This is a genomic window from Paenisporosarcina sp. (genome assembly GCF_057785155.1).
Window position 1 is genome coordinate 115,344 of sequence record NZ_JBYNRN010000039.1, and the last position, 57,671, is coordinate 173,014.

Below are 57,671 nucleotides of genomic sequence, written 5' to 3' on the forward strand. Positions count from 1 at the left end.
TCCATCACTATTCGGGAAGCTGGAAAAGAACGTACAGATTTAGCAGCATTAAAAGAGCATGGGGCTTTTGCTTTTACAGATGACGGTGTCGGAGTTCAACAAGCTGGCATGATGTATGAAGCGATGCAAGATGCTGCAAAAATCAACATGCCAATCGTTGCCCATTGTGAAGACAACACATTAATCTATGCAGGAGTTATGCATGAAGGAAAGAAAAATAAGGAACTTGGCTTAAAAGGAATCCCTTCCATTGCTGAATCCGTTCATATTGCTCGCGATATATTATTAGCTGAAGCAGCAGGTGCGCATTACCATGTATGCCACGTGAGCACGAAAGAATCGGTTCGCGTAATACGAGATGCAAAAAAAGCTGGGGTTAAAGTTACCGCTGAAGTAAGTCCGCACCATTTACTACTATGTGAAGATGATATCCCTTCAAATGATGCGCAGTGGAAAATGAATCCACCACTTCGAGCAAAAGAGGATCTTCAAGCTTTAATAGAAGGATTAGAGGATGGCACATTAGACTTTATAGCAACAGATCATGCACCTCACACGTTTGAAGAAAAGGCAAATGGCATGGAGCAAGCACCATTTGGAATTGTGGGTCTTGAAACAGCATTTCCATTGCTGTACACACATTTCGTGAAATCTGGGAAGTGGTCACTTGCTCAACTAATCGCTTGGTTAACTGAAAAACCTGCAGATGTATTTGGATTACCATATGGTCGTTTGCATATGGGTGAGTCAGCAGATTTAGTTTTCATTGATTTGAATAAAGAACAAAAAATAGAGACAGAAAAGTTTCTTTCAAAAGGAACAAATACACCATTCAAGGAGTGGTCATGCATCGGCTGGCCAGTAATGACCATGTTTGAAGGCAATATAGTTTGGGAGGAGAAGTGATGATGAAAAGAAGTCTCATTTTAGAAACAGGCGACGTATTTACAGGAATAGCATTCGGTAGTGAAAAAGAGAGTGCCGGGGAAGTTGTTTTTACAACCGGAATGACAGGCTACCAAGAAACGTTATCTGACCCATCTTATTGTGGACAAATCGTTACGATGACTTACCCACTTATCGGCAACTATGGTATTAATCGAGATGACTTCGAATCAATTGAACCAGCAATTAAAGGCATGGTTGTTCGAGAATTAGCTGATATGCCTTCAAACTTTAGAAGTGATGCATCATTAAATGAACTATTCCTATTAAAAGAGATTCCCGGAATTCAAGGTGTAGATACACGGAAACTAACTCGAATCATTCGTGAATACGGTTCAGTAAAAGGGTACTTTACTGCAGCTGGTGTTGAAGTAAATGTGGAGGAAATAGTGGCGAAGTTAAAACAAACCACTTTCCCAACAGACCAAGTAAAACAAGTTTCAACAAAACGCCCATATCCAAGTCCAGGACGAGGAAAACGTGTGGTTTTAGTGGACTTTGGAATGAAACACGGTATTTTACGCGAATTAAATAAACGGAATTGTGACGTGGTAGTGGTTCCTTATAATACGACTGCTGAAGAAATTATGGCGATTTATCCTGACGGGATTATGTTATCTAACGGACCTGGAGATCCAAAAGATGTGCCTGAAGCAATCACTATGCTAAAAGAAATTATAGGGAAGATTCCTGTGTTCGGTATTTGCTTAGGACATCAATTATTTGCACTTGCTAGCGGTGGCGACACCTTTAAGTTGAAATTCGGACATCGAGGAGCAAATCATCCTGTTAAAGATTTAAAAACAGGGCGTACAGAATTAACTTCGCAAAACCATGGCTATACAGTGGACCCAGAATCATTAGTCAAAACGAGATTAGAAGTAACACATGTCGCTTTAAATGACGGAACCGTTGAAGGGTTAAAACATCTGGATTTGCCAGCCTTTACCGTACAATATCACCCGGAAGCTTCACCAGGTCCGGAAGATTCAAATCATTTATTTGATCAATTCATTGAACTCATGAATACGCACGTGAAAGGGGAAAAAAATCATGCCTAAACGTCACGATATTAAATCCATTCTTGTTATCGGTTCAGGTCCAATTGTTATTGGTCAAGCTGCTGAGTTTGACTATGCAGGAACACAAGCCTGTCTTGCGCTAAAAGAAGAAGGATACCGCGTTATTTTAATTAACTCTAATCCTGCCACAATTATGACCGACACTGAAATTGCAGACAAAGTGTATATTGAACCAATCACTTTAGATTTTGTTAGTCGAATTTTACGAAAAGAACGACCTGATGCCTTGCTACCTACGTTAGGTGGACAAACAGGATTAAACATGGCGATTGAACTTGATGAGTCCGGAATTTTAAAAGAATTAAATATTGAAATATTAGGAACAAAACTCGAAGCAATTCATAAAGCTGAAGACCGAGATCTATTTAGAACGTTAATGAACGAATTAAATGAACCTGTACCTGAAAGTGACATCATCCATAATCTTGAAGAAGCTCATGCTTTCGTCAGTCGAATCGGATACCCAGTTATCGTTCGTCCAGCATTCACACTTGGCGGAACAGGTGGAGGTATTTGTCATAATGATGAAGAGCTAGTGGAAACTGTGACAAGTGGTTTAAAATATAGCCCGGTTACACAATGTTTATTAGAAAAATCCATCGCTGGTTTTAAAGAAATAGAATACGAAGTGATGCGTGATTCTAAAGATAACGCGATTGTAGTTTGTAACATGGAAAATGTGGATGCAGTCGGGATTCATACAGGGGATTCAATTGTTGTGGCACCAAGTCAAACCTTATCTGACCGTGAATACCAAATGCTTCGAAATGTTTCACTTAAGATTATTCGCGCATTGAAAATTGAAGGTGGATGTAATGTCCAACTTGCCCTCGATCCGCATAGCTTTAATTACTACATCATTGAAGTAAATCCACGTGTTAGTCGTTCGTCAGCTTTGGCTTCAAAAGCAACGGGTTATCCGATTGCGAAATTAGCAGCTAAAATTGCAGTGGGTCTTACATTAGATGAAATGATGAATCCTGTAACAGGTAAAACGTACGCATGCTTTGAACCTGCTCTTGATTATGTGGTAACGAAAATTCCGCGCTGGCCATTTGATAAATTCGAATCAGCAAAACGTAATTTAGGAACACAAATGAAGGCAACAGGCGAAGTAATGGCGATTGGCCGTACGTTTGAAGAATCTATATTAAAAGCGGTACGATCTCTTGAAACAGATCAATTTCATTTGGAATTAAAAAACGCTGATTCAATGACTGATGAATGGATTGAAAAGCGTATTCGACGAGCTGGAGATGAGCGTCTATTCTTTATAGGAGAGGCATTAAGACGTGGCGTTACGATTGAGACCATTCACGAATGGAGTCAAATCGATTTATTCTTCCTGCATAAATTACAAAAAATTGTTCATTTCGAAAAAGTGGTTGCTGAACATCCGTTTGACTATGAGGTTGCTCGACAAGCGAAACGAATGGGCTTTGCGGATAAAACGATTGCAAAGTATTGGAATACGAAAGAATTAGACGTGTATAACTGGAGAAAAGAGCAAAATTTAATCCCTGTTTATAAGATGGTGGATACATGTGCAGCAGAATTCGAATCAGAAACGCCTTACTTTTACGGAACTTATGAAGATGAAAATGAGTCGATTCGAACAGAAAAAGAAAGTGTCATCGTTTTAGGTTCAGGTCCGATCCGAATTGGACAAGGTGTTGAGTTCGATTACGCTACTGTGCATTCTGTCTGGGCAATTAAAGAAGCCGGGTATGAAGCGATTATCATCAACAGCAATCCAGAAACAGTTTCAACAGACTTCTCAATTTCTGACAAGTTGTACTTTGAACCACTGACCATTGAAGATGTTATGCACATTGTGGATTTAGAGAAACCAAAAGGGGTTGTTGTACAATTCGGTGGGCAAACAGCCATTAATTTAGCGGATAAATTAGAAGCACGTGGAGTGAAAATTTTAGGAACAACTCTAGAAGATTTGGATCGAGCTGAAAATCGAAACAAATTTGAAAAAGCGCTTCATGAAATCGGGATCCCTCAACCAATGGGTAAAACGGCAACTTCTGCAGAAGAAGCAGTTGCTATTGGAAATGAAATTGGATACCCAGTACTCGTTCGTCCTTCCTATGTATTAGGCGGTCGTGCTATGCAAATTGTTTACAATCAAGAAGAACTAGCTCATTACATGGAAAATGCGGTTCAAGCGAGTCCGGAACATCCCGTATTAATTGACCGTTATTTAACAGGAATTGAAATTGAAGTTGATGCAATTTCTGATGGTGAGAATGTTTGCATACCAGGAATTATGGAACATATTGAACGAGCGGGAGTTCACTCTGGCGACTCGATTGCAGTCTATCCACCACAAAATCTATCAGTGGAACATATCAACACATTGGTTGATTACACCACACGTTTAGCTAGAGGATTGAACATCATTGGATTAATGAACATTCAATATGTTATTTCAAAAGGTGAAGTGTATGTGATTGAGGTAAACCCTAGATCTAGTCGCACAGTTCCATTCTTAAGCAAAATTACAAATATCCCTATGGCGAAAATTGCGACGAAAGCGATTTTAGGACATTCCCTCCTAGAACAAGGAATTCAAAATGGACTCGCACCATCACCGGCTGGCGTATTTGTTAAAGTGCCCGTTTTCAGCTTCGCAAAGTTGAGAAGAGTGGATATTACATTAGGACCTGAAATGAAGTCAACTGGAGAAGTAATGGGGAAAGATATTACTCTAGAAAAAGCGCTATATAAAGGCTTAGTGGCATCCGGTTTAGAAATAAAAGATCATGGCTCAGTTCTTATGACAATCGCGGATAAGGATAAGGAAGAGGCAACTGCTTTAGCAAAACGCTTTACAGCAATCGGCTATCATATTTTAGCTACTGAAGGTACGGCGCGTGAGCTAAAAGAATTAGGGATTCCTGTAACGACTGTAAATAAAATTGGTAGTGAAGGACCAACACTTCTTGACTACATTCAAAAAGGCGAAGCTCAGTTCGTTATTAATACCTTAACGAAAGGGAAACAGCCTGAGCGTGATGGTTTCCGTATTCGTCGGGAATCAGTCGAAAATGGCATTGCTTGTTTCACTTCTCTCGATACGGCAGAAGCCATGTTACGCGTAATTGAATCAATGACCTTCCAAGCAGAAGAGATGCCGAAGCAAGGAGTGCTTTCATGATCAGACAAGAGCGAATGCGCGTTGTTAAACATAAAGAAATTGCTCACAACATATTTGAATTAACACTGATCGGTCAGTTAGTTCATGACATGAAAAATCCAGGACAGTTTGTCCACATTCGCGTGTCTGATAGTTACGAGCCATTGCTTCGCCGTCCAATCAGCATTGCATCCATTGATCGTGAGACACTTGAATTCACCATGATTTATCGCGCTGAGGGAAGAGGGACGACTATTCTGTCACAAACAAAACCGGGTCAAGAAGTAGATGTGCTTGGCCCTCTTGGTAACGGATTTCCTCTCGATCAAGCGAGTGAAGGAGAACATGTTTTATTAATAGGTGGAGGAATCGGTGTTCCTCCCTTATACGAATTATCAAAAAGACTAGTGGATGTGGGTGTTAAACCCATTCATATCCTTGGTTTCCAATCAGCTGATGTGGTTTTTTATGAAAATGAATTTAGAGAATTAGGTGAAACACATATCGTAACCGTTGACGGAAGTTTAGGGCACCAAGGTTTCGTCACGAACGTATTGGATTCCATTGCAGAAGAAGTTTCTACTTACTATGCTTGTGGACCAACGGCTATGCTAGGAGCTTTGCAAAATGCCTTGCCTAATACAAAAGGATTCTTATCCTACGAAGAAAGAATGGGATGCGGTTTAGGTGCTTGCTTTGCTTGTGTATGTAAAACGACAAAAGCTATTGAAGTAGACTATGTAAAAGTTTGTTCTGACGGTCCCGTATTTCCAGCAGGGGTGGTGCAATTATGAATCGATTAGCTGTTGAATTACCAGGACTGTCACTAAAAAATCCGATTATGCCAGCCTCTGGTTGCTTTGGTTTTGGTAAAGAATATGCGAAATTATATGACCTTTCTAAGCTTGGCGCTATCATGATTAAAGCAACAACGCTAGAAACTCGCTTAGGAAACCCGACTCCTCGAGTTGCCGAAACAGCGGCAGGCATGTTAAACGCAATCGGACTTCAAAATCCAGGCTTAGAAAAAGTAATAGCTGAAGAACTTAAATGGCTCGAGCAATATGATGTGCCCATTATCGCGAATGTTGCGGGTACTTTGACAGAAGATTATGTTGAAGTTGCGAAACACATTTCAAAATCAAAAAATGTAAAAGCACTCGAGTTAAATATTTCTTGTCCGAATGTAAAATGTGGTGGAATTACCTTTGGAACGGATGCTGCAATTGCTGCTGAACTAACAGCGGCAGTAAAAGCTGTTTCTGAGGTGCCAGTCTACGTGAAACTATCTCCTAACGTAACGGATATAGGCGAAATTGCTCGAGCAGTAGAAGCAGCTGGAGCTGACGGTATAACAATGATCAATACGCTTATTGGCATGCGCTTAGACACAAGAACTGGCAAACCAGTCATTGCAAATGGCACTGGCGGATTATCTGGACCTGCAGTAAAACCAGTAGCACTTCGAATGGTATATGAAGTTGCAAAACAAGTGTCTATTCCGATTATCGGAATGGGAGGCATTACCACAGTGGATGATGTGATCGATTTTATGTCAGCAGGCGCAAGTGCTGTAGCAGTAGGTACAGCAAATTTCGTGGATCCATTCGTTTGTCCAAACATAATCGATCAATTACCAGAGAAACTAGATTGGTTAGGATATCAAAATGTAACTGAACTTACAGGGAGGAGTCATCGATGAATCAAACTCCTATTATTGCATTAGACTTTTCAACCAAAGATAAAGTCCAACAATTTTTATCGAACTTTAACGAAAAACTTTTTGTGAAAGTTGGTATGGAGCTTTATTTACAAGTAGGTCCATCCATCGTTACAGAACTAAAAGAGCAAGGACATGATGTTTTTTTAGACTTAAAACTACATGACATTCCGAACACAGTGAAATCGGCAATGCGCGGATTAGCACAACTTGGTGCGGATCTAGTCAATATCCATGCAGCAGGTGGTTTGAAAATGATGGAATCTGCAGTTGAAGGATTAGAAGCAGGCACCCCAGCTGGTTTGAGACGTCCACAAATTATAGGGGTAACTCAATTAACCTCAACGTCTGAACAACAAGTAAGAAATGAACAAAAAATAAACCTTTCACTAAAAGAATCGGTTCTGAACTATTCGGAATTAGCGAAACAAGCTCGATTAGATGGGGTAGTTTGCTCGGTGCTAGAAGCGTCATCTATTAAACAAGTATGCGGCGAAGATTTTCTTTGCGTAACTCCAGGTATTCGATTAGAAGGCGGAGATACGCACGATCAAACGCGAATTGCAACGCCAGATGGAGCTAGAAATGCAGGCTCATCATTAATAGTAGTTGGACGTGCCATTACACAATCGGCTAATCCAGTTGAAACTTACGAGATCGTCAAACGATTATGGGAGGTTAAATAATGAAAAGTCAACAACATGAAATCGCACATGCCCTGTTATCAATCGGAGCGGTAGAGTTACGACCAAACGATCCATTTACATGGGCTTCAGGAATAAAATCACCTATTTATTGTGATAATCGGTTAACCATGTCGAGTCCAGTTGTGAGAAAACAAATCGCAGCGGCATTGGCAAGAAGTATAGAAGGTGCTTTCCCGGAAACTGAAGTAGTGGCTGGGACAGCGACAGCGGGTATTCCACATGCGGCTTGGGTGAGTGATGTGCTTAACTTGCCAATGGTCTATGTACGGTCAAAAGCCAAAGAACATGGTCGAGGGAATCAAATTGAAGGTAAATTATCTAAGGGTCAAAAAGTCGTGGTTATTGAAGATTTAATATCTACGGGCGGAAGTAGTATTGAAGCGGTGAAGGCATTAAGAGAACAAGGGTGCGAGGTTTTAGGCGTCGTGTGTATTTTTACATATCATTTAAAACGTGCAGACGACATGTTTGAAGAGCAAGGCATTCCGTATGTCAGTCTTACAAATTTTGATGCATTAATCGAAGTTGCGACTCTTGAAAAGAAAATTAGTGATCAAGACAAACCTCAACTTAATGAATGGCACGAAAAACTAAAGTCAGCACAGCTATAGAAAAGGATGGAGAGATTAGACTAGTATCTGATCTCTCTATCTTTTTTAATTATTTCTTATAAGTAGAATGTGCTGATTTTCATTACGGAGGACGCTTTCCGGATGGCGCGACTTCAGCCGCTTCCTTCGCGATGCTCAGTCCAGGGTCTTCAGTTCGCGCTGATCCTCTCGGAGTCGCCTCCTCCATTTCAATCAGCAAAAGAATTAAAGAAATCATTACTTTTCCATACTGGAAAGAACTATATGACTATATTGTAGGATTTTAATATTTCTATTACATAGTATCGATGAGCACTAACCTTAAAATTTGTATCAAAATCTTAAATTTCATTCTTATAAAGAAATACGAACTTGTGATTTCTTTTCTTCGAGGTTCTAGTTAGTGGAGCGGAAGGTGGCGACTCCGGCGGGAATAGCGGGTCCAGGTGAGACCCCGCAATGAGCTTTGCGAATGAGGAGGCTCACGGACCGCCCGCGGAAAGCGTCCACCTGAAGCGAAACAGTAAATATATTTAGAAAATAACGATTACATACTTTACTAAATCATTCATTAGAATTTTCCAATTGAAAAAGCATGATGAAGTGATGTTTCACTTCATCATGCTCTTTAAGTTTAGTTATATAAATTCACAAGCTCATTTACATAGCACACAGAAAATCATTGCTTATAAAACATAAATTACTAACGTAACTTCCTCACCATATCTTCACTTGGTGTTACAAATACGGTTTTTTGTTCAAAATATATGACGAAGCCTGGCTTAGAGCCGTTTGGTTTTTTCACATGACGAATCTCGGTATAGTCAACAGGGACTGACGAAGACTCACGCGCTTTACTGTAATAAGCAGCTAAATTAGCCGCTTCCAATATAGATGCTTCATCAGGTTCAACGTCGTGAATAACGACATGAGAACCTGGAATGTCTTTTGTATGGAACCAAAGATGTGATTTGTTTGATAACTTAAAAGTGACATAATCATTTTGCTTATTATTTTTCCCAACAGATATGGGTAAACCTGTACTTGAAACAAAGGTTTCAGGTGTTGGTTTGACGATTTTCTTTTTCTTTTTCAAAATGCGGGCTTTCATCCAACCTTGTTCGGCCAGTTCTTCCCGTATTTCCTCAATATCATTTGGAGATGCTTGCAAGACTTGTTGTTGGAGCATTTCTAAGTAATTAATATCTTCTTTCGTCTTGTCCATCTGTTGTTGCGTTTTAATCAGGGCAGTTTTTGCTTTATTGTATCTTGTGTAGAAGGCTTGTGCATTTTCTACAGGGGTCTTTCTAGGATTCAATGGTATCGTTACGGTCGCTCCATCTTCATCATAATAATTTACGATTTGTGCTTCTGTTTGACCTTTTTCTAATTGATACAAATGTGCCATTAGGAGCTCCCCATATAATTGGAAAGTTTCTAGTTTCTCAGCTTGTGCTTTTTCTTTTGATAATTTCTTCATCTTTAATTTTAATTTATCGATTTCATTCTGCAACCAACGTTCTAAGTCTCCTGCTTGTTGCTTCACTCGATCTCGATCTGCTCGAGCGAAATAAACCTTATCCAGAAGTTCTCCAAGAGTGTTGAAATGTGAACCTTCTCCTTCTAAATGTTGCAGTTGAATGCTAGAGAAGAATGTTTTATTGCCATTTTCAAAATAAGAATTCACTTGGTTTTTTTGAATGAATTCATTAAGAAACGTCATAAATACTGTGAATGGTTTTTCATTCTCATTTGCTATTCGATAAGCTAATTCGTTTGCATGTAGTGGCGAAAATCCAGCAATTTGTTGAAGAATACTTTTAGCTATGTCTTCTTCATTTAAAATAGTAAGTAATTCATCTTCTGTTAGATTAAATGGATCCTTTTTATCTTGAGCCGGTGGCACGATATGAGGTTGACCAGGTAAAATCGTTCGATAACTATTCACGGATGGCGACAAGTGTTTCAAGCTATCTAGGATAAGTGTTCGAGAGGGATCCACGAGAATGACATTACTATGTCTACCCATAATTTCGACATGTAGTTCACGGACCATGTCATCCCCAATTTCATTTTTACCTTCAATGCGGAGGATGATTACTCTGTCCATTCCAAGTTGTGTAACGGAAGAAACGAAACCACCTTCTAAATGCTTGCGAAGTAACATGCAAAACATAGGAGGTTCAGATGGATTCTCTATCGATTCATTTGTAAGTTGAATTCTTGAATAAGAAGGGTGAATAGAAATGAGCAAGCGGTGATTCTTTCCACCGGAGCGTATATGGAATACAATTTCTTGTGAATTGGGCTGATGAATTTTAGAAATTCGACCCGAAACAAGTTGTTGTAGTTCGTTTGTCATTGATTTTGTGAATAAACCATCAAAAGCCATAAGATACCTCTTTCAAAACGTTTTGCTCTATCTTATCATTTTCTAGAGGAAATGTGATATAATTGCCTAAGTGTGTGTAACAGAAAGAATCAAGTCTTTCAGGAGGAACCACCTTGTCAATTGCCAAATTCATGAATATCGGGAATGGAAGTGTCGTTGCCGTAAATCGAATCATTTCCATTTTAAGTCCTGAATCTGCGCCAGTTAAAAGGCTCGTTCAAGATGCAAGAGATAAAGGCTTTCTGATTGATGCAACTTATGGAAAAAAAACACGTACAATCTTTGTCATGGATAGTGAACATGTCGTTTTGTCTGCTGTAAATAATGAAACGATCACTGCTAGAATGATGGAGTATACCGACTAGATAAAAAGAGGGATTGAATGCGAAAAGAACGTGGATTATTAATCGTCCTTTCAGGACCATCTGGTGTTGGGAAGGGAACTGTGCGAAAAGAATTGTTTTCGCAGCCTGATACCAATTATGAATATTCAATTTCGATGACGACTCGGAAACCTCGTGAAGGTGAAATCGATGGTGTCGATTATTTTTTCAAATCTCATGAAGAGTTCGAACAATTAATCGGTGAAGGCCGATTACTTGAGTATGCTTCTTACGTGGGGAATTATTATGGAACACCACTTGATTATGTGAACGCTACATTAGACGCTGGTCGAGATGTCTTTTTAGAAATTGAAGTACAAGGAGCATCCCAGGTACGAGCTAAAGTTCCTGATGGGTTGTTTATTTTCCTTGCACCTCCGAGCTTTTCTGCGCTCGAACAACGTCTTGTTGGACGAGGGACTGAAACAGATGATGTAATTGCTTCACGCATAAGTGCTGCAAGACAAGAATTAGAAATGATGAATTTATACGATTATGTTGTTGAGAATGATGAAGTTCAATTCGCATGTGATCGTGTAAATGCAATTGTTACGGCAGAACATTGCCGAAGAGAACGCGTTGAAAAAAGATATTTATCTATGTTGGAAGGGGAATCTTAATGTTATATCCATCAGTTGATTCATTAAAAAGCAAAATTGATTCAAAATATCAATTAGTAAGCTTAGCTTCAAAACGTGCTCGTCAAATGCAAGAAGAGGGCGGATTACGCTTAGACTCTTATCAGTCAGAAAAGTATGTTGGTAAAGCGCTTGAAGAAGTTGCGGCCGGTGCACTAGTTAAAGAAGTTCAAGATGAAGGAACAATTTACGAAGACGAAATTTAAATCCATTATTACACAATGAAAACTCCCTTAGACATGATAGATGCTTTGGGAGTTTGTTGTTTCAGAAAGGAAGAGTAGCATGCTTTCTAACAAAAAAATCTTACTCTGTGTCTCCGGGGGAATTGCTGTTTATAAAGCAGTAGCTCTGGTCAGCAAACTCTCACAAGCAGGAGCAGAAGTAAAAGTAATCATGACAGATTCTGCGACCAAATTTGTTCAACCACTTAGTTTTCAAGTGATGTCAAAAAATGATGTATTTACAGATACTTTTGATGAAAAAAATTCAAATGTTATCGCCCATATCGATTTAGCCGATTGGGCTGATTTAGTCATTGTTGCCCCTGCAACAGCAAATGTAATTGGTAAATTAGCAAATGGAATCGGAGACGATATGGTGACCACAACACTTCTTGCCACTACTGCAAAAGTGTGGATTGCTCCTGCCATGAATGTACATATGTATGACCATCCCGCTGTTAAACGCAATATTGCAACGTTAGCATCGGATGGATATGAATTTATTGAACCATCGGAAGGGTTTTTGGCATGCGGATATGTTGGGAAAGGCCGACTAGAAGAACCTGAAAAAATTGTTCAATTAGTTGAGCAATATTTTCAGCCAAAGGACTTACCGCTCGAAGGAAAGAAAGTCGTCATCTCTGCAGGTCCAACAAGAGAACGTATTGATCCTGTACGATTTTTAACGAATTTTTCTTCTGGGAAAATGGGGTATGCCCTTGCAGAAGCAGCCGCAAAATTAGGTGCAGAAACGATCCTAGTATCCGGTCCAGTATCTTTAGAGAAACCACGAGGTGTTACGGTAATAGAAGTAGAAAGTGCTGAACAAATGCTACAAGCTGTCCTCAGTCATTTTGAAGATGCGGATATTGTGATTAAAACAGCTGCAGTTGCCGACTACCGTCCTAAAGTTTTACATAAGCAGAAAATGAAAAAACAAGCTGGAGATGCTTCATTAGAATTAGAAAGAACGACTGATATTTTATGGACTTTAGGTCAACATAAGACTCGTCAGTTGCTTATCGGATTTGCTGCAGAAACGAACGATTTAGAAGTTTATGCAAAAGACAAGCTGTCAAGAAAAAATGCGGACTATATTGTCGCGAACGATGTGACACAATCGGACAGTGGATTTGGAACAGATACGAATACTGTTTTATTAATTGGGAAAAACGAGTTTCAAAAACCTTATGCCAACATGCCGAAGAAAGAATTAGCTACAAAATTATTGCTAACCATTTTAGAGAATGAAACGGGAATGAATCATGTTCGCTGAAGTCATCGTGGATGTTTCTGCCTATCCGATTGATCGTCCGTTTGATTACGCAGTTCCGCAAGATTTACAGCCACTAATTGAAAGTGGAAGTCGAGTGAAAGTTCCTTTTGGAAATCGGTCTGTTTTAGGTTTCGTAATGAATGTCAAATTAGATACGGATGTCCCTGAGGATAAACAAAAAGAAATCCATGAATTATTAGATATTGAGCCAGTTTTTTCTGAAGAAATGATTGCTCTTTCGAAATGGATGAAGCGGGAAACTTTGTGTTATGAAATTGATGCATTGCAAGTCATGTTACCTGCTGCTTTAAGAGCCAAATATGAAAAAATCATTCGATATGTTAATCCTTCAATCCCATTGCCAAATGAATTAAATGAACTTTTTCAAGGAAATGAACAAGTTGAAATACCATCTAACACATCCAAAGCTACGCTTGCACTTATTAAAAAATTCATAAAAAATAATGCGCTTGTTTTAGAAACAAAGGTTAAGCAAAACACCACCATTAAAAAGGTTAGAATGGTTCATATTTCGGATGATTTAAGCTTTCTAAATAAAACCTTGGACGAGCTTTCACCCCAAGCAAAAAAACAAAAAGAACTAGTACAGTGGATGACGCAATGTCCTGGAAAGGACTTTCAAGCATCTCAGTTAATAAAAGAAGCGAAAACCACAAATGCCGTTTTGCAAAGTGTTATAGAACGCGGAGTCGCATCTCTAACAACTGAGGAAATTTATCGAGATCCTTACGCAGCTCGCACGATGGAGCACTCAACTAAACTTAATTTAACAACAGAACAGCAATTCGCTTTAAATGAAGTAGTTGCAGCATATGAACAGGGACTTTCTAAAACATTTCTTCTGCATGGAATAACCGGTAGTGGCAAAACAGAAGTGTATTTACAAGCGATTGATCGTGCATTACAAGATGACAAAGAAGCGATTGTTTTAGTACCTGAGATTTCATTGACACCTCAAATGACGAACCGGTTTAAAGAGCGATTTGGTGCACTTGTTGCGGTTTTACACAGTGGATTGTCAGCTGGTGAAAAGTATGATGAGTGGCGAAAAATTAAACGTGGCGAAGTGAAAGTCGTCGTTGGAGCAAGATCTGCTATATTTGCACCCTTTACGAAACTTGGTTTAATTATTTTAGATGAAGAGCATGAAGGTACCTATAAACAAGATGATTCTCCTCGATACCATGCTCGCGACGTTGCGATATGGAGAGGTCAATACCATGGTTGTCCAATTATATTAGGAAGTGCAACTCCTTCATTGGAATCATACGCTCGCGCTAAGAAAGGGAATTACTCTTTATTAACACTTGCAAATCGACCAAAAGAGCAACCCTTACCTGAAGTGGCGATTATTGATATGCGAGAACAATTAAAGAACGGAAATCGATCCATGTTCTCTTTAGAATTAGCAGAGGCGATACGAGTTCGACTGGCTAAAAAAGAGCAGATGGTGCTGTTTTTAAACCGCAGAGGTCATTCGTCATTTGTACTTTGTCGTGATTGCGGAACAGTAATTGAGTGTAGCAATTGCGATATTTCCATGACCTATCACCGGTATCAAGAAATTATAAAATGCCACTATTGTGGTGATGAAAAGCATGTTCCGTCGACATGTCCAGAATGTGAAAGCGAACATATTCGATTCTTTGGAACTGGTACACAAAAAGTTGAAGAAGAAATCGCTAAACTTTTTCCGGAAGCCCGAGTGTTGCGAATGGATGTGGATACGACCAGAAAAAAAGGGTCTCATGAATCCATTCTCCAACAATTTGGAGAAGGCAAAGCTGATATTTTACTCGGCACTCAAATGATTGCCAAAGGTTTGGATTTCCCAAACATTACTTTGGTTGGCGTACTTTCAGCCGATACAACTTTGCATTTAGCAGATTTTCGAGCTGCTGAAAAAACGTTCCAGCTGCTGACCCAAGTTAGTGGTCGTGCTGGCCGACATGATAAAAAGGGTGAAGTTGTCGTGCAGACATATACGCCTGAACATTATGCAATTCTCTTTGCACAAAATCACGATTATGTTTCTTTTTACAATCAAGAAATGCGACTGAGAAAACAATTTGCCTATCCACCATTTACTTATGTCGCGATGATTCAAGTGACACATGAAGATGTCTTAATGACAGCTGAATATGCTCACAAAGCGGCTAATTGGTTAAAGGAGCATCTATCGAATGAAGCTGAAATTATAGGTCCATCAGCAGCAACGATTAGCCGTGTGCAAAATAGATATCGCTATCAATGTTTGGTAAAATACAAAAAAGAACCGAACTTGCCAGAAATCATGCAACAACTAATTAAAATTTACCGAACGGAATGGATTAAAAAAGGAATCACATTATATGTTGACTTAAATCCATCTTCTATTATGTAAGTGACATGAAAAGAGGTTACCGAATTGACTATTCGAGAAATAGTAAAAAGTCCGAATGATATCCTAACGAAAAAGACAAAGAAAATTGTGAAGTTCGATCGGAATCTTGCGAATTTATTAGATGATATGTATGAAACAATGCTTGAAAATGATGGAATTGGAATTGCCGCTCCACAAGTTGGAGAATCGGTACGAGTTGCCATCGTCGATTTAGGTGAAGGTGAGGAGCCGATTGAATTAGTGAATCCAGAAGTATTACAAACAGAAGGTTCAGTAATTGAAATTGAAGGATGTTTAAGTTTTCCTGAACTGTTTGGAGAAGTAGAACGTCCTTTTTATGTGAGAGTGAAAGCACAAGAACGAAATGGTGATTGGTATGAACTAGAAGCAGAAGATTATGAAGCAAGAGCAATCCTACATGAAATCGACCATTTAGATGGGATTTTATTCGACTCGAAAATTTTACGTGTAGTTGACCCGTCTGAATTAGAAGAAGAGGTGGACGAATGACTTCACTAGTCTTTATGGGAACTCCTGCTTTTTCTGTTCCCATTTTAAGAATGCTTTTTGAAGAAGGCTACAATATTCTCGCGGTTGTAACACAACCTGATCGACCTGTTGGGCGAAAAAAAGTATTAACTCCAACACCTGTGAAAGAAGAAGCCCTTCGACTGGGATTGCGAGTGATTCAACCTGAAAAGTTAAAAGGGTCAAAGGAATTAGAAGAAATAATCGCTCTAGAAGCTGACATAATTGTTACAGCAGCTTTTGGTCAACTTCTTCCAGTTGAACTTTTAGAATCTCCACTACATGGGTGCTTAAATGTACATGCTTCTCTATTGCCTGCTTATCGTGGAGGTGCACCTATCCATCAAGCGGTAATCGATGGGCAAACAAAAACAGGTGTCACCATCATGTATATGGCTCAGAAATTAGATGCTGGTGATATCATAACTCAAAAATCTATTCCAATTGAGCACGAAGATACTACCGGTATTCTTTTTGACAAATTGAGTATTGTTGGAAGAGATTTACTTAAAGAATCTTTGCCATTAATTTTAGCTAATAAGCATGAGCGAATCGTTCAAGACGAGAGCCAAGTAACATTCGCTCGGAATATATCTCGTGAGCAAGAACGGATTGATTGGTCTAAGTCTGCTACCGAAATATACAATCAAGTGCGCGGTTTACATCCTTGGCCTGTAGCGTACACAACTTTACTTGATCAAAACGTTAAAATCTGGTGGGGTCAAAAAGGGAATGAAACTTCGACACAACCAGTAGGTTCTGTCGTGGAGGTAACAACAGATCGAATTGTTGTTCAAACAGGTTTTGATGAAACATTTGAAATTATTGAATTACAACCTTCCGGTAAGAAAAGAATGTCAGCAGAAGAATTTTTACGAGGAACAGGTTCGAAATTACAGATTGGGGATCAGTTTCTATGAGCAGTAAATCATATCGCATGTGGAACGGGAATGTCCGAGACGCAGCATTATCAATTTTGATGGCTATCGAAAAAAGCCAAGCATACAGTAATTTGTTACTTCATCAAACAATTGAAAAATATAAAATTGAACAAAAAGACAGTGGGCTTTTAACCGAAATCACATATGGTACTTTGCAACATAAAATGACGCTCGATTATTATCTTGAGCCCTTCGTCAAAGGAAAGCTAGACGACTGGGTAAGACAATTATTGAGATTGTCCTTATATCAAATTCATTATTTAGATCGCATTCCAAATCATGCGGTTGTTCATGAAGCTGTTGAAATTGCAAAAAAGAGAAGTCATAAAGGAACTGCTGGATTAGTTAACGGTATTTTACGTTCAATTTTACGTCAAGGCGTGAGATCTACAGATGAAATTCAAGATCCGATTGAACGACTATCGATTGAATCCAGTCATCCTATTTGGTTAATCAAGCGTTGGGTAGAACAATTTGGATTTGAGCAAGCGCAAACTATGGCTTTTGAAAACAATACGCCTCCCGTTCAAACGATTCGAGTCAATTTAGCAAAAACAACCGTTCAAGAAGTAATGGACATGCTCGAAGATGAGGGGATCATTGCGCACCGTAGCGATATTTTAGACGAATGCTTGCACATTGAAAAAGGGCAAGTAGCAAAAACGAGAGTCTATCAATATGGTTTCATTTCCATTCAAGACGAAAGCTCTATGATTCCTATACATGCTTTACGCGTAGAACCAGGACAAAGAGTATTAGATATGTGTGCTGCGCCAGGTGGAAAGTCCATGCATATCGCTGAAAAGCTAAATGGTGAGGGATCTCTTGTTTCAGTCGATTTACATCCGCATAAAGTTAATTTAGTAGCTGAACAAGCAACACGTCTAGGCGTGAAGAATATTGAGACACGAACAATGGATAGTCGCAAACTAACTGATGAATATGAAGAACAATCATTTGATCGGATCTTAGTTGATGCCCCATGTAGTGGATTAGGTGTTATTCGCAGAAAACCAGATATAAAATATACAAAAAAAGAAGAAGACTTCAAGTCGTTGCAAGCCATTCAACTTCGACTATTAGATGAAGCTTCTAAACTCATAAAACCGGACGGAATTATCGTTTATAGTACTTGTACAATTGATGAAGTTGAAAACATCGGAACAGTTCAAGCATTTTTGGAAGAACATAAAGATTTTATATTAGATGAGCTGACTGAAATGCCAAAACAAATTCATCATTTAGTTTCTGGTGGAATGGTACACATCTTCCCTCAAGACTTCAATAGTGATGGATTCTTCGTCGCAGCTTTTAAAAAGGTGAGTAAATAAGAATATTGGTTAAATCTTCTACCTATCTTAAGAGAGAATGCATTTTAATGGTCGATAAGTGGGGGAGCTTCTACAGAAACGGAGTGACATTTGATGGAATTCACAGCGTTAAGTGATATTGGTCAAAAGCGGTCAGTTAATGAGGATCGAGCAGCTGTTTTCATAAGACCAGACGCTATTCGCCTTGGTGTAATAGCAGATGGCATGGGCGGGCATAATGCAGGTGACATTGCGAGTGAAATGGCGATAATCATGTTGGAAGAAAAATTCATGAACGCGGATGAGTCTCAATTTCATTCAATTCCAGCTGTTCAAGAATGGTTAATTCAATGTGTGAAAGAGATTAACAGAGAAGTCTATAAGCATTCTCTGACTCATGAAGATTGTCAAGGAATGGGAACAACACTCCTAGCTGCATTTTTAAGTAATCAAGTAAATGTTCTTTGTCACATCGGTGATAGTCGAGCTTATTCTTTTTTTGAAGGCCAGCTAACTCAATTAACAAAAGATCATTCTTATGTAAATGTTTTAGTGGAAAATGGGGAAATTACTGAAGAAGAAGCTGAAAATCATCCGAAGAAGAATTTAATTATTAAATCATTAGGTACTGAAAAAGATATTGAACCCGACCTTATTTTATTATCCCATCGTCCTTTAACCACATTATTGCTTTGTTCGGATGGTTTAAGCAATAAAGTCAGTAAATCAAATATGGCGTCTATATTAGACTTAGCAGCATCCGTTGAAGAAAAAGGAAAAAAACTTATACAATTAGCAAATGAAAATGGCGGAGAAGACAATATCTCGCTTGTTTTAATAAATAGCATGAATGAGGAGGTGTAGACATGCTGATTGGAAAAAGAATTAGTGGTCGCTATAAAATCATTGAAATGATTGGCGGAGGCGGCATGTCAAACGTCTACCTTGCTCATGATATGATTTTAGACAGAGATGTGGCTATAAAAGTTTTACGTTACGATTTTTCAAATGAAGAAGACTTACATCGTCGTTTTCAAAGAGAAGCTCTTTCTGCAACGAGTCTAACTCATCCAAACATCGTCAACATTTTTGATGTGGGAGAAGATGGTGATATCCATTATCTAGTAATGGAGTATGTAGAAGGGATGACCCTGAAGCAATATATCGTAGATTCTGCACCTTTGCCTCCGGTAGAGGCAGTTGAAATTATGAAACAACTTACTTCAGCTATAGCTAATGCACATCACAATCAAATTATACATCGAGATATTAAGCCTCAAAATATTTTGATGGATGATCAATTGCATGTGAAAATTACCGATTTTGGTATTGCAATGGCACTAAGCGCTACATCATTTACACAAACGAATTCGGTTCTAGGAACGGTTCATTATTTGTCACCTGAACAAGCAAGAGGTGGGACCGCTACTAAAAAATCTGATATATATGCATTAGGTATTGTATTGTTTGAATTATTAACTGGGAAATTGCCGTTTTCTGGTGAATCTGCTGTTTCTATTGCATTAAAACATTTACAAACAGAAACTCCGTCTGTTAGAGATCTTAGACCGGAGATACCACAGAGTTTAGAAAATGTCGTGATGAAAGCAACAGCGAAAGATCCAATGCACCGTTATCGTTCAGTTGAAGAAATGCAACGCGATTTAGAAACTGTGTTAATACCAGAGCGTAGTGATGAACAGGCATTCTTTATTCCGTTCGATGATGACGCAACAAAGGCAATGCCAGTTATTAAAAACACGCAGTATTCTAATATTGAGCAAACCAAAATAAATGCTCAACCAGTGAAAGAAGAACCAGTTCTCCCTATAACTAAAAAAACGAAGAAGAATAAGTGGCCGTGGATCATAGGCATAATCGGCTTTTTATTAATGCTTGGGTTATTACTCGTATTGGTATTCCCTAGTTTGTTTGGACCTGCAAGAATTGAAATACCAGATGTTTCGAATATGCCTACAGATGAAGCCATTAAAGAATTAAGTGAAGCTGGCTTTATTGCGGGTGAAGAAGTTGAAGAAACGTCAGAAGAAATTCCTGAAGGAAGTGTTATCCGAACGACTCCACAAGCTGGGAAAATTCGAGATGAAGGTTCCACAGTCGATTTATTTATTTCAAGAGGCAAAGAATTAACCGTATTCACAGATTATACAGGTCGAAATATCGATCAAGTGATGGATTTACTGTCAGCTCAAAACTATAAATCAGTAGAAACAACTGAAGAGTTTTCAGATGAACCTAAAGGAACGATCCTTTCGCAAACTCCGGAAGATGGCGCTGAGCTTCTCCCAGAAGAAACGGATGTTGTATTTACGGTTAGTAAAGGAAAAGACTTACGTACTGTCATTGATTTGATGGATTACAATGAGAAGACGTTAAATGATTACGCCAAATCTTCTGGCTTTAATATTCAAATTCTTCGTGAAGATTTCTCTGAAACGGTGCCAGTAGGAGATGTCATATCTCAAGATCCTTCCGCTGGTACTGAGGTAGCTCCAGGGAGCAAAATTTATGTTGTTCTTTCTAAAGGTCCTATAGAAAAACCAATTAAATCCTATTTCCGTAAAGTGGAAATTCCGTATGAACCAAATGAAGATGGTTCTGAACAATTTGTAAGAGTGTATATACAGGATCAGGATCAATCAATGGCCGAACCTGCAGAGGAATTCGTCTTAACAGAAGACCGAACAGTTAATATACAACTTGATATTCAAGAAGGACAGAAAGCTGCTTTCCGAATTGATAAAGATGGAACAGTAATTGCCGAAGAATCTATCGAATATGATGATCTCAACTAAGGAGGAATTGGATGTCGAAAGGCCAAATTCGTAAAGCATTAAGTGGTTTTTATTACGTACAAGATGGTCAGGAGTTTATCCGATGCCGTGGACGTGGAGTGTTTAGAAATCGAGGCGTCAATCCTTTAGTCGGGGATTTTGTCGATTATGAAGTAGAAGGTACGTCAAACGGTACCATAACAGTCGTTCATGAACGGAAAAATGAGCTCGTTAGACCGCCAATTGCCAATATTGACCAAGCTCTTCTTGTGTTTTCATTGACTGAACCTGATTTTAATCCGTTGTTGCTTGATCGATTTTTAGTCGTGGTTGAATCTTTTCAAATCGAACCGATTATTTGTTTAACGAAAACAGATATTGTTTCAGAAGAAGAACGACAAAGAATTCAACCATTTATTGAAGATTATCAAAACATTGGTTATACAGTCATCGAAACATATATTGACGATGAACAGTTAAAAGAGAAACTAATTCCAATTTTAAAAGATAAAGTTAGTGTTTTAGCTGGGCAATCTGGGGTTGGTAAGTCAACGATGCTTAACACAATCTTGCCTGAACTTAACTTGAAGACGGGTATTATTTCTGAAGCACTAGGACGAGGAAAGCATACAACTCGACATGTTGAATTGTTGGATGTTTGCGGTGGACTACTTGCAGATACTCCTGGATTTAGCTCGTTTGATTTTGATGAGATTGATAAAGAACAATTATCCTATTGTTTCCCAGAGTTTCGTAAAGTATCAGATCGTTGTAAATTCAGAGAATGTTTGCATATAAGTGAACCAAAATGTGCAGTGCAAGAAGGCATAAAAAATGGTGAAATTAAAGAATATCGCTATAAGCATTATGTGAAATTCTTAGAAGAAATTACGGACCGAAAGCCGAGGTATTAATATGATTAAAATTGCTCCATCTATTTTAGCGGCGGATTTCTCCAAGTTAGGAGAAGAAGTAAAAGAAGTAGAACGTGCGGGTGCAGAACTTATCCATATTGATGTGATGGATGGCCATTTCGTTCCAAATATCACAATGGGACCAATTGTGGTTGAAGCCTTACGACCACTTACAAAGCTGCCTTTAGATGTTCATTTAATGATTGAAAATGCTGATCAATATATCGAGTCATTCGCTAAAGCAGGGGCGGATTACATTACGGTTCATGTAGAGGCTTGTCCTCATTTACATCGAACGGTTCAACTTATTCGTTCATTCGGTGTGAAACCTGGTGTTGTTTTGAATCCCCACACACCAATTGAATCCATTCAACATGTTTTAGAAGATATTGATATGGTTTTATTCATGACTGTGAATCCGGGCTTCGGAGGTCAAAAATTCATTCATTCTGTTGTGCCTAAAATTAGTCAGTTGTCAAAACTGATTAACGAGCGTCAACTCAAGATTGAAATCGAAATAGATGGTGGAATTAATCAAGAAACAATTGTAGAATGTGCCAAAGCAGGTGCTACGATATTTGTTGCAGGTTCAGCCATCTATTCTCAAAAAGATCGTTCAAAAGCGCTTCAAGACATTAAGCAAGCAGGCGAGAGAGCTATAAATCAATGAGAACCGTGGTAATATGTGGCGGTGGACCTAAAAATGAATTGATGTCATTTCAGTCTTATTCTAACGATGAGGACATCGTATTCATTGGTGCTGATCGAGGAGCCATCACATTATTAGAGCTTGGAATCATACCAAACGAAGCGGTTGGTGATTTTGATTCGCTTAGTTCTGAAGAATTTATATATTTACAACAGTCGATTAAAAGTCTGAACCCGGTTTCTTCAGAAAAAGATGAGACAGATGCTGAATTAGCACTTGCAAAAGCTTTAACTTTTAAACCGACACATATTGTGATTACAGGTGTGACAGGTGGCCGATTAGATCATTTTATGGCTGTCTTAAATAGTGTTTATCGCTTTCAGATAAACTATCCACACATAACTTTTAAAATCGTTAATAAATGGAATGAACTATTTCTATTATCCGCTGGAGACCATGAACTAGTAAAAAACAAGGACTTACCTTACGTTTCTTTCTTTTCGTTCCAAGGAATCATTTCAAATGTTACGTTAACCGGATTTAAATATGATGTAGCTGAAGAAACAATTGAACTCGGAAATGCACGATTCACAAGTAACGAACTATTATACGAAGTAGGGTCTATCTCTTTTACATCTGGCATATGTTTAGTTATAAGAAGCTCAGATGAATAAAAGGGAGTGGAAGTATGCGTGTTTATACGTTTAGATTACCTAAGATGGTGAGCGGTTTTGCAAGAATGTGTTTATCGTGGGTTCAAAAAGATGAAAAACCGAAAAAGAAAAACGAATAAAAGCCAGGCTGACAATTGTCGGCCTGGCATTATTTTTTGGCAATTTTAACTAAAAAGAATAATATTCATTAAGGTCATATGATTTTTCAAGAGCATGTCAGTTTGACGGAAAGCAATATGGGTTGTTCCAAAAGTCGTAGAATGCTACTTTTGAGTCAGAAATGAACCTTTTTAAAAACCGTTTTTGTGTATTTTAAATTATTAACTACCTTCTTATAATGTGGGGAAATTATATTTGAATATTAATATTATCTGATAAGATTTTTTCAGTGTAGCAGAAGGTGGCGACTCCAGCGGGAATAGCGGGTCCAGTTGAAACCCCGGAGTGAGCAAAGCGAATGAGGAGGCTCACGGACCGCCCGTGGAAAGCGTCCAACTGAAGCGGAACTGAAGTATTTTATAGAAATTTAAAGATACAACACGATGACATGTAAGTCTTTCCGCAAGGAAAGTTCTTTAAAAGGAAAAAAGAAAAACAAAAAAAGACATAAGCTTGCACCGATTAAGGAGCGAGATTATGTCTTTTCGTTTGGACGCGAATGATTATACGCGCTCAACTTTACCTGATTTTAATGCTCTTGCAGAAACCCATACACGTTTTGGTTTACCGTCTACAAGGATACGAACTTTTTGTAAGTTAGCTCCCCAAGTACGTTTAGTTGAGTTCATTGCGTGAGAACGAGCATTACCTGCACGAGCTTTACGCCCAGAAATTACACAAACTTTTGGCATATTTTTTCCTCCTCATAAAAAGAAGCTGAAAGATTTTTTTCAGTTCGATATTTCACATACTTTAATAAGTTACCATATTCTAATTAGCTTTGCAAGATGTATTCACACCTCTTTCAAGAATAAAGCCTTTACAGACAAATGTAGACGAATGTAAAGGTTTTCTTTTATAATCAACTTTTGTGTAGTACAATTATGGGTAGTCAAAATGGATTATAAGGAGGCATTCCTATGTCAATTGAATTGAATAACGAATTTGGGCAAATCGATATTTCAAATGATGTGGTGGCTCAGATTGCAGGTGGAGCAGCCATTGAATGTTATGGAATCGTTGGTATGGCGTCAAAACACCAAATAAAAGATGGACTAACAGACATTTTACGAAAAGAAAATTTTGCAAAAGGTGTTGTCGTTCGTCAACAAGGTAATGATCTTCATATCGATATGTACATAGTGATAAGCTACGGAACGAAAGTTTCGGAAGTGGCTTACCAAGTTCAATCGAAAGTTAAATACACATTGAATAAAACATTAGGCTTAGCAGTGAAATCAGTAAATATCTATGTACAAGGTGTTCGTGTAACGAACCCATAAGAGGAGGAAATATAGACATGAAGTCTTTAGACGGTATTCAATTTGCAGAAATGGTGAAGATGGGTGCATTTCATCTATTTCAAAATGCAGATTATGTGGATGCGCTAAATGTATTTCCCGTTCCCGATGGGGATACAGGAACGAACATGAATTTATCTATGTCATCTGGAGCTAAAGAGACAGAAGCTCATGCAGTAGCTCATATTGGTAAAACTTCACAAGCCTTATCAAAAGGATTATTGATGGGTGCGCGTGGAAATTCCGGGGTTATTTTATCTCAATTATTTAGAGGTTTCGGCAAAGATGTCGAGTCTCATGCAACACTTGACGCAAAAACATTTGCACATGCTCTTAAACATGGAGTTGATACTGCTTATAAAGCGGTAATGAAACCAGTTGAAGGAACCATTTTAACAGTTGCTAAAGATGCAGCGAATCGCGCTGTAAAAGTTGCGGAAACAAGTGACGATATTATTTTTGTAATGGATGAAATGTTAAAAGAAGCAAAAGCTTCATTAGAACGTACACCTGATTTACTTCCTGTATTAAAAGAAGTAGGTGTCGTTGATAGTGGCGGTCAAGGTTTAGTTTATGTATATGAAGGTTTTGTTGCATGTTTAAAAGGTGAGCAATTACCTGAAAAAACATCAGCTTATTCGATGGATGATTTAGTCAATGCTGAGCATCATAAAAATGTTCAAGGATTCATGGATACTTCAGACATTGAGTTTGGATACTGCACAGAATTCATGGTGAAATTCATTCCTGAGAAAGTATCGGAAAATCCATTTGATGAAACGAATTTCAGAAATTCGTTAAGCGAACTTGGTGATTCTTTACTCGTTATTTCTGATGATGAAATTGCTAAAGTTCACATTCACTCTGAACAACCTGGAGCTTGTTTAGCTTATGGTCAAAAGTTTGGAGATCTAATCAAAATTAAAATCGAAAATATGCGTCAGCAACACGCTGAAATCGTAGGCGATGATTACAAAAAAGAACAGCCTAAAGCTGCTCCAACTAAAAAACATCCATATGCCGTTGTAACGGTTGCAATGGGTACAGGAATTTCTGAGTTGCTAAAAAGTGTAGGGGCTAGTGCAGTTATTGAAGGTGGTCAAACGATGAACCCTTCTACAGAAGATATTGTGAAAGCAATTGAATCTGTTGGGGCAGAAAAAGTGTTGATTTTACCAAATAACAAAAATATCATAATGGCCGCTGAACAAGCAGCTGAAGTACTTGGTATTGAAGCAGCTGTAGTTCCCACAAAATCTGTACCTCAAGGAATGGCTGCTATTTTAGCCTTTAATCCAGAGGCATCTGTTGAAGATAACAAACGCAATATGACAAATGCATATGCTCATGTGAAAACAGGACAGGTGACGTTTGCTGTACGTGATACTTCAATTGACGGCGTCGAAATTAAAAAAGACGACTTTATGGCAATTTCTGAAAGCAAGATTATTTTGGCAGCGCCATCGTTAGATGAAGTTTCGAAGACACTTTTAAAAGACCTTGTCGACGAAGATTCAGAAATCATCACAATTATTTATGGTGAAGATGTTACCGAAGAAGATGCTAATCAATTAGCTGCTTTTGTAGAAGATGAATTTTCAGATGCAGAAGTTGAAGTCTATAACGGGAAGCAACCATTGTATCCATATATAATTTCAGTTGAATAAATAATTCATTCCAATCAGCGAATCATAATGGTTCGCTGATTCTTTTTTATACAAAAAATATTCTATACAAAATCACTAAATTCAACAAAACAAACATTGCACTTGATTAACTCAAATGGCGTCGGTTATTTCTTTTGTTTTCATTCAGATTTTCATTATTTTCTATTGATTGGAATGGAGGCGGCGACTCCGTGAGGATAAGCAAGAACTTTAGACCCTGGACTGAGCCTGGCGAAGGAAGCGGCTAAAGCCTTGCCCTCCGGAAAGCGTCCGCAGCAATGGAAATCAATATTCTTTATTTGTATAGTCAGAATAGGCGAATCTAATTGATTCGCTGATTTTTTAGGTGCAGATGAAAGCGCATTCATGATAAATAATAAATTTTTGTTAAAGTCAATCTTATGATGTAATATGAAGGAAGATAATCGTATTTTCGAAGTTTACTATGTTCATACAAAGAGTGTTCATAAAACTTTTCCGATTTTAAACTTATTTGGAGGGCTATATATGAAATTTAAATCGGTTTTTGACATCATAGGTCCCGTAATGATTGGACCATCTTCCTCACATACAGCTGGAGCTGCAAGAATTGGGCGAGTGGCACGTGATTTATTTGGCAGACAACCCGCTTGGGCAAAAATATATTTATATGGTTCTTTTGCTGAAACATATAAGGGTCATGGTACAGACATCGCTATTGTTGGAGGATTATTAGATTTTGATACATTTGATGAGCGAATTAAAACTTCTTTTGAATTAGCGAAACAAGTCGGCATGACATATGAATTTATTCCTGAAAGTGCACATACTGAGCACCCAAATACAGCGCGAGTAGTAATTGGTGATCAGGATGGCGAGATGGAAATGATTGGAATTTCTATCGGCGGTGGAAAAATAGAAATTACTGAACTCAACGGATTCCCACTTAGACTTTCTGGTAATCATCCAGCCATTTTAGTTGTACATGACGATAAACCTGGTAGTATCGCTAAAGTAGCCACTTGTTTGGCAGAACAAAATATTAACATCGGTCATATGGAAGTTTCTCGCAAAGAACAAGGGCAAATGGCTTTAATGGTTATTGAAGTGGATGATCCAATAAATCACTCAATTTTAGATCAAATCTCGATGTTACCTTATATTACCCAGGTAACTCAAATCGCAGAGTAAAGGAGACAATTATTATGAAAGTTTTATTTCGTAATGTTAAAGAATTAGTTGAATTAGCAACAAGTGAAAATAAATTAATTTCAGAACTAATGATTGAACAAGAGATGCTTGTGACTCGGAGAACTCGAGAAGAAATCATGGATCAAATGGATCGAAACTTAACGGTAATGGAACAAGCTGTTGAAAAAGGATTAAAAGGTGTCCATTCTACTTCTGGTTTAACAGGTGGGGATGCAGTACTTATTCAAAATTATATGAAGAATAAAAAGCCCTTATCAGGCATGTTGTTACTTGATGCTGTGAGTAAAGCTGTAGCGACAAATGAAGTGAACGCTGCAATGGGTACGATTTGTGCTACACCAACGGCTGGTTCAGCTGGTGTTGTGCCTGGTACATTATTTGCTGTGCAAAATCAGTTAAATCCTACTCGCGAAGAAATGATTCGCTATTTATTTACATCAGGAGCATTTGGCTTTGTTGTTGCAAACAATGCCTCGATTTCTGGTGCAGCGGGCGGATGTCAAGCTGAAGTAGGTTCGGCAGCAGCAATGGCAGCGGCAGCAATCGTTGAAATGTCAGGTGGAACGCCTGCGCAATGTGCAGAAGCTTTTGCCATTACAATGAAAAATATGCTAGGTCTTGTTTGCGATCCTGTTGCTGGTTTAGTAGAAGTTCCATGTGTGAAACGTAATGCAATGGGTGCTTCAAATGCACTAGTAGCTGCAGACATGGCACTTGCTGGTGTAACTAGTCGTATTCCTTGTGACGAAGTGATTGGTGCAATGTTTAAAATTGGTCAACAGATGCCTTCATCACTAAGAGAAACAGCACGTGGTGGTTTAGCAGCGACACCAACTGGTATTGCTTTAGCTGAAAAAATCTTTGGTAAGGCGGCCGTTGAAAGTGAGTGATCAATCGCTACAACCGGTTACCATTTTAAAAGGGATTGGAAACGAAACACAAAATTCATTAGCCGAAATGGGCATTACCACACTTCATGATTTGGTTATGAAGTTTCCTTATCGCCATGAAGATTTTAGATTGAAAAACATTGCGGAAACACCGCATAATGAACGGATTACAGTGGAGGGAAGGGTCGATAGCGAACCTTCCGTTCTTTTTTTAGGGAAGAATAAATCTCGAATGCAAATAAGGCTTCTTGTTGGACCTCACTTAATTAAAGTCGTTTTCTTTAATCAAGCTTATTTAAAGTCGAAAATTTCCATCGGACAAATCATTACGGTTACAGGGAAATGGGATCGAGGTCGACAAGCAATCAGTGTGTCGAACTATTCGCCAGGACCTAAAACAGATCAAGTTGATTTTGAACCAATGTATAGTTTAAAGGGGAATTTAAAGCAAAAGACTTTTCGGAAATTCATGAGACAAGCATTGCATGAAGTCGGTCCTTCTTTGCAAGATTGCTTACCGAATCATATAAGAGAAACTTATAAACTAATGCCGGTGAATGAGGCGTTAGAGGGTGTTCATTTTCCGATTGATGCAGAACATGTTAAGCAAGCTCGAAGAAGGTTTGTCTATGAAGAACTTCTGTTATTCCAATTAAAAATGCAAGCCATAAAAAAAGTGCGAAAAGAACAAAATCGAGGCATTTCAATTACTTACGATGTTCAACAACTCAAATCGATGATTTCTACGTTACCTTATGAATTGACCGGTGCTCAAAAACGAGTAGTGAATGAAATTTGCAAAGATTTAAAAGAACCACATCGAATGAATCGGTTGTTGCAAGGTGATGTAGGTTCAGGGAAAACAGTGGTCGCTGCTATCTCCTTGTATGCTGTAATTACGGCTGGTTATCAAGGTGCTTTAATGGCGCCTACAGAGATTTTAGCGGAACAGCATGCTGCGTCTTTACATGAATGGCTTGCGCCTTTAGGTATTCGAATTGCTTTATTGACCGGTTCAACTAAAGTAAAAGCACGTAGAATTTTGTTGGAACAATTAGTTGCTGGAGAAATTGATTTGTTAATTGGAACGCATGCCTTGATTCAACCAGATGTTGAATTTAAGCATCTGGGATTGGTTATAACAGATGAGCAGCATCGTTTTGGTGTGGAACAAAGGAGAGTCTTAAGAGACAAAGGCATGAGTCCTGATGTGCTATTTATGACAGCTACGCCAATCCCAAGAACACTTGCTATAACTGCTTTTGGAGAAATGGATGTTTCGATTATTGATGAAATGCCAGCTGGTCGTAAAGAGATCGAAACCCATTGGGTCAAAAAAGAGTTGTTTAACCAAGCGATTAAACGAATGGAATCAGAGTTGAAAGCTGGAAAACAAGCATATGTGATCTGCCCGCTTATTGAAGAATCAGAGAAACTAGATGTACAAAATGCGGTAGATGTGTTTGAGCAATTATCTTCTATTTTCCATTCGAAATATCAGGTAGGATTGATGCACGGTCGTTTGCATTCGGATGAGAAGGACGAAGTGATGCGTTCATTTAGTGAAGGACAAGTACAGGTTCTAGTTTCAACAACTGTTGTTGAAGTTGGTGTTAACGTTCCGAATGCAACGTTTATGGTCATTTATGATGCCGAGAGATTTGGGTTAGCACAACTACATCAATTACGAGGACGAGTTGGACGAGGGTCAGATCAATCGTATTGTATTTTACTAGCAGATCCAAAAACAGAAGAAGGCAAAGAACGGATGATTTCGATGACTGAAACGAATGATGGATTCCGTTTGGCAGAAAAGGATTTAGAGTTGCGAGGACCTGGTGACTTTTTTGGTCGAAAACAAAGTGGATTGCCAGAGTTTAAAATGGCAGATCTTGTTCATGACTATCGTGCACTCGAAACAGCGAGGCAAGATGCAGAAAAATTTATGGCATCAGCTGAATTTTGGGTTAGTGATGAAACACAATGCTTGAGAGATTACCTACAACAATCAGGTGCGTTAGATGGAAATAGAATTGACTAAAGAGAATGCGAGATTTTATGATGGGCTGATTAATTACAAGGCTTTTTCATACAATCCTTGCATTCTTTTTATTGTATTTATATACTGATATTAGTACCAAGTACTAATATCGGACGGTGAAAGTATGAAACGCTCTAAACAAGAACGTCAACAAAAGTTGATTGAGACGATTAAAGCTAACCCATTTATAACGGATGAAGACTTGGCATCCCACTTTACAGTAAGCGTTCAAACGATTCGTTTAGATCGATTAGAATTATCGATTCCTGAATTACGGGAACGTATTAAACACGTAGCATCCAAATCATTTGAGGATGAAGTTCGTTCTTTGCCGCTTAATGAAGTCATTGGTGAAATGGTCGATATTGAATTAGATCAGAGAGCCATTTCGATTTTTGATGTAAAATCGGAGCATGTATTCATGAGAAACAGTATTGCTCGAGGACATCATCTTTTTGCTCAAGCTAATTCACTAGCGGTAGCAGTCATCAATGATGAACTGGCATTAACAGTAACTTCAACACTTTCATTTGTGAAACCAGTTAAGTTAGGTGATCGGGTAATCGCTAAGGCAATTGTCGTAAGTAAAGATGAAGAGAAAAATAGAACATTTGTGGAAGTTACATCTTCTGTCGAAAATGAAGTTGTGTTTAGTGGGCAGTTCGAAATGTTTCGCACAAATGCACAAAGCAAAGGTGAAATGATATGAAAATCGCAGTAGACGCAATGGGTGGAGATCACGCCCCAAAAGAAATTATTGAAGGTGTTTACCAAGCTTTAGAACAATTTGAAGATATACATATTCTGTTATATGGTCAGGAGGATTTAGTCAGCCCTTTATTGAAATCCCATGAGCGTCTTACGTTTATCCATACAACTGAAAAAATAGAATCAGAAGATGAACCTGTTCGTGCTATTCGACGCAAAAAGGATGCATCAATGGTTCGCATGGCAGAAGCTGTTAAAAATGGAGAAGCTCATGCATGTGTTTCTGCAGGAAATACAGGTGCATTAATGGCCGCTGGTTTATTTATTGTTGGTCGAATTGATGGAATTGACCGCCCTGCATTAGCTCCAACATTACCGACAATTGATGGGCAAGGGTTCGTTATGATGGACTTAGGAGCTAATTCTGATGCCAAACCTGAACATTTAGTGCAGTTTGGGATTATGGGCAGTATTTACGCAACGAAAGTTCGTGGAATTGAATCTCCTCGAGTTGGGTTGCTTAATATTGGAACAGAAGAAACAAAAGGGAATGAGTTAACGAAAAGTGCTTTTGCGTTACTAAAAAATGCTCCAGTGAACTTTGTTGGAAATGTGGAATCACGAGATTTGTTACTTGGTGTGGCTGATGTCGTCGTTACTGATGGGTTTACAGGGAATATGGTATTAAAAACAATTGAAGGTACAGCTGCAAGCTTCTTTACGATGTTAAAAGAAGTATTTACTTCTTCTGCAAAATCTAAAATTTCTGCGCTTCTTGTAAAAGATGATTTGAAAGCGTTGAAAAATAAAATGGATTACACCGAATATGGTGGTGCTGCTTTATTTGGATTAAAAGCACCTGTCATTAAAGCGCATGGTTCATCTAATGCCAATGCGATTATGAATGCGATTCGTCAAGCGCGCACGATGGTTGAATTTGACGTGTGTGGAACGATACATGCAACGATTGCTGAGGAGGGGAAACATGTCTAAGATTGCCTTTTTATTCCCTGGACAAGGTTCACAATCAGTTGGAATGGGAGCAGAACTTGTCGAGAGTAATAGTGAAAATAAATCATTTTATGAGAAAGCGGATCGTCGATTAGGTTTTGACCTATCAAAACTTATGCTTGAAGGTCCTATTGAGCAATTAACGTATACCTATCATGCTCAACCGGCGTTATTAACGACAAGTACAATGATTTCTGAGTACTTGAAAAAATCCGGAATTCAACCCGATTTTACAGTCGGTCACAGCTTAGGGGAATATTCAGCTTTAGTATCTTCAGGTGTCTTATCGTTTGAAGATGGTGTTCAAATCGTACATGAACGCGGGTTGTTTATGAATGAAGCGGTTCCTGCAGGTGAAGGGGCAATGGCTGCTATATTAGGATTAGACGCTCCTTTACTAAAAGAAGTAACAGATCTTGTTACGAATGAAGGAGATGCGGTTCAACTAGCTAATTTAAATTGTCCGGGACAAATCGTTATTTCCGGGACGAAAGCCGGAGTGGAAAAAGCCTGTGTGAAAGCGAAAGAAGCGGGTGCGAAACGCGCGATTCCGCTAGAAGTAAGTGGACCTTTCCATTCAGAGCTAATGAGACCAGCAGCGTCTAAGCTTCAAGAAGCTTTAGCCAAGTTGGACATGAAGGATACGGCAATTCCAGTTATTTCGAATGTTACAGCTCAACCTGTAACGAAATCAGAAGACATGAAACCATTACTTGTAAGTCAGCTGTATTCACCTGTTCAATTCGAGATGTGTATTCGTACATTATTGGATGAAGGGGTAACTCATTTTGTAGAATGTGGTCCGGGGAAAGTGTTAAGCGGACTTGTTAAAAAGATCGACCGATCAGCAAACGTATATCCTGTGTATGATCTTCATACAATTGAGAACGTGATAGAAGCTTCAAAGGAGTGGTCATAATGGGGAAATTAGATGGAAAAGCAGCTCTAGTAACTGGAGCTTCACGTGGAATTGGTGCAGAAATTGCGAAGCAATTGGCAAGAGAAGGCGCTCGTGTAGCGGTGAATTATAGCGGTAGTCAAAGCAAAGCTGAAGAAGTTGTGAATGAAATCATTGCTGCAGGAGGACAAGCATTTGCTATTCAAGCTAGTGTTAGTGATGCAGAGAATGTGACTGATATGGTTAAACAAACAATTGAACAATTCGGATCTGTTGATATCTTAGTGAATAATGCTGGGATTACACGTGATAATCTATTAATGCGTATGAAAGAATCCGAATGGGATGATGTGATCGATACGAACTTAAAAGGTGTATTTCTTTGTACAAAAGCGGTGACTCGTCAAATGATGAAACAACGCGCAGGGAAAATTATTAACATTGCATCTATAGTTGGTGTTTCAGGTAATGCAGGACAAGCGAATTATGTGGCGGCTAAGGCTGGCGTTATTGGGTTAACGAAAACGACAGCAAAAGAATTAGCAAGTCGACATATTAATGTCAATGCGATAGCACCAGGTTTTATTACAACTGAAATGACGGATGAATTATCAGATGATGTTAAAAATCAAATGCTAACGCAAATTCCTTTATCTAAACTTGGTAATCCACAGGATGTTGCAAAAGCAGTGGTTTTCCTAGCTTCAGATGATGCAAGTTATATTACAGGACAAACATTACATGTTGATGGCGGTATGGTTATGTAAAACCCTCTATGAAGAATGAATGGATTTTTGTATACTATTTTGAGGGGAGGTGACTATATTGGCAACAGTAGTTGAGCGTGTAACAAAAGTAATCGTAGATCGTCTTGGTGTAGACGAGAGCGAAGTGAAAATGGAAGCATCTTTCCGTGATGATCTTGGTGCAGATTCTCTAGACGTGGTGGAACTTGTTATGGAACTTGAAGATGAGTTCGACATGGAAATCTCGGATGAAGATGCAGAACAAATTAGTACGGTAGGTAATGCTGTAACGTATATTGAAAGCAAACAAGGGTAATTAACTTTTTCCTTGACAGAGACGCATTAGACATTCAAATTGAATGGTCTTCTGCGTCTCTATTTCTTTTTGCACAATGAGCTTTAAACAGGTAAACTAAAGCGTAGAACCTAAAGGAAGGCAGATTAGAGATGACTGGTAAACGTAGAGGAATGCCTCAAAAAAATGGAACTTTTTCAGAAAGTGTCCGACAATCATTTATAAAATTACAAAACGAACTAAATGTTCAATTTAATAATTCAAATCTTCTTTATCAAGCCTTTACCCATTCATCTTATGTGAATGAGCATCGACGCAAATTTTATACAGATAATGAACGTCTTGAATTTCTAGGAGATGCAGTTCTTGAACTATCAGTATCTCAGTACCTTTTTCAAAAGTTCCCTTCAATGAGTGAAGGTGAATTGACTAAACTTCGTGCAGCCATTGTATGCGAACCTTCACTCGTGTTGTTTGCTAATGAATTAAAGTTCGGAGTGTACGTTCTTTTAGGAAAAGGGGAGGAGATTACAGGAGGTCGCGAACGTCCAGCTTTACTTGCGGATGTGTTTGAATCCTTTATTGGAGCCCTCTATTTAGATCAAGGCTTAGAACCTGTCGTAACATTCCTAGAACAAGTCGTCTTTCCAAAAGTTGAAATCGGTGCTTTTTCGCATGTGATGGATTATAAGAGCCAGCTACAAGAAATGGTTCAGCAATCAAATAATGGTTCATTAGTTTACGAGATTGTAGAAGAAAAAGGTCCAGCTCATAACCGGACTTTTGTTTCAGTTGTTAAACTAGGCGCTGAAGAACTCGGCTTAGGTAAAGGGAAATCAAAAAAAGAAGCGGAACAAAAAGCAGCGCAAGTTGCCATTACACATATTAAAGAACAAGCTTCTAGCAGGCAGGAGGGCTGAATTTGTTCTTAAAAAGACTTGAAGTAGTAGGATTCAAATCATTTGCGGATCGAATTGGAATTGATTTCGTCCCTGGGGTTACAGCAGTTGTTGGACCCAATGGGAGTGGAAAAAGTAATGTGACAGATGCGATTCGATGGGTGCTTGGTGAACAGTCAGCTAAATCGTTACGTGGAGCTAAAATGGAGGATGTTATTTTCGCAGGAAGTGACTCGCGAAAACCTCTTAATTTTGCTGAAGTTACATTGATTTTAGATAATGCAGATCAACGTTTACCTCTTGATTACGCAGAAATAAGTGTGACACGACGAGTGTTTCGTTCAGGCGATAGTGAGTATTTATTAAATAAACAATCATGTCGTTTAAAAGATATTAATGATTTATTTATGGATTCTGGTTTAGGAAAAGAAGCTTTTTCAATCATTTCTCAAGGTAGAGTAGATGAGATATTAAATAGCCGACCAGAAGATCGCCGCTCCATTTTTGAAGAAGCAGCTGGTGTTTTAAAGTATAAGCTTCGTAAGAAAAAAGCGGAACACAAACTCTTTGAAACTGACGATAACTTACATCGCGTTTTAGATATTTTACATGAATTAGATGATCGGATGGAGCCACTTCAAATGCAATCATCCGCTGCATCTGATTATTTACGTATGTCTGAAGAGCTTAAAGATATTGAACTTGGTGTCATTGCATTCGATTTAAAACGCATCGAAACGCAACTAATCGAGTTGACTAAACAAGTAAGTGAGCAAAGTGCTAACGAATCTACGCTTGATGGATTAATTGATGAAACGGAATCCCAACTGATTCAGTCAAGACAATTGTTATCTGAGCAAGATACGATCATCGATGGGGCACAAGAGCAATTAGTTGAGGCTAGTGCAGAGCTGGAACGTTGGGATGGGAGAAAACAATTACTCGCAGAGAAACGGCAGAACACTGACCAGCAAATCGAAAAACTTCAGCTAAGCATTCGTGATTTTGATGAAGAAAAAAGTGAATTAGAAAATGAATATGAGCAAAAGCTTCAAAGTGCAAAACATAGACAACAAGAATTACAACAAAAGAAATTAGAGTTAAAACAATTAGACCATCTACTCAAACAGTCTTCCGCTGAAATTGAAAGTGAAATGGAAGAATGGAAAACCACGTATATTGAAAGATTAAACGAAGAAGCGACTGTGAAGAATGAGCTAAAGCATTTAGATCAACAGGTGGTCCAACAAATGGAACAAACTGAGAAAATGAAGGGTGAAAACTCTTTAATTTCTGAGGAATTACATGTTGTGGATTCTAACCGTTCGAATGTCTCAAACGCATTAGCTGTTGTATCAAAACAATTGCAAGAAAAAGTTGAACTTTTTAAGAGTGAACAAGAGGTTTATTCGAAAGAAAAAGATCAATTGGAGTCTAAGCAATCACTCCTTTATCAAGCGTATCAACATCAACAACAGCTTAAAGCTAGAAAAGAGTCTCTAGAAGCGCTAGAAGCTGATTTTTCAGGTTTTTATCAAGGTGTTAAGGAAATATTGGTGGCACGTGAAAAAGGGCACTTAAAAGGCATTAGCGGCGCTGTAGCTGAACTAATTCAAGTGAAACCTGAATATGCCAAAGCGCTTGAAACGGCACTTGGTGCTTCCATGCAACACATTGTAACGGAAACTGATGATGATGCGAGAAAAGCGATTTCATTTTTAAAAGATAAAAAGGTGGGACGTGCGACGTTTTTACCTAAATCGGTTATGAAATCTCGCAAACTTTCATATGACTCGGTACAGACCATTTCAAGTCATCCTGCCTTTTTAGATACAGCAGATCAATTGGTTTCTTTTGATGAGCAGAATCGTCGAATCGTAGAGAATCTTCTTGGTAATGTTGTCATCGCGAAGGATTTACAAGGAGCTTCTCAAATTGCGAAAACGGCTCAGTACCGATTCCGTGTTGTAACTTTAGATGGTGATATCGTAAATGCTGGTGGTTCATTAACTGGTGGTTTTTCTAAACAGCAATCTTCCGTTTTTTCAAGAAAAGCTGAATTAGATGAGCTATCTACAAAACTTACTGTGATGAACGAAACAATTTACCAAGCAGAAAGTTCGATATCTCAGTTGAAAAATACGGTTGATACACGATCGAAAGAATTAGAAATTAGACGTGTTGAAGGTGAAGAAATTCGTGCGAAAGAATTAGAGTTGAGTTCTGAATTACGTGAGTTAGAATCAACTTATAAACGCTTGAAAGAACGTGAATATATTTTCCGCTCGGAAAATGAACATGTTTCAGGTCGAAAAAATGAACTGGCTCAAAAACAAGAACTCGCACAAAAAAGATTAATCGAGTTAAAGAAAGAATTGACTGATATAAATGAAACCATTGATCGTTTAACATCAATGAAATTCCAAAGTCAAAATGAGCGAGATCGTCTAACTGAACAATCTGCTGAACTGCGTTCTCAAATTGCCGTGTTGTCAGAACAAGTGGCGACAGCAGAAAGTTCCGTATCGGAACTTAAGCTTAAAATAGAAAAAGTAACGGCTAAAAAAGATCAAGCTTCTAAAGAAATGGACTGGTATCAATCAGGTAATATGGAGATTGGCCCATCTAAAGAAGAGATTCTTACTCAATTGGCAAGTTGGCAAGAGAAGAAACTTTCCTTACAACAAATCGTCAGTGATGGCAGAGAAAAAAGGTTAGCTATTAACCAAAATGTTCAGCAATTCGAACTTCAATTGAAGAAGCATCAACATCTTCATAAACAAGCACTTGATGCATTAAGAGCAGCGGAAGTGCGAGTGAATCGTTTAGACGTGGAACAATCTTCTCTCATAACTCATTTGGAAGAGCAATATCAACTAACTTCTGATGAAATCGATTACCCAGATACTGAAACGTTTAACGAAGAAGTATCGAGGAAAAAAGTGAAACTGTTGAAACAGTCGATTGATGAATTAGGTCCAGTCAATATCGGATCTATTGAAGAATATGAGCGTGTTCTAGAACGTCACACATTCTTGACTGAGCAAAGACAGGATTTATTAGAAGCAAAAGAAACTCTTCATGAAGCCATTAAGGAAATGGATGAAGAAATGACAATTCGCTTCAGTGAAACGTTTTACGCGATTCGAACTCAATTTGTTAAAGTATTTAGGGAGTTATTTGGAGGCGGTCAAGCAGATTTAGTCATGACGAATCCTGAGTCGCTCTTAGAAACAGGAATTGATATTATCGCTCAACCTCCAGGGAAGAAATTACAAAATCTGAGTTTGCTTTCAGGTGGAGAACGAGCACTTACGGCAATTGCTTTATTATTTGCGATTTTAAACATTCGTCCTGTACCATTCTGTATTCTAGATGAAGTAGAAGCTGCATTAGATGAATCAAATGTGGTACGTTACAGTCAGTATTTAAAGAAATTTAGTCATGAGACACAATTTATTGTTATTACGCACCGCAAAGGAACAATGGAAGGTGCAGATGTTCTTTATGGAATTACGATGCAAGAATCGGGGATTTCAAAATTAGTGTCGGTAAAACTTCAAGAAGAACAAAAGGCACTTGTTGCACAAGGGAGCGAGCGAGCATGAGTTTTTTTAAGAAAATGAAAGAAAAGTTAACGGGTACACCTGAAGAAACAGTAACGGTTTCCGGGAAATTTAAAGATGGTCTTGCCAAAACGCGTAATCAATTCACTTCTAAAGTGAATGATCTCGTTGCAAAGTATCGTAAAGTAGATGAAGATTTTTTCGAAGAGCTTGAAGAAATTTTATTACAAGCAGATGTTGGCTTTGAAACTGTTATGGAACTTATGGATGCACTTCGCTTTGAAGTGCAGCGTAAGAACATGAAAGATACAGCGGGAATTCAATCGGTGATTTCAGAAAAACTGGTAGAAATTTATGAGTCTGGTGAAGAATCTTCAAATGAATTAAATATGCAAGTCGATGGTTTAACTGTTATCTTGTTTGTTGGTGTAAATGGAGTGGGTAAGACTACGACAATTGGTAAATTAGCAAATCGCCTGAAATCTGAAGGAAAATCTGTTTTGCTAGCAGCTGGAGATACATTTAGAGCTGGAGCAATTGAGCAACTCCAAGTATGGGGTGACCGAGTGGGTGTTGAGGTGATCAAACAGTCTGAAGGGTCAGATCCTGCTGCGGTGATGTATGACGCTGTTCGCGCAGCTAAGAGCCGAGGTGTGGATGTCCTTATTTGCGATACAGCCGGTCGATTACAAAATAAAGTGAACTTAATGAATGAGTTGGAAAAAGTGCATCGTGTGATTTCACGAGAAATTCCAAATGCCCCTCATGAAGTGTTACTTGCTTTAGATGCAACGACGGGACAAAACGCATTAATTCAAGCTCAGACGTTTAAAGAAGCGACGAATGTTACGGGTATTGTGTTAACAAAACTAGACGGAACAGCGAAAGGCGGTATTGTTTTAGCCATTCGAAACAAACTCCATATTCCGGTGAAATTTGTTGGATTAGGTGAGAAGATGGATGACTTACAGCCATTTGATACAGAGAAATATGTATATGGTCTTTTCGCTGAAGGATTAGAGAAAGAAGAGTCCGCTCAAAAAGACTAGACAAGTAAAAATACTTGACACCACAATACAAGCTCGGTATGATAATTAAAACAGATGAAGGCGGAGATCATGATGCTTTTAGAAAAAACAACACGCATGAACTTTCTCTTCGACTTTTACCAATCTCTACTTACAGAGAAACAACGCAGTTATATGCATTTATATTATTTAGACGATCATTCATTAGGTGAAATTGCGGATGAATACGAAATCTCTAGACAAGCAGTTTATGATAATATTCGACGTACTGAAGCAATGCTCGAAGAATATGAAGATAAACTAGAGTTATTTGGGAAGTTTCAACAACGACAAATGGTTATTGAACAATTAACGCTTGCTATGGAGCAAGATGAGATTGAAAAAAATGTTGTCATGGGACTTGTCAATCAACTAAAAGAATGGGATTAGGAGGCGGCGTGCATGGCATTTGAAGGTCTAGCTGAGCGGCTGCAAGGAACCATCCAACGTATAAAAGGAAAAGGAAAAGTTTCCGAAGCAGACGTTAAAGAAATGATGAGAGAAGTTCGGTTTGCCTTAATTGAAGCCGACGTTAACTTAAAAGTAGTAAAAGAATTCGTCAAAAAAGTAAGTGAGCGAGCTGTTGGTAGCGATGTGATGAAGAGCCTTACTCCTGGTCAGCAAGTCATTAAAATCGTTAAAGATGAATTGACTATATTGATGGGTGGAGAGCAAGCGCCAATTCAATTTGCTAAAAAACCACCGACTGTGATTATGATGGTCGGCTTGCAAGGTGCTGGTAAAACGACAACTAGTGGGAAATTAGCGAATGTGCTTCGCAAGAAATACAATCGTAAACCATTACTAGTTGCAGCTGATATTTATCGTCCTGCAGCCATTCAACAACTTGAAACGATTGGTAAACAACTTTCGTTGCCCGTGTTTTCACTCGGAACAGAAGTATCACCTGTTGAAATTGTTCGTCAAGCGATTGAAAAATCAAAAGAAGAACATCATGACGTAGTGATTGTGGATACAGCTGGTCGTTTACATGTTGATGAAGTTTTAATGCAGGAATTAAAAGATATTCGTGCCTTAAAAGAACCTGACGAAATTTTCTTAGTTGTTGATTCAATGACAGGTCAAGATGCGGTTAATGTCGCTCAAAGCTTCAATGAAGCCCTGGGCATTACGGGTGTCGTTTTAACGAAATTAGATGGTGATACACGTGGTGGTGCTGCGTTATCTATTCGTTCTGTTACTGAAAAACCAATTAAATTCGTTGGTATGGGTGAAAAAATGGATGCTCTTGAAGCGTTCCACCCTGAGCGCATGGCTTCACGTATTTTAGGCATGGGCGATATGATGTCATTAATTGAAAAAGCTCAATCCAATGTGGATGAAGAAAAAGCTAAAGATCTTGAAGAAAAGTTTAGAACACAGACATTTACATTCGACGATTTTGTCGAGCAATTAAATCAAGTGAAGAAAATGGGTCCTTTAGAAGACATTATCAAAATGTTACCCGGTGCCGGAAAAATTAAAGGGCTTGAAAATGCTAAAGTTGATGAAAAACAAATGGGTCGAGTAGAAGCGATCATTTATGCAATGACGCCTCAAGAAAAAACGACACCTGAAGTGATTAACTCTAGTAGGAAAAAAAGAATTGCAAAAGGATCGGGGACGACCATTCAGGACGTCAATCGATTGCTTAAGCAATTTGAAGACATGAAAAAAATGATGAAACAAATGTCTGGAATGCAACAAAAAGGCAAGAAAAAGATGAAAATGCCAGGATTAGACTCGCTTTTTAAATAAATTTTAAAGCAATTTTTAAGGTGTTAAGAAAAAACACTTTACAAACAAATCAAATCTTGATAATATACTATCTTGTGTGAAACTATTCGGAGGTGCTATTAAACATGGCAGTTAAAATTCGCTTAAAACGTATGGGAGCTAAAAAATCTCCTTTCTATCGTATCGTTGTTGCTGACGCTCGTGCTCCACGTGACGGCCGTCAAATCGAAACAGTGGGAACTTACAATCCACTAACTTCACCAGCTGAAGTAAAAATCAACGAAGAACTAGCGTTGAAATGGTTATCAACTGGTGCTAAACCATCTGATACAGTACGTAACTTGTTCTCAGAACAAGGCATCATGGAGAAATTCCATAACGCAAAAAACGCTAAGTAATCGGGGGCAGCCTAATGAAGCAGCTGATTGAAACAATTGTTAAACCATTAGTTGATTATCCGGAAGAAGTTCGTATTGAAATTGACGAAAATGCAAACCGTATTGTCTACAAACTTTCTGTCCATTCTGAAGATATGGGGAAAGTTATTGGTAAGCAAGGTCGTGTTGCGAAAGCGATTCGTACCATTGTTTATTCAGCAGCAAGCAGTCACCATAAGAAGAAGACGTATGTCGATATTCTAGATTAATAGTAGAAAAAGGAAGGGGCCATGGTTCCTTCCTTTTTTGTACAATAAGTTGGAATTCCGATTAAACAATAGGACAAAGAAAGACAGCTGTGCCATTGTGGTGCTAGCTGTGTTTTTAAAATAGACACCGATAAACGGCATAGTTGATGTTTATTGAAAGGACAAAATCTGCTATCTATGCGCAGGTGTCAATCCAGTCAACTAAGCGTTTAATCTCGCCTATAAATAAGGAGTGAAACAGATGAATTGGTTTAATGTAGGGAAGATCGTTAATACCCACGGAATTCGTGGTGAAGTACGCGTCATTTCAAGCACTGATTTTCCAGAAGAACGATATGCCGTTGGAAATAAACTTAGCTTATTTAAAAGTGATTCAAAAACACCGATTGTCTTAACTGTTGCAAGTCATCGTCGCCACAAAAATTTTGACTTATTAACATTTGAAGGCTATTTAACGATTGAAATGGTTCAAGGATTCCGTGATGGCATCTTAAAAGTATCGGAAAATCAATTGTCTGAATTAGAAGGCAATGAATACTATTTCCATGAAATTATTGGTTGCACAGTTATTGGAACAGATGGACAAGAAATCGGTGTAATTACGGATATTTTGCAAACTGGAGCGAATGATGTTTGGACCGTAAAACCGGCTAGCGGAAAAGATCATTATATTCCTTACATTGAGGATGTTGTAAAAGATATCGATATTGAAAATAAAAAGATAACAATAGAAGTTTTGGACGGCTTATTATCATGATGAAGATCCATGTCTTATCACTTTTTCCTGAGATGTTTACAGGCGTTTTTAATTCGTCTATTTTAAAAAAAGCTCAAGAAAAAGAAGCGGTTTCTTTAGGCGTTACTGACTTTCGTATGTATTCGGGTAATAAACACCACCAGGTTGATGATTATCCCTATGGGGGTGGTGCAGGTATGGTTTTGAAGCCAGAGCCCTTATTTCAAGCCGTAGAGGCGATTACGAGTACGTCCAAGAAACCAAGAATTATTTTGATGTGTCCTCAAGGTGAGAGATTTACACAAAAGAAAGCTGAAGAATTTGCTCAAGAAGAAGAATTGATTTTTTTATGTGGACATTACGAAGGCTATGATGAGCGTATAAGAGAACATTTGGTTACAGACGAAGTCTCAATAGGGGATTTTATATTAACCGGTGGAGAACTTGGCGCTATGACAGTCATTGATAGTGTAGTAAGACTTTTACCCGGAGTACTAGGTAACGGTGATTCGTCAGTCCTAGATTCTTTTTCAACAGGCAAGCTAGAGCATCCACATTATACAAGACCTGCAGATTTTAGAGGAATGGCAGTGCCAGACGTTCTAATGTCTGGGAACCACGCAAAGATTGAAAAGTGGCGACATGAAGAATCTCTGTACAGAACTTGGTCAAGACGTCCAGATCTGCTAACTTCTTTAAATTTGTCGGAAGCAGATCAACAGCTAATAAGTCAATGGGAACAAAATAAAAATAACTAGATTATCTTGTTTTGTGCGTGGTTATATGGTATCATCTATTCTGTACTTCTATGTGGAGTACCGAATTACGATGTTCCGCTGTAGCCATTGTCGCTAGCAAGAGCATCTGTCTAAGGAGAGAAAAATATGCAAAATATTATTACTGAAATTACACAAGAACAACTTCGTACGGATCTTCCGAATTTCCGTCCAGGTGACACAGTTCGTGTTCACGTTAAGGTCGTTGAGGGAACTCGCGAACGTATCCAATTGTACGAAGGAGTAGTTATACAACGTCGTGGTGGCGGAGTAAGCGAAACTTTCACAGTTCGTAAAATTTCTTACGGTGTTGGTGTTGAACGTATTTTCCCAGTTCACACGCCTAAAATCACTCTTTTAGAAGTTATTCGTCGTGGTAAAGTACGTCGTGCTAAATTGTTCTACCTACGTAACTTACGTGGTAAAGCTGCACGTATCAAAGAAATTCGATAATTTACAGCCAGAAAGAGAGCTTGGATTTCAAGCTCTCTTTCTTTTTGCTTGTGATGTTAATTCCTTGTACAATAATAATAGTACAAGCAGGGGGGCAATTTGATGGAAGAAGTTAAAAAAGAAAAAAATGAAATATGGGAGTGGGCGAAGGCTTTATTGATTGCATTTGGTCTTGCGTGGCTCATTCGCTTCTTTTTGTTTACACCAATTGTTGTTGATGGAGAATCCATGATGCCGACGTTAGAAAATGGTGATCGAATGATCGTTAACAAAATCGGCTATGACGTTGGAGAACCGAATCGGTACGATATCGTCGTATTTCATGCCCCAGAACAAAAAGACTACATTAAACGAGTTATCGGACTCCCTGGAGATCATGTTGCTTATAAAAACGATCAATTATATATAAATGGTGAAGCAAAGCCTGAACCATACTTAGATCCTTTTAAAAAAGAAATTATTGAAGGAACACTAACAGAAGATTTTACTTTAGAAGAACTTATTCAAGAGGAAGTTGTACCTGAAGGTTATGTTTTCGTAATGGGAGATAACCGACGATACAGCAAGGATAGTCGTCACATTGGGGTTGTCTCGATGGACGAAATCATCGGAAGCACAAGTGTTATATTCTGGCCTCCTAATGAAATAAGTATCGTCAAGTAATACTTAAGGAGGAAAACATATGACCATTCAATGGTTCCCAGGACATATGGCAAAAGCTCGTCGTGAAGTAACGGAAAAGCTTAAGCTCGTTGATATTATTTTTGAATTAGTTGACGCACGCTTACCATTGTCATCTCGTAATCCAATGATTGATGAGGTAGTAGGGCAGAAAATTAGATTATTGATTTTAAATAAAGCAGATATGGCAGATGATCATCAAACGAAAAAGTGGCTCAAGTATTTCGATGAAAGAGGTCACAAAGCAGTTGCCATAAATTCTTTTGATAGTAAAGGTTTGCAGCAAGTAATTAAAGCAGCAAAAGAATTACTTGAAGAGAAATGGGAACGCATGCGTTCAAGAGGGATTAAACCAAGAGCTATACGTGCCATGATTGTGGGTATACCAAACGTAGGAAAATCAACGCTTATAAACCGTTTAGCGAAGAAGAATTTAGCCAAAACGGGAAATACGCCTGGTGTTACGAAAGCTCAACAGTGGATTAAAGTAGAAAAAGAATTAGAATTACTCGATACACCAGGGATTTTATGGCCAAAGTTTGAGGATCAATCAGTTGGTTATAAACTAGCGCTAACTGGTGCAATTAAAGATACGATCACGAATATGGAAGACTTAGCGGTATATGGATTGCGTTTTTTAGCTGAGCATTATCCAAAACGTATGGAAGATCGATACCAATTGACAGCAGTTGATGAAGACTTAGTTAAAACGTTCGATCATATTGGAAAACTACGTCGGACATTTTCTACTGGTGGAGAAATTGATTATGATCAAGTAGCTGAATTAATTGTCCGAGATATACGTGGAGAAAACCTTGGTAAATTAACATTTGACTTCGTTGAAGAAAGCGAAAAACAAGATGTGAAATAACCTTTTTTACCTTCGGGTAGAAAAGGTTTTTCTAATCGCACGAATAACTCTCTAAAAACGTTGAATACAGCCGATAATATAGGTAGTAAAGAAGGACTGATTTAAATGAAAACAATTCAAGAAATAGCAATTCAATTGAACCTTACGAAAGACCGCAATTCTTTTATCGAAAGTCTCGTTCATGACCCTAGAAAAGGCGTTCAAAAGTTACTGAACTCTTGGGAGATGAAATTAGCAAAACAGCAAATGATCATTCAACAACATCAAAGTAAAATAGAGTTCGACAATTCTTTTAAACAAACAGCTCAAGATTTGATCGCAGGAATTGATGAAGCGGGGAGAGGACCTTTGGCTGGTCCGGTTGTAACCGCAGCGGTGATTTTTGAAGACATACATACAGATTTAATCGGAATAAATGACTCGAAACAAATGTCCCGTAGCAAAAGAAATGAATTTGCTCAGCAAATAAAGAAACATGCAAAATCATATAGCATTCATGTTCAGCCCCCATTAAGAATAGATGAAATCAACATTTACGAAGCGACTAAAGAATCCATGGGTGAATCTGTCAAACATTTAAGCATTCAACCGGATGTATTGTTAATCGATGCAATGAAACTTCCGTTAGACATTTCACAGCACTCGATTATAAAAGGTGACTCTAAAAGCTTATGTATAGCAGCTGCTTCTATATTGGCTAAAACAACTAGAGATGAATTGATGGATGAATGGCATCAACAATATCCGAACTATCTTTTTTCGAAAAATGCAGGTTATGGAACAGCTGAGCATTTAGAAGCCTTACAACGTTTTGGCTATACGCCAATTCATCGTAAATCATTTGAACCTATTAAATCTATGTAGTTGGAAAGGAGGGGGTTACCAATGACAGCGGCGTCTTTTTCTTCTATTCAACCAAATATGAGATCACAATCTGTGTCTGAACAACCACTCTCTTTAAAGCAGGGACAAGTATTTCATGGCAATATAAAAAAATTATATCCAAATCAAACGGCTGAAGTGCAAGTAGGAAATCAAAAAATGATCGCCAAGCTAGAAGTCCCACTAAAGGCTGGCGACTCACATTATTTTCAAGTAACAAGTGTTAAACCAGAGTTGCAACTAAAAGTTGTAACCGGAGCTCTGCCACAAACGTCGTCGCCTTCTGTGCAAATTCAACAATTAATGGATTCGCTTCAATTGCCTAAAACTCCGACAATGCAAGCGCTCGTTCAACATATGGTGAAGGAACAAATTCATTTGTCCAAAGACCAACTATTACAAGCAGAACAATGGATAAAAAATCTACCGCCCCAAGTGAAACTGGCAGATGCAGTGCAAGCTATTCAACGAATGAGTGAGATGAAATTACCTTTTACTAATGAGATATTTCGATCAATCATCAGTGGTGGTGATAAAACAGGACTCAATACGTTATTGGATTCACTAAAGCAAACGCTTAAATCTGACCAATCGCTACCACCCGTTCAAAAGGCTGCAATTCAACAAACACTAAATCAGATTACACAACCATTGTCTAAGGAACTTGGTGGCACCATTGTTGGCAAGGCTTTAGAGACATTATTGTCACCGAATTCTTCTGTTAGTGATAAATCTAGTTTATTAAGCATGTTAAAAGAAGTAGGTCTTGTTCCAAAGCAGGCATCCATCTCTAATTTTTTGAACCCACCTTCAACTACAAGTGCAAGCTCAAAAACAGAGAGTCAAGGAACGATTGGTCAGCAATTAATTCAGTTGCTTCAATCAACACCTAGTCAAGTTCAAACGAATGTCCAGGCGTTACAAACTTCGATTCAGCAAAATCAATTATTATCGAATGAAGTAAAACTTCAATTGCAAACACAATTACAACGATTAGAAAATACACCAGTAAATTCACAAGCTTGGAAAACAAGTGTGAAGACAATGACAAATGAAATCGTGAAAGCATTTGCTTCACTTAGCCAAACAGCACCTTTGCTAACTGATGTTCAAGGCAATGCGCCTAAGGAGCATATTTTGTCCTTACTACAATCTTTAAATGGAACTGCTCCAAACTCAAAAGTTTTTCAGCAACTAACGTCACTAGCCAGCCAATCTACTCAGATACCCGTTCAACAAGTGTTAAGTCAGGCTGAACTGGCTGTCCAATCTGGGGTGAATCAGAAAACAATTGAATTGGCGATGAAGCAAGTCTTACAAGATTTAGGATTCTCCTATGAAGCTAAGTTAGGACAATTAGGTAGTAATCTTACACAAATGAGTGAAACACTTAAGCCGCAACTATTAGCTTTATTACAAGACCCAAGTATTTCTATGCCAATGAAAGAAGTTGCAGATACCATTATTACTCGAATGAATGGACTTCAAATTTTATCAGGTGAAAATGGTCCTCAACATCAATTGCTTATGCAAGTTCCGCTTGATTTCTTAGGGAAGAAAATGGATGCTACCCTTCAATGGAATGGACGCATGAAGGAAGATGGAAAAATTGATTCGAACTATGCTCGTGTTATGTTTTATTTGGATTTAAATGCTCTCAAAGAAACCGTTATTGATATGCAAGTTCAAAATCGAGTGGTTACCGTGACGATATTTAATGAAAATGATGCCTTACAAGCGGTAGCAGAACCGTTTAAAGAAGCACTAAAAGATGGTTTGCAAGCATTGGATTATCAATTATCGGGTGTCTTTATGAAACCGTTTGAAAAACAACCGATTCCAGGTCTCGATCGTCAACATCAAGTGCCTACACAAGGAGTCGATATTAAGATATGAATGAAGAGCAACTAAGAAGAAAAGAAGCCATTGCCCTCACATACAAGCCAGATGCTGAAAATGCTCCTGTCATTATTGCAAAAGGAAAAGGGAAAATTGCAGAAAACATTTTAAAAAAAGCACAAGAAAACCATATACCGATACAAGAGGATCCGAGTTTAGTTTCTTTGCTCGGTCAACTGAACATTAATGAATCAATCCCGGAAGAATTGTATCAAGCGGTTGCTGAAGTATTCGCCTTTATTTACCGGATTGATCAAACTCAAGGGTTAAAAAGAAGATAAAAGAGATCTTTCGTTACCATCGCTAGATGGACGAATGATCTCTTTTTTATTGTCGAAAGGTAGCTGGAATGCGTATCAAACTGTTTTGCTATAAAACGACAAGAAGTCGGAATATTTGATGTTTTACGTGTTATAGCAGTCTTATGTGGACATTGTATGACAGGTTTTATACAATGGTAAAGGTAGTAAATTACTTGACAGAAGTTTGATTGGAGGATGTAAAATGAATATCCATGAATATCAAGGTAAACAACTCCTCAGACAATATGGTGTCGCAGTGTCGAACGGTTTAGTTGCTTTTTCTCCTGAAGAAGCGGTAAAAGCTGCAAAAGAACTTGGCACAGACGTTGTCGTGGTGAAAGCTCAAATCCACGCAGGTGGTCGTGGTAAAGCTGGCGGTGTTAAAATCGCGAAGAACTTAGATGAAGTTCGTACATACGCGAAAGAACTTCTTGGGAAAGTACTTGTTACTCATCAAACAGGTCCTGAAGGAAAAGAAATTAAGCGTCTTCTTGTTGAAGAAGGTTGCGACATTAAAAAAGAGTACTACTTAGGTTTAGTACTTGACCGTGCCACTTCTCGTGTAACTCTTATGGGTTCTGAAGAAGGCGGAATGGATATTGAAGAAGTTGCAGAAGCAACTCCTGAAAAAATCTTTAAAGAAGTTATCGATCCTGTTGTTGGATTGACTGGTTTCCAAGCTCGTCGTATGGCTTTCAACATGAACATTCCAGCTAACTTAGTTAACAAAGCTGTGAAATTCATGCTTGGTCTTTACCAAGTATTTGTTGATAAAGATGCGGCAATCGTAGAAATCAACCCATTAGTAGTTACTGGTGGTGGGGACGTTATGGCACTTGATGCGAAGTTTAACTTCGATGCAAATGCTCTATACCGTCACAAAGATATCTTAGAATTACGTGACTATGATGAAGAAGATGCAAAAGAAATTGAAGCATCTAAATATGACCTTAGCTATATCTCTTTAGATGGAAACATCGGATGTATGGTTAACGGTGCTGGACTAGCTATGGCAACAATGGATACAATCAGCTATTACGGCGGATCACCCGCTAACTTCCTTGACGTTGGGGGCGGCGCGACTGCTGAGAAAGTAACGGAAGCATTCAAAATCATCTTATCTGACAAAAATGTTAAAGGTATTTTCGTTAACATCTTTGGTGGAATTATGAAGTGTGACGTTATTGCTGAAGGTGTAATCACAGCGGCTAAAGAAGTTGGATTACAAGTACCATTAGTTGTTCGTTTAGAAGGTACAAACGTAGAACTTGGTAAAAAATTATTGAACGAATCTGGCTTAAACATTATTGCGGCTGGCTCTATGGCTGATGGCGCGCAAAAAATTGTTGAACTAGTAGGCTAAGAAAGGCAGGGACAAAAGATGAGCGTATATATTAATAAAGATACGAAAGTACTCGTACAAGGTATCACGGGATCAACTGCTCTTTTCCATACAAAGCAAATGCTTGAATATGGAACTAAAATCGTCGCTGGTGTTACTCCAGGTAAAGGCGGAACTGAAGCTGAAGGCGTTCCCGTTTTCAATACAGTAGAAGAAGCTGTTAAAGCAACAGGCGCTAATGTGTCAGTTATTTATGTACCAGCTCCATTCGCTGCAGATGCAATTCTAGAAGCTGTTGATGCTGACTTAGATATGGCGATTTGTATCACTGAACATATTCCAGTATTGGATATGGTAAAAGTGAAGCGTTATATGGAAGGCAAAAAAACGCGTTTAGTCGGACCTAACTGCCCAGGTGTTATTACACCTGAAGAATGTAAAATTGGTATTATGCCTGGATACATTCACAAAAAAGGCCATGTAGGCGTAGTTTCTCGTTCTGGTACACTTACTTATGAAGCAGTACACCAACTTTCTCAAGAAGGAATTGGACAAAGTACAGCTGTAGGTATCGGTGGAGACCCAGTAAACGGAACTGACTTTATTGATGCACTTTCTGCATTCAATGAAGATCCAGATACGTATGCAGTAGTTATGATTGGTGAAATCGGCGGAACAGCTGAAGAAGAAGCTGCTGAGTGGATTAAGGCAAACATGACGAAACCGGTAGTAGGATTTATCGGTGGTCAAACAGCTCCAGAAGGTAAACGTATGGGCCATGCCGGTGCAATTATCTCTGGTGGTAAAGGTACAGCCGCTGAAAAAATCAAAGCAATGAATGCTGCAGGTATGGAAGTTGCAGCTACTCCATCTGTTATTGGTGAAACTTTAATTAAAGTAATTAAAGAAAAAGGCTTGTACGATCAATGTAAAACACATTAATATAATGTTAAGCGGCACATCAACCGATGTGTCGCTTTTTTTTACGAAATAACCTTAATTAGTATTGGATGAAAAAGGAGGAAACGAATGAATGATGATCAGTTTAAGCAACGATTGCTAGCACTGCACTATGTTTTTCCGGTGCCTTTAAACAGACTTACCCCACTTCTTCAGGTAGATCCTGAGTTAGAGTCTGTCGACAAAATGCCAATCCATCAACTTTCCCACTTATTAAAATTATCTTATGAACGAACGGTAAGATTTCAAAAATCATATGATAAATCGCTAGAAACCCCACTTCTGCGAGCATATGAAAAGCATCAAATTACCCCCATTTTATTTAATGAATCCACTTACCCTAAACAATTATTAACGTTATATGATCCGCCAGCCATTTTGTATGCAAGAGGAAAAATCGGCTATTTAAAAGAACAATTATTTGTTGCGATTATTGGATCTCGAGAAGCAACGTCATACTCTCTAGAAGCGATGAACTTTATTATCCCTCCACTAATCAAGGACAGAGTTGTGATTGTTAGTGGACTAGCTAAAGGGGCTGACGCAATGGCTCATGCTATTACCCACAACCTTGGAGGAAAAACGATTGCTGTTGTTGGACACGGTCTATTTACGCAATACCCGAAAGAAAATCGTGTGTTATTTCATACCATGGAACAACATCAATTAATTTTGACGGAATATCCACCCTATGTAACGCCAAAAAAATGGACTTTTCCTATGAGAAATCGAATAATAAGTGGATTATCTCATGCAGTGGTAGTTACTGAAGCAAGAGAAAAAAGTGGAACGGTTAGTACAATGCAACATGCAATAGATAACGGAAAGGACGTATTTTGTGTTCCTGGTTCCATATCTTCAGAGTTGTCAGTTGGTCCTCATTTACTTATGCTTGAAGGAGCAAAACCCGTGTGGAACGGCTTCCAAATTCTTGAAGAACTAAAACAAAATGTGCATCAAAGTTGACACATAAATGAAAAATGGTTGCAATCTACTGCAATCTGTTATACATTTTGCAACAGGTATTTCTTTTATTGATTTATTAGGAACCTCTATAAGGAGGCACATACATGTCGGATTTTTTAGTGATTGTAGAATCGCCAGCCAAAGCGAAGACGATTGAACGTTACCTTGGCAAAAAATATAAAGTTAAAGCATCACTTGGTCATGTGCGTGATTTGCCGCGAAGTCAAATGGGTGTAGATGTAGAGAATAACTATTCTCCGAAATACATTACAATCCGCGGAAAAGGCCCCGTAATGCAAGATTTGAAATCAGCAGCTAAAAAAGCGAAGAAAATTTATCTCGCAGCTGACCCGGATCGCGAAGGTGAAGCAATTGCTTGGCATCTCGCGAACTCATTGAACATTGATATTGAATCAGATTGTCGTGTTGTATTTAATGAAATTACAAAAGAAGCAATAAAAGAATCTTTTAAAAATCCTCGTCCGATTGATATGGACCTTGTTGATTCACAGCAAGCTCGAAGAATTCTCGATCGACTTGTTGGATACAACATTAGTCCAATACTATGGAAGAAAGTCAAAAAAGGACTCTCTGCTGGACGTGTTCAATCAGTAGCTTTACGTCTCATTATTGATCGTGAAAACGAAATTAAGACGTTCCAACCTGAAGAGTACTGGTCAATTGAAGGAAACTTTGAAAAAGGTAAAAAACCTTTCGACGCCGTTTATTTTGGAAATGGCAAAGAAAAAGTCAAACTAACAAACGAACAACAGGTTAAAGAAATATTAAAACAAATAAAAGGCGATCAGTTCGAAGTGACAAGCGTTGTCAAAAAAGAACGTAAACGTAATCCAGCTCCTTCGTTTACGACATCATCATTGCAACAGGAAGCAGCTCGTAAACTTAACTTCCGTGCAAGAAAAACAATGATGCTTGCTCAACAACTATATGAAGGTATAAATGTTGGCAAGGAAGGTTCTGTTGGTTTAATAACTTATATGCGTACGGACTCAACTCGAATTTCTGATACGGCTAAAAGAGATGCACAATCCTATATTGAAACTGAATATGGAAAAGAATACATCTCAACAACCACAGCTCCAGTCAAACAATCTAGTAAATCTCAAGATGCGCATGAAGCGATTCGTCCAACAAGTGTATTAAGAGCGCCAGATCAATTAAAAGCACTTTTGTCGAAAGACCAGTTCCGATTATACAAATTAATTTGGGAGCGTTTTTTGGCGAGTCAAATGGCTTCTGCACTATTAGACACTGTAACGGTGGACTTAACAAATCAAGGTGTAGTCTTTAGAGCAAATGGCTCACAAGTGAAATTCCCTGGTTTCATGAAAGTTTATGTTGAGGGGAATGACGATCAGGTAGAAGAAAAAGATCGTATTTTACCGATCATGAATCAAGGCGACATGGTGAAAAAAATAGAGATAGAACCAAAGCAACATTTCACACAACCGCCACCACGTTATTCAGAGGCTAGACTTGTCAAAACTTTAGAAGAGTTAGGAATAGGTAGACCTTCTACTTATGCACCTACTCTAGATACCATTCAAAAACGTGGTTATGTAACCCTTGAAGCGAAAAGATTTATTCCAACTGAACTTGGAGGCATTGTTCATCAACTCGTTCTAGAATTCTTCCCAGATATTATTAATATCGAGTTTACTGCTCAAATGGAAAAAGACTTGGATAGTGTGGAAGAAGGACAAGAAAAGTGGGTTCATGTCATCGATAAGTTTTACCAAAACTTCGAGAAGCATGTCATTCATGCTGATAAGGAAATGGAAAAAGTCGTTATTAAAGATGAACCTGCAGGAGAAGATTGTGAGAAATGTGGATCTGCAATGGTCTTTAAGTTAGGACGATACGGTAAATTTATGGCTTGTAGCAATTTCCCTGAATGTCGAAATACGAAAGCGATCGTGAAGAATATCGATGTGAAGTGTCCGACATGTAAAGAGGGCGAAGTTGTTGAACGCAAGAGTAAAACGAAACGTATTTTCTACGGATGTGACCGTTATCCAACATGTGATTTTGTTTCTTGGGATAAACCAATTAGCCGACCATGTCCGAAGTGTAATGAATTATTAGTTGAGAAAAAGTTGAAAAAAGGAATTCAAATTCAATGTACATCTTGTGATTACAAAGAAGATGCACAAGCTTAAATAGAAAAGGACAAAGCGCCGTCTTATAATGAGACCGGCGCTTGTATCTTGACTTGAATGATTTTAAAGACTTCTTCACTGATTTATATATCAGTCGGGAAGTATTTTTAAGCTGAGATCTGCTTAACTGAATATGATCCATCACTTAAAACTAATAAACAAACAAATCTAAAGTAATCCATTCTATATCGTAAAGAAAAGGTTGGTGTCTAAATTGACAATAGTTAATGTAATCGGAGCGGGGCTTGCTGGAAGTGAAGCTGCTTGGCAAATTGCCAAACGTGGTGTTCAGGTTCGTTTATACGAAATGCGACCAGTTAAACAAACAGCTGCTCATCACACAGATAAATTTGCGGAATTGGTGTGCTCAAATTCATTACGAGCTAACACATTAACCAATGCTGTCGGCGTTATAAAAGAAGAAATGCGAATGCTGGATTCAGTCATTATTGCAGCAGCTGACCAATGTTCGGTCCCTGCAGGGGGTGCACTCGCTGTAGATCGACATGAATTTGCTGCATTTGTAACAGAAAAAGTGAAGAATCACCCACTCATCGAAGTGATTAATGAAGAAGTCACGGAAATTCCTGAAGGGATAACAATTATTGCGAGTGGTCCACTAACTTCACCAGCGTTAGCTGAACAAATTCAAAAGTTAACGAGTGAAGATTATTTATACTTCTATGATGCCGCAGCTCCTATTGTTGAAAAAGATAGCATCAACATGGACAAGGTATATTTAAAATCTCGTTATGATAAAGGAGAAGCTGCATATTTAAATTGTCCTATGACGGAAGAAGAATTCGACCGCTTTTATGATGCTTTAATTACTGCAGAAGTTGTTCCCTTGAAAGAATTTGAAAAAGAGATTTATTTTGAAGGGTGCATGCCTTTTGAAGTAATGGCTGCAAGAGGTAAAAAAACGTTACTTTTTGGTCCGATGAAACCAGTTGGTCTTGAAGATCCAAAAACAGGAAAGATACCATATGCAGTTGTTCAGCTGCGTCAAGACGATGCTGCTGGGACTTTATATAATATTGTTGGTTTTCAGACACATTTGAAATGGGGACCACAAAAAGAAGTATTGAAATTAATTCCGGGGTTAGAAAACGTTGAAATTGTTCGGTATGGTGTCATGCACCGAAACACGTTTATCAATTCTCCTCGTGTCTTAAAACCGACTTACCAACTTCAAAATAACGACCAACTTTTCTTTGCCGGTCAAATGACAGGTGTCGAAGGGTACGTTGAATCAGCCGGCAGTGGCTTGATAGCGGGCATTAATGCTGCTAAGATGGCATTAGGAGAAGAGGTAGTAACTGTACCTCATGAATCAGCGCTAGGAAGCATGGCAAGATATATCACTGAAGCTGATCCAAAGAACTTCCAACCTATGAATGTGAACTTCGGCCTGTTCCCACCTCTTTCCAAAAGATACAAAACAAAGGAAGAGCGTGGTTCAAAACATGCTGAACGTGCACTAGCAACAATTCAAAATTTTATGAATACATTATCAGTTTAATTGCGAAAAGCCTCTAATTGTTGTTATAATTTAGAGGCTTTTTATTTTACTGATTATAAAGTATATGTTTTGATTGAATATCAGTATAAGAAAAAACATAGCTTTCACCCTTTCGGTGCAAGCTGTGTTTTTCTAATACTTGTATACATTTTCAACATTTGACCTCACATATAAAATGAAAAACTTGTCCTTGTACACAAGACCAGTTATGTTTCTCAAATGGAGGGGAATTCTTGATGAATCCAACCGATGCACTTAATCAGTTTTTAAGTTATATTCAATTGGAAAAAAACTACTCGTCCCATACGGTTCGTGAATACGAATCTGATATCGTTGAATTCTTCCGTTTTCTTGAAGCTGAAGGTGTGACTGAATTAGAACAAGTTGAATATATTCATGCAAGACTTTACGTAACGAAAATGTATGAAAATAAATTATCTAGAACGACGATTTCAAGAAAAATTTCTGCAATTCGATCTTTCTATAAATTTGGGAATCGAGAATTTGGTTTTAAAGAAGATGCTTTTCGCTCCCTATATCATCCTAAAAAAGAGGAACGTCTTCCTCATTTTTTTTATGAAGAAGAAATGCAGGAATTATTTAAAGCTGCAGAAGGCGATTCATTACTCGACATTCGAAATCGAGCATTATTAGAACTGCTTTATGCGACAGGTATTCGAGTTAGTGAACTTACATCTTTAGAAGAAGTAGATATTGATTTGAGATTGGGTATATTACGAGTAATGGGAAAAGGTCGTAAAGAACGTTATTTACCTTTTGGCCAATTTGCCCATGATGCATTGGAACACTATTTAGAAGTAGCACGTCCTAAACTTATGAAACAAACAAAACATCAAGTGATCTTTACTAATATGCGAGGGGAGCCATTAACTCCTAGAGGTGTAAGATTTGTATTAAATGAGATGGTTAAAAAAGCTTCTCTGCATACAAAAATTTATCCTCATATGTTGCGACATACATTTGCAACGCACTTACTAAACAATGGTGCTGACTTACGTACTGTCCAAGAGTTACTCGGTCATTCTCAACTTTCTTCCACTCAAGTGTATACACATGTCACGAAAGAACACTTAAGAAAAACATATATGAATGCACATCCACGTGCATAACGAATTATGAGGTGAACTATATGGGTGAGATACATGCAACAACGATATTCGCTATTCAACATGCTGGAAAATCAGCCATGTCAGGTGATGGTCAAGTAACTCTTGGCAATCAAGTTGTGATGAAACATACCGCAAAAAAAGTGAGACGATTATTTAATGGTCAAGTTTTGGCAGGGTTTGCAGGTTCAGTAGCGGATGCCTTTACGTTATTTGAAATGTTTGAAGCAAAGTTAATGGAGTATGATGGGAATTTGCAGCGTGCTTCGGTTGAGTTAGCGAAGCAGTGGCGTGGCGATAAAATGCTAAGACGTCTAGAAGCTATGCTATTGGTAATGAATAAAGAAACTTTGCTTTTAGTTTCTGGGACAGGTGAAGTAATTGAACCAGATGACGGAATTTTAGCAATTGGTTCTGGTGGTAACTTTGCATTAGCTGCAGGTAGAGCATTAAAACAATATGCTGGTGAGACAATGACTGCCGAACAAATTGCAAAAGCAGCATTAACCACTGCAGCCGATATATGTGTATTCACAAATCATGAAATAATTGTGGAGGCGTTGAATGAATGAGTAAACATCTAACCCCTAAACAAATAACTGAGCATTTGGATCGTTATATTGTCGGACAAAAGGATGCGAAAAAATCGGTTGCTGTTGCATTACGAAATCGCTATCGCAGAAGTTTGTTGTCCGATGAAATGAAAAATGAAGTTATTCCTAAAAACATATTAATGATTGGTCCTACTGGAGTAGGTAAGACTGAAATTGCACGTAGAATTGCCAAGTTAACAAAGGCTCCATTCATTAAAGTTGAAGCAACCAAGTTCACA

56 protein-coding genes (2 of these 56 cut by a window edge) are annotated in these 57,671 nt (G+C 38.3%); 54 read left to right on the forward strand and 2 right to left on the reverse strand.

Going from position 1 to position 57,671, the window contains the following annotated elements; genetic code table 11:
* The 7 genes in view from pyrC to pyrE are tightly spaced (each overlapping or abutting the next) and all read left to right on the forward strand, a layout consistent with a single transcriptional unit that may run on beyond the window.
* A protein-coding gene (gene pyrC, locus AC3EA5_RS14775) for a dihydroorotase (RefSeq protein ID WP_488609034.1) crosses the window boundary here: on the forward strand, window positions 1–906 show its 3' portion. The gene continues 369 nt to the left of window position 1, outside the view; only the last 906 of its 1,275 coding nucleotides appear in the window; its start codon lies beyond the left edge, outside the window; it ends in the stop codon at window positions 904–906.
* Complete coding sequence (locus AC3EA5_RS14780) at window positions 906–2,006, forward strand: carbamoyl phosphate synthase small subunit (protein WP_488609035.1); 1,101 nt, start codon at window positions 906–908, stop codon at window positions 2,004–2,006. Before pyrC ends, AC3EA5_RS14780 begins: the two co-directional genes overlap by 1 nt.
* Window positions 1,999–5,196, forward strand: coding sequence for a carbamoyl-phosphate synthase large subunit (carB, locus tag AC3EA5_RS14785; RefSeq protein ID WP_488609036.1), 3,198 nt, complete (start codon window positions 1,999–2,001; stop codon window positions 5,194–5,196). Before AC3EA5_RS14780 ends, carB begins: the two co-directional genes overlap by 8 nt.
* A complete protein-coding gene (locus tag AC3EA5_RS14790; RefSeq protein WP_488609037.1) occupies window positions 5,193–5,969 on the forward strand; it encodes a dihydroorotate dehydrogenase electron transfer subunit in 777 nt (258 codons plus the stop codon). Before carB ends, AC3EA5_RS14790 begins: the two co-directional genes overlap by 4 nt.
* A complete protein-coding gene (locus AC3EA5_RS14795; RefSeq protein ID WP_488609038.1) occupies window positions 5,966–6,877 on the forward strand; it encodes a dihydroorotate dehydrogenase in 912 nt (303 codons plus the stop codon). The genes AC3EA5_RS14790 and AC3EA5_RS14795 overlap by 4 nt, the downstream gene beginning before the upstream one ends.
* Window positions 6,874–7,581 (forward strand): orotidine-5'-phosphate decarboxylase, encoded by a 708-nt coding sequence (gene pyrF / locus AC3EA5_RS14800; RefSeq protein ID WP_488609039.1) that lies wholly within the window; start codon window positions 6,874–6,876, stop codon window positions 7,579–7,581. The genes AC3EA5_RS14795 and pyrF overlap by 4 nt, the downstream gene beginning before the upstream one ends.
* The gene (gene pyrE, locus AC3EA5_RS14805; RefSeq protein WP_488609040.1) at window positions 7,581–8,213 is read left to right on the forward strand and encodes an orotate phosphoribosyltransferase; all 633 of its coding nucleotides are present in this window, start codon (window positions 7,581–7,583) and stop codon (window positions 8,211–8,213) included. Before pyrF ends, pyrE begins: the two co-directional genes overlap by 1 nt.
* Window positions 8,214–8,895: 682 nt before the next feature.
* On the opposite strand, the gene AC3EA5_RS14810 is transcribed toward pyrE, so the two are convergent.
* Window positions 8,896–10,584, reverse strand: coding sequence for an Rqc2 family fibronectin-binding protein (locus AC3EA5_RS14810; RefSeq protein WP_488609041.1), 1,689 nt, complete (start codon window positions 10,582–10,584; stop codon window positions 8,896–8,898).
* A gap of 113 nt (window positions 10,585–10,697) precedes the next feature.
* Here AC3EA5_RS14810 and AC3EA5_RS14815 point away from each other — a divergent pair, with 113 nt between their 5' ends.
* The 14 genes from AC3EA5_RS14815 to spoVM all read left to right on the forward strand — a co-directional run bounded on the left by AC3EA5_RS14815 (window position 10,698) and on the right by spoVM (window position 23,439).
* On the forward strand, window positions 10,698–10,949 hold the full coding sequence (locus AC3EA5_RS14815) for an extracellular matrix/biofilm biosynthesis regulator RemA family protein (protein ID WP_394187321.1): 252 nt from the start codon (window positions 10,698–10,700) through the stop codon (window positions 10,947–10,949).
* Window positions 10,950–10,966: 17 nt separating this feature from the next.
* Window positions 10,967–11,587 carry a guanylate kinase gene (gmk, locus tag AC3EA5_RS14820; RefSeq protein WP_394187322.1) on the forward strand — a complete coding sequence of 207 codons (621 nt, stop codon included), beginning with the start codon at window positions 10,967–10,969 and terminating at the stop codon, window positions 11,585–11,587.
* Complete coding sequence (gene rpoZ, locus AC3EA5_RS14825) at window positions 11,587–11,811, forward strand: DNA-directed RNA polymerase subunit omega (protein ID WP_394187323.1); 225 nt, start codon at window positions 11,587–11,589, stop codon at window positions 11,809–11,811. Before gmk ends, rpoZ begins: the two co-directional genes overlap by 1 nt.
* A 79-nt stretch (window positions 11,812–11,890) precedes the next feature.
* Complete coding sequence (gene coaBC, locus AC3EA5_RS14830; protein WP_488609042.1) at window positions 11,891–13,105, forward strand: bifunctional phosphopantothenoylcysteine decarboxylase/phosphopantothenate--cysteine ligase CoaBC; 1,215 nt, start codon at window positions 11,891–11,893, stop codon at window positions 13,103–13,105.
* Entirely contained in the window at window positions 13,095–15,509 is a 2,415-nt protein-coding gene (gene priA, locus AC3EA5_RS14835; RefSeq protein ID WP_488609043.1) for a primosomal protein N', read from the forward strand. Before coaBC ends, priA begins: the two co-directional genes overlap by 11 nt.
* A 24-nt stretch (window positions 15,510–15,533) precedes the next feature.
* The gene (gene def, locus AC3EA5_RS14840) at window positions 15,534–16,019 is read left to right on the forward strand and encodes a peptide deformylase (RefSeq protein WP_488609044.1); all 486 of its coding nucleotides are present in this window, start codon (window positions 15,534–15,536) and stop codon (window positions 16,017–16,019) included.
* Window positions 16,016–16,957 (forward strand): methionyl-tRNA formyltransferase, encoded by a 942-nt coding sequence (gene fmt / locus AC3EA5_RS14845; protein WP_488609045.1) that lies wholly within the window; start codon window positions 16,016–16,018, stop codon window positions 16,955–16,957. Before def ends, fmt begins: the two co-directional genes overlap by 4 nt.
* Window positions 16,954–18,309, forward strand: coding sequence for a 16S rRNA (cytosine(967)-C(5))-methyltransferase RsmB (gene rsmB, locus AC3EA5_RS14850; protein ID WP_488609046.1), 1,356 nt, complete (start codon window positions 16,954–16,956; stop codon window positions 18,307–18,309). Before fmt ends, rsmB begins: the two co-directional genes overlap by 4 nt.
* A 93-nt stretch (window positions 18,310–18,402) precedes the next feature.
* Window positions 18,403–19,152 carry a Stp1/IreP family PP2C-type Ser/Thr phosphatase gene (locus AC3EA5_RS14855; protein ID WP_394187329.1) on the forward strand — a complete coding sequence of 250 codons (750 nt, stop codon included), beginning with the start codon at window positions 18,403–18,405 and terminating at the stop codon, window positions 19,150–19,152.
* Window positions 19,153–19,154: 2 nt separating this feature from the next.
* Window positions 19,155–21,104, forward strand: a complete 1,950-nt coding sequence (gene pknB, locus AC3EA5_RS14860; protein WP_488609047.1) for a Stk1 family PASTA domain-containing Ser/Thr kinase — start codon at window positions 19,155–19,157, stop codon at window positions 21,102–21,104.
* 11 nt (window positions 21,105–21,115) lie between these two features.
* On the forward strand, window positions 21,116–21,997 hold the full coding sequence (gene rsgA, locus AC3EA5_RS14865) for a ribosome small subunit-dependent GTPase A (RefSeq protein ID WP_488609048.1): 882 nt from the start codon (window positions 21,116–21,118) through the stop codon (window positions 21,995–21,997).
* Between the two features lies 1 nt (window position 21,998).
* Window positions 21,999–22,667 (forward strand): ribulose-phosphate 3-epimerase, encoded by a 669-nt coding sequence (rpe, locus tag AC3EA5_RS14870; protein WP_488609049.1) that lies wholly within the window; start codon window positions 21,999–22,001, stop codon window positions 22,665–22,667.
* Window positions 22,664–23,320, forward strand: a complete 657-nt coding sequence (locus AC3EA5_RS14875; RefSeq protein ID WP_488609050.1) for a thiamine diphosphokinase — start codon at window positions 22,664–22,666, stop codon at window positions 23,318–23,320. Before rpe ends, AC3EA5_RS14875 begins: the two co-directional genes overlap by 4 nt.
* Before the next feature lie 14 nt (window positions 23,321–23,334).
* Complete coding sequence (spoVM, locus tag AC3EA5_RS14880) at window positions 23,335–23,439, forward strand: stage V sporulation protein SpoVM (RefSeq protein ID WP_394187335.1); 105 nt, start codon at window positions 23,335–23,337, stop codon at window positions 23,437–23,439.
* 543 nt (window positions 23,440–23,982) lie between these two features.
* On the opposite strand, the gene rpmB is transcribed toward spoVM, so the two are convergent.
* Window positions 23,983–24,171, reverse strand: coding sequence for a 50S ribosomal protein L28 (gene rpmB / locus AC3EA5_RS14885; protein ID WP_016427726.1), 189 nt, complete (start codon window positions 24,169–24,171; stop codon window positions 23,983–23,985).
* A gap of 228 nt (window positions 24,172–24,399) precedes the next feature.
* Here rpmB and AC3EA5_RS14890 point away from each other — a divergent pair, with 228 nt between their 5' ends.
* From AC3EA5_RS14890 to hslU, 33 genes are all read left to right on the forward strand, one after another.
* Complete coding sequence (locus AC3EA5_RS14890; RefSeq protein WP_394187336.1) at window positions 24,400–24,762, forward strand: Asp23/Gls24 family envelope stress response protein; 363 nt, start codon at window positions 24,400–24,402, stop codon at window positions 24,760–24,762.
* A gap of 17 nt (window positions 24,763–24,779) precedes the next feature.
* Entirely contained in the window at window positions 24,780–26,447 is a 1,668-nt protein-coding gene (locus AC3EA5_RS14895; protein WP_488609051.1) for a DAK2 domain-containing protein, read from the forward strand.
* Window positions 26,448–26,954: 507 nt separating this feature from the next.
* Window positions 26,955–27,617, forward strand: coding sequence for an L-serine ammonia-lyase, iron-sulfur-dependent subunit beta (gene sdaAB / locus AC3EA5_RS14900; RefSeq protein WP_488609052.1), 663 nt, complete (start codon window positions 26,955–26,957; stop codon window positions 27,615–27,617).
* A gap of 14 nt (window positions 27,618–27,631) precedes the next feature.
* The gene (gene sdaAA, locus AC3EA5_RS14905) at window positions 27,632–28,528 is read left to right on the forward strand and encodes an L-serine ammonia-lyase, iron-sulfur-dependent, subunit alpha (protein WP_488609053.1); all 897 of its coding nucleotides are present in this window, start codon (window positions 27,632–27,634) and stop codon (window positions 28,526–28,528) included.
* Entirely contained in the window at window positions 28,521–30,569 is a 2,049-nt protein-coding gene (gene recG / locus AC3EA5_RS14910; protein ID WP_488609054.1) for an ATP-dependent DNA helicase RecG, read from the forward strand. Before sdaAA ends, recG begins: the two co-directional genes overlap by 8 nt.
* A 124-nt stretch (window positions 30,570–30,693) precedes the next feature.
* Window positions 30,694–31,278 carry a transcription factor FapR gene (gene fapR / locus AC3EA5_RS14915; protein ID WP_394187341.1) on the forward strand — a complete coding sequence of 195 codons (585 nt, stop codon included), beginning with the start codon at window positions 30,694–30,696 and terminating at the stop codon, window positions 31,276–31,278.
* A complete protein-coding gene (gene plsX, locus AC3EA5_RS14920; protein ID WP_488609055.1) occupies window positions 31,275–32,270 on the forward strand; it encodes a phosphate acyltransferase PlsX in 996 nt (331 codons plus the stop codon). The genes fapR and plsX overlap by 4 nt, the downstream gene beginning before the upstream one ends.
* Window positions 32,263–33,207, forward strand: coding sequence for an ACP S-malonyltransferase (gene fabD, locus AC3EA5_RS14925; protein ID WP_488609056.1), 945 nt, complete (start codon window positions 32,263–32,265; stop codon window positions 33,205–33,207). Before plsX ends, fabD begins: the two co-directional genes overlap by 8 nt.
* Complete coding sequence (gene fabG, locus AC3EA5_RS14930) at window positions 33,207–33,953, forward strand: 3-oxoacyl-[acyl-carrier-protein] reductase (protein ID WP_488609057.1); 747 nt, start codon at window positions 33,207–33,209, stop codon at window positions 33,951–33,953. Before fabD ends, fabG begins: the two co-directional genes overlap by 1 nt.
* Before the next feature lie 58 nt (window positions 33,954–34,011).
* Complete coding sequence (gene acpP / locus AC3EA5_RS14935; protein ID WP_016427714.1) at window positions 34,012–34,248, forward strand: acyl carrier protein; 237 nt, start codon at window positions 34,012–34,014, stop codon at window positions 34,246–34,248.
* Between the two features lie 131 nt (window positions 34,249–34,379).
* The gene (gene rnc / locus AC3EA5_RS14940; protein ID WP_394187345.1) at window positions 34,380–35,147 is read left to right on the forward strand and encodes a ribonuclease III; all 768 of its coding nucleotides are present in this window, start codon (window positions 34,380–34,382) and stop codon (window positions 35,145–35,147) included.
* 2 nt (window positions 35,148–35,149) lie between these two features.
* Window positions 35,150–38,734 (forward strand): chromosome segregation protein SMC, encoded by a 3,585-nt coding sequence (gene smc / locus AC3EA5_RS14945; RefSeq protein ID WP_488609058.1) that lies wholly within the window; start codon window positions 35,150–35,152, stop codon window positions 38,732–38,734.
* A complete protein-coding gene (gene ftsY / locus AC3EA5_RS14950; RefSeq protein ID WP_488609059.1) occupies window positions 38,731–39,741 on the forward strand; it encodes a signal recognition particle-docking protein FtsY in 1,011 nt (336 codons plus the stop codon). The genes smc and ftsY overlap by 4 nt, the downstream gene beginning before the upstream one ends.
* Window positions 39,742–39,813: 72 nt before the next feature.
* The gene (locus AC3EA5_RS14955) at window positions 39,814–40,149 is read left to right on the forward strand and encodes a putative DNA-binding protein (protein ID WP_488609075.1); all 336 of its coding nucleotides are present in this window, start codon (window positions 39,814–39,816) and stop codon (window positions 40,147–40,149) included.
* Window positions 40,150–40,161: 12 nt separating this feature from the next.
* Entirely contained in the window at window positions 40,162–41,517 is a 1,356-nt protein-coding gene (gene ffh, locus AC3EA5_RS14960) for a signal recognition particle protein (RefSeq protein WP_488609060.1), read from the forward strand.
* A 104-nt stretch (window positions 41,518–41,621) separates the two neighbouring features.
* Window positions 41,622–41,894, forward strand: a complete 273-nt coding sequence (gene rpsP, locus AC3EA5_RS14965) for a 30S ribosomal protein S16 (RefSeq protein WP_394187350.1) — start codon at window positions 41,622–41,624, stop codon at window positions 41,892–41,894.
* A 14-nt stretch (window positions 41,895–41,908) separates the two neighbouring features.
* Window positions 41,909–42,142, forward strand: coding sequence for a KH domain-containing protein (locus AC3EA5_RS14970; RefSeq protein ID WP_394187351.1), 234 nt, complete (start codon window positions 41,909–41,911; stop codon window positions 42,140–42,142).
* A gap of 241 nt (window positions 42,143–42,383) precedes the next feature.
* The gene (rimM, locus tag AC3EA5_RS14975; protein WP_488609061.1) at window positions 42,384–42,899 is read left to right on the forward strand and encodes a ribosome maturation factor RimM; all 516 of its coding nucleotides are present in this window, start codon (window positions 42,384–42,386) and stop codon (window positions 42,897–42,899) included.
* On the forward strand, window positions 42,899–43,636 hold the full coding sequence (trmD, locus tag AC3EA5_RS14980; protein ID WP_488609076.1) for a tRNA (guanosine(37)-N1)-methyltransferase TrmD: 738 nt from the start codon (window positions 42,899–42,901) through the stop codon (window positions 43,634–43,636). Before rimM ends, trmD begins: the two co-directional genes overlap by 1 nt.
* 126 nt (window positions 43,637–43,762) lie before the next feature.
* Window positions 43,763–44,107, forward strand: a complete 345-nt coding sequence (gene rplS / locus AC3EA5_RS14985) for a 50S ribosomal protein L19 (RefSeq protein ID WP_394187353.1) — start codon at window positions 43,763–43,765, stop codon at window positions 44,105–44,107.
* Window positions 44,108–44,209: 102 nt separating this feature from the next.
* Window positions 44,210–44,770: a signal peptidase I gene (lepB, locus tag AC3EA5_RS14990; protein WP_394187354.1), complete on the forward strand. Its 561-nt coding sequence runs from the start codon at window positions 44,210–44,212 to the stop codon at window positions 44,768–44,770.
* Between the two features lie 19 nt (window positions 44,771–44,789).
* The gene (gene ylqF, locus AC3EA5_RS14995; protein WP_488609062.1) at window positions 44,790–45,659 is read left to right on the forward strand and encodes a ribosome biogenesis GTPase YlqF; all 870 of its coding nucleotides are present in this window, start codon (window positions 44,790–44,792) and stop codon (window positions 45,657–45,659) included.
* Between the two features lie 105 nt (window positions 45,660–45,764).
* Window positions 45,765–46,523 (forward strand): ribonuclease HII, encoded by a 759-nt coding sequence (gene rnhB, locus AC3EA5_RS15000; RefSeq protein WP_488609063.1) that lies wholly within the window; start codon window positions 45,765–45,767, stop codon window positions 46,521–46,523.
* 21 nt (window positions 46,524–46,544) lie between these two features.
* Entirely contained in the window at window positions 46,545–48,437 is a 1,893-nt protein-coding gene (locus AC3EA5_RS15005; RefSeq protein ID WP_488609064.1) for a hypothetical protein, read from the forward strand.
* Complete coding sequence (locus AC3EA5_RS15010; RefSeq protein ID WP_488609065.1) at window positions 48,434–48,721, forward strand: EscU/YscU/HrcU family type III secretion system export apparatus switch protein; 288 nt, start codon at window positions 48,434–48,436, stop codon at window positions 48,719–48,721. Before AC3EA5_RS15005 ends, AC3EA5_RS15010 begins: the two co-directional genes overlap by 4 nt.
* Before the next feature lie 223 nt (window positions 48,722–48,944).
* Window positions 48,945–50,105: an ADP-forming succinate--CoA ligase subunit beta gene (sucC, locus tag AC3EA5_RS15015; RefSeq protein ID WP_488609066.1), complete on the forward strand. Its 1,161-nt coding sequence runs from the start codon at window positions 48,945–48,947 to the stop codon at window positions 50,103–50,105.
* An 18-nt stretch (window positions 50,106–50,123) separates the two neighbouring features.
* Window positions 50,124–51,026, forward strand: coding sequence for a succinate--CoA ligase subunit alpha (gene sucD, locus AC3EA5_RS15020; protein WP_394187360.1), 903 nt, complete (start codon window positions 50,124–50,126; stop codon window positions 51,024–51,026).
* 87 nt (window positions 51,027–51,113) lie between these two features.
* Entirely contained in the window at window positions 51,114–52,010 is an 897-nt protein-coding gene (dprA, locus tag AC3EA5_RS15025; protein WP_488609067.1) for a DNA-processing protein DprA, read from the forward strand.
* Between the two features lie 104 nt (window positions 52,011–52,114).
* The gene (gene topA, locus AC3EA5_RS15030; RefSeq protein WP_488609068.1) at window positions 52,115–54,190 is read left to right on the forward strand and encodes a type I DNA topoisomerase; all 2,076 of its coding nucleotides are present in this window, start codon (window positions 52,115–52,117) and stop codon (window positions 54,188–54,190) included.
* A 214-nt stretch (window positions 54,191–54,404) separates the two neighbouring features.
* Complete coding sequence (gene trmFO / locus AC3EA5_RS15035) at window positions 54,405–55,712, forward strand: FADH(2)-oxidizing methylenetetrahydrofolate--tRNA-(uracil(54)-C(5))-methyltransferase TrmFO (protein WP_488609069.1); 1,308 nt, start codon at window positions 54,405–54,407, stop codon at window positions 55,710–55,712.
* Between the two features lie 236 nt (window positions 55,713–55,948).
* Window positions 55,949–56,842 carry a tyrosine recombinase XerC gene (gene xerC, locus AC3EA5_RS15040; protein ID WP_488609077.1) on the forward strand — a complete coding sequence of 298 codons (894 nt, stop codon included), beginning with the start codon at window positions 55,949–55,951 and terminating at the stop codon, window positions 56,840–56,842.
* Window positions 56,843–56,862: 20 nt separating this feature from the next.
* Window positions 56,863–57,411, forward strand: coding sequence for an ATP-dependent protease subunit HslV (gene hslV, locus AC3EA5_RS15045; RefSeq protein ID WP_488609070.1), 549 nt, complete (start codon window positions 56,863–56,865; stop codon window positions 57,409–57,411).
* A protein-coding gene (gene hslU / locus AC3EA5_RS15050; RefSeq protein WP_488609071.1) for an ATP-dependent protease ATPase subunit HslU crosses the window boundary here: on the forward strand, window positions 57,408–57,671 show its 5' end (the start). Its footprint extends 1,128 nt past the window's final position; only the first 264 of its 1,392 coding nucleotides appear in the window; its start codon is at window positions 57,408–57,410; its stop codon lies off the right edge, out of view. Before hslV ends, hslU begins: the two co-directional genes overlap by 4 nt.

Excerpts from the sequence above, each read along its gene's own strand:
- AC3EA5_RS14780 (WP_488609035.1), top strand. The coding sequence starts at position 906 with ATGATGAAAAGAAGTCTCATTTTAGAAACAGGCGACGTATTTACAGGA.
- carB (WP_488609036.1), top strand. The coding sequence starts at position 1,999 with ATGCCTAAACGTCACGATATTAAATCCATTCTTGTTATCGGTTCAGGT.
- AC3EA5_RS14790 (WP_488609037.1), top strand. The coding sequence starts at position 5,193 with ATGATCAGACAAGAGCGAATGCGCGTTGTTAAACATAAAGAAATTGCT.
- AC3EA5_RS14795 (WP_488609038.1), top strand. The coding sequence starts at position 5,966 with ATGAATCGATTAGCTGTTGAATTACCAGGACTGTCACTAAAAAATCCG.
- pyrF (WP_488609039.1), top strand. The coding sequence starts at position 6,874 with ATGAATCAAACTCCTATTATTGCATTAGACTTTTCAACCAAAGATAAA.
- pyrE (WP_488609040.1), top strand. The coding sequence starts at position 7,581 with ATGAAAAGTCAACAACATGAAATCGCACATGCCCTGTTATCAATCGGA.
- AC3EA5_RS14810 (WP_488609041.1), bottom strand. The coding sequence starts at position 10,584 with ATGGCTTTTGATGGTTTATTCACAAAATCAATGACAAACGAACTACAA.
- gmk (WP_394187322.1), top strand. The coding sequence starts at position 10,967 with ATGCGAAAAGAACGTGGATTATTAATCGTCCTTTCAGGACCATCTGGT.
- rpoZ (WP_394187323.1), top strand. The coding sequence starts at position 11,587 with ATGTTATATCCATCAGTTGATTCATTAAAAAGCAAAATTGATTCAAAA.
- coaBC (WP_488609042.1), top strand. The coding sequence starts at position 11,891 with ATGCTTTCTAACAAAAAAATCTTACTCTGTGTCTCCGGGGGAATTGCT.
- priA (WP_488609043.1), top strand. The coding sequence starts at position 13,095 with ATGTTCGCTGAAGTCATCGTGGATGTTTCTGCCTATCCGATTGATCGT.
- fmt (WP_488609045.1), top strand. The coding sequence starts at position 16,016 with ATGACTTCACTAGTCTTTATGGGAACTCCTGCTTTTTCTGTTCCCATT.
- rsmB (WP_488609046.1), top strand. The coding sequence starts at position 16,954 with ATGAGCAGTAAATCATATCGCATGTGGAACGGGAATGTCCGAGACGCA.
- AC3EA5_RS14855 (WP_394187329.1), top strand. The coding sequence starts at position 18,403 with ATGGAATTCACAGCGTTAAGTGATATTGGTCAAAAGCGGTCAGTTAAT.
- pknB (WP_488609047.1), top strand. The coding sequence starts at position 19,155 with ATGCTGATTGGAAAAAGAATTAGTGGTCGCTATAAAATCATTGAAATG.
- rsgA (WP_488609048.1), top strand. The coding sequence starts at position 21,116 with ATGTCGAAAGGCCAAATTCGTAAAGCATTAAGTGGTTTTTATTACGTA.
- rpe (WP_488609049.1), top strand. The coding sequence starts at position 21,999 with ATGATTAAAATTGCTCCATCTATTTTAGCGGCGGATTTCTCCAAGTTA.
- AC3EA5_RS14875 (WP_488609050.1), top strand. The coding sequence starts at position 22,664 with ATGAGAACCGTGGTAATATGTGGCGGTGGACCTAAAAATGAATTGATG.
- spoVM (WP_394187335.1), top strand. The coding sequence starts at position 23,335 with ATGCGTGTTTATACGTTTAGATTACCTAAGATGGTGAGCGGTTTTGCA.
- rpmB (WP_016427726.1), bottom strand. The coding sequence starts at position 24,171 with ATGCCAAAAGTTTGTGTAATTTCTGGGCGTAAAGCTCGTGCAGGTAAT.
- AC3EA5_RS14890 (WP_394187336.1), top strand. The coding sequence starts at position 24,400 with ATGTCAATTGAATTGAATAACGAATTTGGGCAAATCGATATTTCAAAT.
- AC3EA5_RS14895 (WP_488609051.1), top strand. The coding sequence starts at position 24,780 with ATGAAGTCTTTAGACGGTATTCAATTTGCAGAAATGGTGAAGATGGGT.
- sdaAB (WP_488609052.1), top strand. The coding sequence starts at position 26,955 with ATGAAATTTAAATCGGTTTTTGACATCATAGGTCCCGTAATGATTGGA.
- sdaAA (WP_488609053.1), top strand. The coding sequence starts at position 27,632 with ATGAAAGTTTTATTTCGTAATGTTAAAGAATTAGTTGAATTAGCAACA.
- fapR (WP_394187341.1), top strand. The coding sequence starts at position 30,694 with ATGAAACGCTCTAAACAAGAACGTCAACAAAAGTTGATTGAGACGATT.
- plsX (WP_488609055.1), top strand. The coding sequence starts at position 31,275 with ATGAAAATCGCAGTAGACGCAATGGGTGGAGATCACGCCCCAAAAGAA.
- fabD (WP_488609056.1), top strand. The coding sequence starts at position 32,263 with ATGTCTAAGATTGCCTTTTTATTCCCTGGACAAGGTTCACAATCAGTT.
- fabG (WP_488609057.1), top strand. The coding sequence starts at position 33,207 with ATGGGGAAATTAGATGGAAAAGCAGCTCTAGTAACTGGAGCTTCACGT.
- rnc (WP_394187345.1), top strand. The coding sequence starts at position 34,380 with ATGACTGGTAAACGTAGAGGAATGCCTCAAAAAAATGGAACTTTTTCA.
- ftsY (WP_488609059.1), top strand. The coding sequence starts at position 38,731 with ATGAGTTTTTTTAAGAAAATGAAAGAAAAGTTAACGGGTACACCTGAA.
- AC3EA5_RS14955 (WP_488609075.1), top strand. The coding sequence starts at position 39,814 with ATGCTTTTAGAAAAAACAACACGCATGAACTTTCTCTTCGACTTTTAC.
- ffh (WP_488609060.1), top strand. The coding sequence starts at position 40,162 with ATGGCATTTGAAGGTCTAGCTGAGCGGCTGCAAGGAACCATCCAACGT.
- rpsP (WP_394187350.1), top strand. The coding sequence starts at position 41,622 with ATGGCAGTTAAAATTCGCTTAAAACGTATGGGAGCTAAAAAATCTCCT.
- AC3EA5_RS14970 (WP_394187351.1), top strand. The coding sequence starts at position 41,909 with ATGAAGCAGCTGATTGAAACAATTGTTAAACCATTAGTTGATTATCCG.
- rimM (WP_488609061.1), top strand. The coding sequence starts at position 42,384 with ATGAATTGGTTTAATGTAGGGAAGATCGTTAATACCCACGGAATTCGT.
- trmD (WP_488609076.1), top strand. The coding sequence starts at position 42,899 with ATGAAGATCCATGTCTTATCACTTTTTCCTGAGATGTTTACAGGCGTT.
- rplS (WP_394187353.1), top strand. The coding sequence starts at position 43,763 with ATGCAAAATATTATTACTGAAATTACACAAGAACAACTTCGTACGGAT.
- lepB (WP_394187354.1), top strand. The coding sequence starts at position 44,210 with ATGGAAGAAGTTAAAAAAGAAAAAAATGAAATATGGGAGTGGGCGAAG.
- ylqF (WP_488609062.1), top strand. The coding sequence starts at position 44,790 with ATGACCATTCAATGGTTCCCAGGACATATGGCAAAAGCTCGTCGTGAA.
- rnhB (WP_488609063.1), top strand. The coding sequence starts at position 45,765 with ATGAAAACAATTCAAGAAATAGCAATTCAATTGAACCTTACGAAAGAC.
- AC3EA5_RS15005 (WP_488609064.1), top strand. The coding sequence starts at position 46,545 with ATGACAGCGGCGTCTTTTTCTTCTATTCAACCAAATATGAGATCACAA.
- AC3EA5_RS15010 (WP_488609065.1), top strand. The coding sequence starts at position 48,434 with ATGAATGAAGAGCAACTAAGAAGAAAAGAAGCCATTGCCCTCACATAC.
- sucC (WP_488609066.1), top strand. The coding sequence starts at position 48,945 with ATGAATATCCATGAATATCAAGGTAAACAACTCCTCAGACAATATGGT.
- sucD (WP_394187360.1), top strand. The coding sequence starts at position 50,124 with ATGAGCGTATATATTAATAAAGATACGAAAGTACTCGTACAAGGTATC.
- dprA (WP_488609067.1), top strand. The coding sequence starts at position 51,114 with ATGAATGATGATCAGTTTAAGCAACGATTGCTAGCACTGCACTATGTT.
- topA (WP_488609068.1), top strand. The coding sequence starts at position 52,115 with ATGTCGGATTTTTTAGTGATTGTAGAATCGCCAGCCAAAGCGAAGACG.
- xerC (WP_488609077.1), top strand. The coding sequence starts at position 55,949 with ATGAATCCAACCGATGCACTTAATCAGTTTTTAAGTTATATTCAATTG.
- hslV (WP_488609070.1), top strand. The coding sequence starts at position 56,863 with ATGGGTGAGATACATGCAACAACGATATTCGCTATTCAACATGCTGGA.